The organism is Pseudomonas sp. PS02288, assembly GCF_029959715.1.
GTDB lineage: Bacteria > Pseudomonadota > Gammaproteobacteria > Pseudomonadales > Pseudomonadaceae > Pseudomonas_O > Pseudomonas_O kuykendallii.
Genome location: NZ_JASCPA010000007.1, coordinates 1 through 55,152, shown reverse-complemented (window position 1 = coordinate 55,152; position 55,152 = coordinate 1). Strand labels below are relative to the sequence as shown.

Here is a 55,152-nt window from a genome sequence, read left to right as displayed (position 1 = left end):
GCTTCGGCGGCGACTTCCACGCCCCACCGATCGAGGCCGTCGGCCCGCACGAAATCCGCCAGGCGATCCTCGCCTTCAACGCCATGCAGGCGCAGATCCGCCACTTCGTCGTCGACCGCACGCAGATGCTCGCGGCGATATCGCACGACCTGCGCGCGCCGCTGACGCGGATGCGCCTGCGCGGCGAGTTCATCGACGACCCCGAGCAGCAGCACAAGCTGTTCCGCGACGTCGACGAGATGCAGGCGATGATCAACGCCGCGCTGGATTTCTTCCGCGACGACGCGCGGCTGGAGCAGGCCACGCCGTTCGACCTGTCCGAGCTGCTGCTGACCCTGGTCGACGATTACCGCGACCAGGGCATCGAGGTGGCCTTCTCGGGCCCTTCCGGGCTGGTCTATCGGGGGCGCCCGCTGGGGCTCAAACGCGCCCTGACCAACCTGCTGGAAAACGCGGTCAAGTACGCCCGCGAGCCGAGCATCGATCTCCAGGCGCTGCCGGGATCGCTACTGATCCGTATCGAGGACCGCGGCCCGGGCATTGCCGAGCAGCAACTGGAGGCGGTCTTCGCGCCCTTCTACCGGCTGGAGGCGTCGCGCAACAAGGCCACCGGCGGCGTCGGCCTGGGGCTTTCCGCGGCGCGGGCGATCATCCGCGAGCACGGCGGCGAGTTGCGCCTGCGCAATCGTCCCGGTGGCGGGCTGCAGGCCTGCGTCGAGCTGCAGGCGTGAGCCGTGGACGACCGCTCACGCAGCCGGTCGATGGATAGCCCGGCGGCCCGACATCGCGCTGAAGCGAGTTTGCAATGCCGGACAGGTATGCTGTCCAACGCATCCGCAAAGTTCGATGGGTAAAGCATGTATCACGGGGAGCGCTTCAATGCCTGGACCCACCTGGTCGGCGCCGTTCTGGCACTGGTCGGCGCGGTCTGGTTGCTGATTCTCGCGGCGCAGGACGGTGCGCCACGCAAGGTCGTCGCGGTGGCCATCTACGGCGTCACGCTGGTGCTGCTCTACAGCATTTCCACCGTCTACCACAGCGTGCGAGGGCAGGCGAAGGTGGTGATGCGCAAGCTCGATCACCTGTCGATCTACCTGCTGATCGCCGGCAGCTACACGCCGTTCTGCCTGGTGACGCTGCAGGGCGCCTGGGGCTGGACGCTGTTCGGCATCGTCTGGGGGCTGGCGCTGGTGGGCATGCTGCAGGAGATCAAGCCGCGCTCCGCGGCACGCGTGCTGTCCATCGTGATCTACGCAGTGATGGGCTGGATCGTGCTGGTGGCGGTGAAGCCGCTGATCGCCGCGCTCGGCCGCGAGGGCTTCATCTGGCTGGCCGCCGGCGGCGTGTTCTACACCGTCGGGATCATCTTCTTCGCCTTCGACAGCCGCTTCCGCCACTGGCACGGCATCTGGCACCTGTTCGTCATCGCCGGCAGCCTGCTGCACTTCGTGGCGATCTTCTTCTACGTGCTCTGAGCCGCGCAAGGGCGCGGCGGCCTCCGGCTCCGGCATCTTTCCTGCAAGGTTCTTCGCGCCCTTGCCGCCAGGCCAGGTCGCCCGCATCTCGCTTTTGGCGTACCACGCCCCGGTATCGGCCGCTACAGCCCGCTGCGCTGGCGCAGCGGCACCTCCTTCCGCTAGACGAGACGCTCAATGGCATTCGACTGGGGCTACTTCCTTTCGCTGTTTTCACTGCCTTCCCTGTGGAAGGCGTGCGCCACGGTGATTCAACTCAGCGTGCTGGCCTGGCTGATCGCACTGCCGCTGGGCTTTCTGCTGGCGGCGGCGCGACAGTCCGCGCTGGCCTGGTTGCGCCTGCCGGCGGCGGCTTACGTGTTCTTCTTCCGCAGCCTGCCGTTCATCGTCCTGCTGCTGTTCGTCTACAACCTTCCGCTGCTGGTGCCCGAGGGGCGCGCGTTCTCGACGCCGTTCCTCGCCGGCCTGATCGCCCTGGTGCTCGGCCAGACCGCCTACATGGCGGACGTGCACAGCCGCGCGCTGGCGGAGGTGGGCAAGGTCCAGCAGGAAGCCGCCAGCGCCATCGGCCTGAAGCCGCTGACCACGCTGCGGCTGGTGCTGGTGCCGCAGGTGTTGCAGCGCGTTCTGCCGGCACTGACCGAGCGCTATCTGGCGACCCTCAAGCTGACCTCGGTGGTATCGCTGATCGCCCTGAGCGAGCCGTTGTGGATCGGCCAGCAGCTCTACGGCGCCAACCACAAGGTGCTGGAGACCCTGGCCGCCGTCGGCCTCTACTACGTGGCGATGGTGGCCGTGTTCGGCTGGCTGCTGGGCCGCCTGGAGTGGCGCCGGCAGTTCGTCGTCTACGAAGCGCCGCTGCTCGACGCGGAGCAGTTGCAGACCCTGCGCCGTGGCCTGCCGGCGCTGCATATCCGCGCGGCGGTCAAGGCTGCCGGCTCACCGGACGCGCTCTGGCTCACACACATCCACAAGAGCTACGGCAGCCATCCGGTGCTCGACGGGGTCAACCTGCGGGTCCGTCCCGGAGAGTCGATCGCCCTCCTCGGCCCGACGGGATCGGGGCGCAGCTCGCTGTTGCGCACGATCAACGGGCTGGAACGCATCGATCAGGGCGAGATCGTGCTGTTCGGCGAAAGCTACATCCACGCCGGCGACCACATCGGTTCGGCGCAGGTGGCCCGCGGGCTGCAACGCATCGGCATGCTTTTCGCCGACATCGGCCTGTTCCCGCATCTCAGCGTGCTCGACAACCTTCTGCTGGTACCGCGCCGGCAGCGCCGCGACGACGACCACGCGCTGCGCCGCCAGGCCTACGCCATGCTCGACCGCCTCGGCCTGCTGGCGCATGCGGGACGTTTCCCGCAGCAACTCGACCACGCCCAGCAGCAACGCGCGGCGCTGGCCCGCGCGCTGCTGCTGAAACCCGACATTCTGCTGTGCGACGACCCCACCGCGCGGCTCGAGGACCCGGTCGCCGCACGCCAGCTGCTGGACAGCCTGCGCGCACTGACCGAGCAACGCCTGAGCGTGGTGATCGTCACCGACGACACGGATTTCGCGCTGACCTGCGACCGCGTGGTGATCATGGAGAAGGGGCAGATTCGCGTTAACGGCAACGCGCAGACGCTATGCCAGAGCAGCGACCCGCTGGTACGCAAACTGCTCGATCTGGATAAGGGTGTGGGGATCGATTGATCCGTCGCGGATGCGCGAACGCCGAAGCGCAGGCTTCGGCGAAGGCTCGGAGGATGCGGCGTGGGGCGCCGCGGGATTCAGCGTCGCTGGCGGCGGCGCTCTTCGGCCAGGCGGCGCTGCTCTTCGCTGACCACACGGATCGGCTGCAGGCGGGCGGCGTGATCGGCGCCGAAGAATGCGTTGAGCTGTGCAATCAGACGTTCGAACCAGGTCTTCATACTTCTCTCCTCTTGAGCCTGTGCGGGCGGTCGTGCGACCGCCTCGCCAGAGCATAGTCCAACAGCGGGACCGGATGCCGCAAGGGCACTGCCGGTCAGCCGTCGGCTCGTACCCGCCATAATGTGTTACTGGAATCGTCAGCGACCAGCAGCGAGCCGTCCGGCAACACCGCGATACCCACCGGCCTTCCATGGACTTCACCCTTGGCGGAGTCGGCGATGAAGCCGGTCAGGAAGTCCTCCATGGGGCCGCTCGGCCTGCCCTCCCTGAACGGCACGAAAACCACCTTGTAGCCAGACAGATCGCTGCGATTCCATGAGCCGTGCTGACCCATGAAGGCACCGCCGCGGTACTTCTGCGGAAATGCCTTCTGGGTGTAGAACGCCAAGCCGAGCGAGGCAGTGTGCGCCCCCAGCGGCACGTCCGGCACTTGTGTCTTCGCCACAAGGTCCGGGCGCTTGCCGGCCATCCGCGGGTCCTCGTGAGCGCCGAAGTAGGCGTAGGGCCAGCCGTAGAAGGCGCCTTCGCGAACCTCGGTGAGGTAATCAGGGACCAGGTCCTCACCTAAGTTGTCGCGCTCGTTCACGGCGGTCCACAGCGTCTGGGTGCCTGGCGCCCAGCCCATACCGACGGGGTTGCGCAGCCCGGACGCGTAGATGCGCTCGCCGCTGCCGTCGGGGTTGATCTCGAGGATGTTGGCGCGGCGCTTCTCTTCCTGCATGCCGTGCTCGGCGAGGTTGCTGGCCGAGCCCACCGAGACGTAGAGCTTGCTGTTGTCGGCATTGGCCAGCAGGTTGCGGGTCCAGTGATTGTTGTAGCCACCGGCGGGCAGGTCGAGGACCTTCTCGCCCTTGCCGTGGATCTTCTGGTCGCCGGTCTGGTACGGGTAACGCCACAGCGAATCGGTGTTGGCGACGTAGAACCAGTTCCCCACCACCTGCATGCCCAGCGGCTGGTTGAGGTTTTCCAGGAAGCTCACGCGCAGCTCCGGCTGGCCGTCGCCATCGCTGTCGCGGAACAGGGTGATGCGGTTGGCGCTACGGCCGAGGTTCTGCGAACCCAGCTTGCCCTCCTGCGCGGCTTCGCCCTTGTCCGCCGCGGACTTCAACTCGGTGTTGGCTTCGGCCACCAGCACGTCGCCGTTCGGCGTGACATAGATCCAGCGCGGGTTGCGCAGCCCGTCGGCGTACTTGCTGACGCTGAAGCCGGCGGGCGCCCTGGGCGTCGCGCCCTCCTTCCAGCCGACAACCTTGCTGTAGTTCTTCACCTTGTGGGCCGGGTCCGGGGCCGGCAGCGTGGCCTGGTTGGCGGCCTGGGCGCTTCCGGCCACGGCGAAGGCGGCGAACAGCAGGGTTCCGTAGCGGATGGAGCGGTCTTCTTGCAGCACGGACATGGGCCGGAATCCTCCAACTGAACGGGCAGGCGTTAAAGGATCGACCGGGGAGCTTTCGGCTAAGTTCAGCCCGCGTCAACGTTCAGCCAGGAAGGATGTAACGCGATTTGAGCGAGCCCGGCGGACACCGCTCCGGAGCGTTTCCTCACCCCAGCGGCACCCGCAACCGCTCCGCCAGCCAGGGCAGCACCGCCTCGCAGGGCAGCTCGACCTTGGCGGTCAGCAGGTCGTCGGCGCGGGTCTTGCCGAGGTTAACCGCGATCAGCGGCTTGCCCTGGCGGACGATTTCGCGGCACAGCCGGAAGCTCGAATAGGTCATCAGCGAGGAACCGATCACCAGCATGCCGGCGGCGCGCTGCACCGCGTCCCAGGCGGCCTGCGCGGTGGCCGGCGCGACGTTGTCGCCGAAGAACACCACGTCCGGCTTGAGCCGGTCGCCGCCGCAGGCGGGGCACAGCGGCGCCCGGAAGTCGGCCAGGTGATCCTCGGCCAGCAGCGTGTCGCCATCCGGCGCCTGCACCGCGTCGACCTCCCGCAGGTGGGGGTTCAACGTTTCCAGCTGCACCTGCACCCGGTCGCGGCGCAGCCGCTCGCCGCAATCCAGACAGACCACCCAGGCCAGGTTGCCGTGCAGCTCGATGAGCTGGCGGTGTCCCGCCGCCTCGTGCAGGCCATCGACATTTTGGGTGATCAGCCCGTCGAGGCGCCCGCCGCGCTCCAGGGCGAACAGCGCGCGGTGCGTGGTATTCGGTTCGGCACGCCGCACCCGCGGCCAGCCGAGCATCGCCCGCGCCCAGTAGCGCCGTCGCCCCGCCGCCGAGGTGACGAATTCCTGGTGCATCATCGGCGCGCTGCCTCGCCGCACGCCCTCCGCGTCGCGGTAGTCGGGAATGCCCGAGGCGACGCTGATCCCGGCGCCGGTGACGACCAGCAACGGGGTTTCGGCGAGCAGCTCGCCGAGCGTGTGCAGCGCTTCATCGTGATGCGGCCGGGCCGCTGGCTGGTCCATGTTCAGGCTGCCGTGCTGCGGGCGATGTCGAGGTCCGCCGCCGACGGCGCCGCTGCCGATGCGCCTTCCTGCAGCGCCACCCAGGCCCGCAGGTTCGGCCCGAGCATGTCCTTGCGCCACATCAGCCAGGTGCTGGAGGTGTCGAACGGCGCCGCCAGGGCATGCACGTCGACACCCTCGCGGCCGGGCATGCTGTCGAGCATCGAGCGCGACATCATCGCCACGCCGCCGCCGGCGATCACACAGGCCAGCATGCTGTGGTAGGACTCGATTTCCATCACCCGGCCCATCGGCGCGCGCGAAGCGGCGTACCAGCCCTCCAGGCGCCGGCGATAGGCGCAACGCGAGCGGAAGGTGTACACCGCCTCCCCCGCCACGTCGCGGGCGCAGCGTACCGGCGCATGGCCGGCGGCGGTGACCAGCACCATCTGTTCCTGCAGCAATTCGATCCCGTCCAGCTCGCTGTAGTCCAGCGGGCCGTCGACCAGCGCGGCGCCGAGACGACCGTCGATCAGACCCTCGACTAGATCGCCGCTGGTCATGGTCTGAACCTGCAGGTTCACCTCGGGATAGGCGCGGTGGTAGCGCGCGAGCATCGCCGGCAGATGGATCGCCGCCGTGCTGTACATCGAGCCGATGACGAAATCGCCGCTGGGCTCACCGCCGCGCAGCGCCGCCTCGGCTTCGGCATGCAGCGCGAACAGGCGTTCGGCGTAGCTCTGCAGGATCTTCCCCGGCCCCGACAGTTGCAGGCGCTGGCGCTCGCGCAGGAAGAGCTCGACGCCCAGCGAATCCTCCAGCTGACGCAGGCGGGTGGAGAGGTTCGAGGGCACGCGGTTCATCCGCAGCGCCGCCTTGGCGATGGAGCCCTCCTCGGCCACCGCCTGGAAAATACGCAATTGACTCAGTTCCATGCACGTCGCTCCAAGACAAACCATTCTCAAATTGTGAACAAGTGATTCTTTATTATTCGTTTTTTATGAAGATGTCAAAGCCCTATGATCGAATCCAGAAACCTGAACTGGAGCCGCACATGCCCCCTCTCGTCCGCATCCTCGCCAGCGTGCTGGCACTCATCGTGGCCATGGGCGTCGGTCGTTTCGCACTCACGCCCCAGCTCCCGCACCTGATCGCCGAAGGCCAGGTCGACCTCACCGGCGCCGGGCTGATCGCCGCCGCCAACTACCTCGGCTATCTGGTCGGCGCGCTCGATGCCCTCTACGCCGCCTCGCCGCGCCGCGCCAGGCAGCGCCTGATCGGCGGGCTCTGGGCCTGCGTCGCCATCACCCTGATGTCGGCCCTCGGCCACGGCCTCTGGGCCCACGCGATCCTGCGTTTCGCTGCCGGCGTTGCCAGCGCCTGGGTGCTGGTGGTGCTCACCTCCGCCGCCAGCCAGCTCGCGGTGCAGGCCGGCAAGGCGCACTGGGGCGGGCTGATCTTCACCGGGCCGAGCATCGGCGTGCTGATCACCGGGCTGGTGGCGCTGGGCATGAACCTGCATGGGCAGAATTCCTCGGCGCTGTGGCTGGCCTACGGCGTCATCGCGCTGGTGCTGGCCGCGATCGCCCAGCCGCTGATACCGATGCCGCAAACCCCGCCGCCGATACCTGCCGGCTCGGACGGCAAGCGCCATCGCGCGCTCTATGCGCTGCTCGGCGCCTACACCCTGGTCGGTGCCGGCTACATCATCCCGGCGACCTTCCTCTCGCAGATGGCCGCCAGCCGCTTCCACGGGCAATGGCAGGCCGACCTGTTCTGGCCGGCCTTCGGCCTGATCGCCACCGTCGGCGTGCTGCTGGTCGCCTTCCGCAAACCCACACCCGGCGGCACCGGGCGCTGGCTGATCGGCGCGCTCTGGCTGCAGGCCGCCGGCGTGCTCGCCTGCCTGTTCCCCGGCATGAGCGGCCTGGCACTGGGCGTGGCATTGTGCGGCGGGCCGTTCCTCGCCGGGATGCTGCTGGTGATGCAGTACGCCCGCGAACTCGACCCGCACGGCCATGCGCGCAACGTCGGCATCCTCACCGCCGGCTTCGCCGTCGGCCAGTTGAGCGGCCCGCTGATCGCGGCGCTCAGCAGCCACTTCAGCGGTGGTCTGCAGGCGGCGCTGGGCGTGGCCTGCGCGGCGATGGTGGTGGCCGGCCTGCTGATGCTGCCGCCGGTGCGCGAGCAGCGCCGACTCGGGCAACTGGCGGCCGAGCGCTAGCTGAACACCGCTGGTGCGCGCGGCGCACCCTACGCCGGCCCGTGCGCCAGGCATTCCGTAGGGCGCGCCTGACGGTGAAAGCCGAGCCACGCACCAGCAAGCAACCGGCGCCACGCATTCCGTAGGGTGCGCCGCGCGCACCGATGACGGTGAAGGCTGACCCGCGCGAAACGCGCTTGCACCAGGACTCAACCCACAGCTAGTGCCTTGCGCCGGTAGGGGAAGACGTCGATCACCTTGCCTTCGCGAATCGCGCTCTGCAGGCTCTTCCAGTAGTCGGCGTCGTACAGGTCGCCGTGCAGCTTGGCGAACAGGCGGCGCTGGGCCAGGTCGACGAACAGGAAGCGCGGAAACTCCTCGGGAAAGACGTCGTGCGGGCCCACCGAATACCAGGGCTCGGCGGACATCTCGTCCTCCGGGTAGCGCGGCGGCGGGATGTGCCGGAAGTTCACCTCGGTGAGGAAGCTGATCTCGTCGTAGTCGTAGAACACCACGCGGCCGTGGCGGGTGACACCGAAGTTCTTCAGCAGCATGTCGCCGGGGAAGATGTTCGCCGCCGCCAGTTGCTTGATCGCCAGCCCGTAATCCTCCAGCGCGTGCAGCACCTGGGCTTCGCTGGCGTTCTCCAGGTAGAGGTTCAGCGGGATCATCCGGCGCTCGGTCCAGCAGTGCCGCACCAGCACGGTGTCGCCCTGCACCTCGACGGTGGACGGCGCAACCTCGAGCAGCTCGGCCAGGCACTCCGGCTCGAACTTGGAGAGCGGGAAGCGGAAGTCGGAGAACTCCTGGGTATCGGCCATCCGCCCCACCCGGTCGACGCTCTTCACCAGGCGATACTTCTCGATCACCGTGGCGTGGTCGACGTTCTTCGACGGCGAGAAGCGGTCCTTGATGATCTTGAACACGGTGTTGAAGCCCGTCAGCGTGAACACGCTCATCACCATGCCGCGCACGCCCGGCGCCATCACGAAGCGGTCGTCGGTGGTCGCCAGGTGGCCGATCAGCGCGCGGTAGAACTCCGACTTGCCGTGCTTGTAGAAGCCGATCGAGGTGTACAGCTCGGCGACGTGCTTGCCCGGCAGGATGCGCTTGAGGAAGCCGACGAACTCCGCCGGGATCGCCACGTCGACCATGAAATAGGTACGGGTGAAGGAGAAGATGATCGAGACCTCCGCCTCGTCGGTGATCAGCACGTCGGCCTGGATGCCGAGCCCTTCGCGGTTGAGCAGCGGGATCACCAGCGGCCATTGCTCGTCGCGGGTGTAGAGGCGCCCGACCAGATAGGCGCCCTTGTTGCGGTAGAGCACCGAAGAGAACAGCTCCACGGTCAGCGCCGGGTCCTTGCATACCCAGTCCGGCAGCGACGCGCGCAGCTGCGCCTCCATGCGTTGCAGATCGCCGGCCGGGTCGGCGTAGGCGACGTCGAAGGCGTAGTCGGCGAACAGTTGGGCGAGCATTTCGTCCAGCTTGCCGTGCGGCCGGTAGGTGCGCGTCTGCACCGCGCGCTCCTGGCCGCGCAGCGACGGGCGCGTGGTGTGGACGAACATGGTGCCGTCGCTGATGCAGTCGTGGCTGAACAGGTTGCAGAAGATCGAGTTGAACCAGGTTTCCGCCAGTTCGTCGTCGAAGCGCAGGTTGATCAGCGCGATGTAAGCGCTCTTCACCAGCGGCCAGGCCTGCACGTCCAGCAGCACCTGCGCATCGAACGCCTGCGGCAGACGTTGCGCCGTTTCGGCGACCTTTTCCTCGTACAACGCGATCCGCGCCGCCGAGGCGCGCTGCGCCTCCTGCCACTGCGCCTGCTCGAAACGCGTGCGGGCGCCGTCGGTGATCTGGCGGAAATGCTCACGGTAATCGTCGAAACCATCGAGGATCGCGCGGGCGATGTCAGCGGCCGGCCATTGCTGCGCCATGGAGGAAGTCCCTGCGGTGAAAGGTAGTGCCGAGCTTAGTCAGTGGCCGGAGGAAGCGAAAGCCGCCGGCGGGCCGGACCGTCCGCCTACCTGGCGAACGGCCCTGCGGGCTGCGTGGGGCCTGGCCGCGAGGACGTTCGCCAGAATCAGAGCGAGCCGAGAAACGCCAGCAGCGCCTGGCGGGCCTCCCGCGGCAGGGCGACGAAGCGCTCGCGTGCCGGCAGCGCCTCGCCGCCGTGCCAGAGGATGGCCTCGCTCAGGCTGCGCGCGGCCATCGTGAAGAAAGCCGGCCGAGGGCGACAACCGCTGCGCCAGGCCGATGCCCCACAACGGCGCGGTGCGCCAGTCGCGGCCGCTGGCCAGGTAATCCGGGCGCTCATCGGCGAGGCCCTCGCCCATGTCGTGCAGCAGCAGGTCGCTGTAGGGAGCGATCGTCAAACCACGCAGGCGCGGGTCCGCGGCCCGTTCGCCGGTGACCAGTTGCGGGCGATGGCAGCCGCCGCAGCCCAGCGCCTGGAACTGCGCCTCGCCCTGGCGCACCACGGCGACATCGAGGTCGCGCCGCGCCGGCACCGCCAGGTAGGCCAGGTACGCCTCGATATCGTCGAGCTGGGCATCGCTCAACTCCGGCTGCCCGCCGTTCGGTGTGCCGGCGCAGGCGGTTTGCGCGGCGCTGCAGTTCTCCCGCGGATGCAGTGTGGAGGTGATGCCCATGTCACCCAGCAGCGCGCCAGCGATCTGCTCACGCAGGCGCGCGACGTTGGCCTTGAGGCCGAAGCGACCGACCTGCGGCGTGTTCGCCTGCGGGCTCCAGACCCGGTTGACCCGGCCCTGCACACCGTCCGCCTGCGGCGCGGCGGCCAGCGCCTCGAGCGTGGCGTCGTCCACCGCATCGAGCAGGCCGAGACCGAACACCGGCGGGCCGACGCGCGGCGAGGTCAGCACGCCGTCCAGCGATCCGTAGGCCAGTTCGTCGAACTCGATACGCGGCTGACGCAGGCTCGCCGTCTCGCCATCGGCGAAGCGAAACGCCGTCTGCGTCCAGACCAGCCGCGCCCTGCCCTCGCCGGGCACGCCCGGTACGCCAGTTTCGTTGAGCTGGTCGCCATAGACCGGATGCGGCAACGGGCCTCCGTGCGCCCCGCGGCCCGGCAGCGACAGCCGCACCAGCATCGAAGCCATGCGTTGGCCCGGCTGCTCCGGCGCCTGGCCGCGTCCGTTCGCCGGGTGGCAGGAGGTGCAGGCCGGGCGGTTGTACAGCGGGCCGAGGCCATCCACCGCCTCGTCACGCGACGGCGCGATCACCCAGACCTGGCGGAACAGGCTGCGTCCACGCAGGAAGGCGGCGCTCCGCTCGGCATCCAGCCCGGCCATCGGCGTGGAAAACGCCTGGCGGCCGGCCTCCTCAACGCCGGTCTGCAACGGCGGTTCGGCATGGGCGGGGCTCGCCAGCACCAGCAGCAGGCCGAAGGTCGTCAGCCGGCGCATCAGGCCAACCGCTGCAGGCTGTCGGCGACCTGCCGATAGCGCTGCTCCGCGAGCGCCGCCCACCCTAGCACGCGCGCATCGGGCTGCATCGTCGCGCCCTCCAGGTTGCGCCGGTAGCCGGCCAGCAGCTGCACATCGGCGGCCTGAGCTTCGTCGATCAGGGGCGCCCCGAGCTGGCCGCGGATGTCGTCGAGGCGCCGGCCGCGTCGGGCTTCCAGCTGGTGCAGTTGCGCCCAGAGCGTCACCAGCCGTTCGTGCTGCGCCACCAGCATCTGCTCGAACAGCGCGGCGATCAGCCCGAGGCGTCCGCTGCCGGCATCGCCGCGATACTCGTAACCGCCGGCCGCCGCGTTGCGGAACGGGTTGTGGTAGGTCGTCGGCAACTGCGCGTAGACCGACTCGCGCACCGGCAGCTTGCGGATGTCCGGGTCCGCGAGCACGCGCTGGCCCGCCTCGGAGAGCACGAAGGACACGAAGGCTTCCGCCGCTTCGCCGTTGCGCGAGGCGGCGGCGATGGCGATCTGGCCGGGATTCAGCCCGCCGTGCGCCGGATAGAGGAACTCCAGCCGGGCGCCGCCGGCGATCGCCGAGGCGACGAAGAAGTCGATGGACAGGCCGATGGCCGCGCGGCCGCCGACCACTTCGTCGCTGATGAAGGTGGAGCCGCGCGGGACCAGGTAGGACAGCCCGGCGATCTCGCTCCACAACGCCCAGCCACGCTGCCAGCCATAAGCCTGCAGGACGATGTCGATCATCGGCGGGGCGAAGCCGACCTGGCTCGGCACCGGCAGGGCGATGCGCCCGGCCAGGCGCGGATCGGCCAGGTCGCTCCAGTCCTTCGGCGGCGCCACGCCGAGACCGGCGAGCGCCTGCGGGTCGACGGCGAACCCGTAGCCGGCGAGTTCGCTGGCGCGATAGGCGCGCTCCGGCCCGAGCAGCGGCAAGGCGCCGATGTGGTCGGCCAGGCCGGCGTCCGCCACCGGCAGCGCGCGCCAGGCGCCCTGCTGGCGCAGCGCCTCGAAGGTCCGCGGCGAGGCCGCCCAGTAGACGTCGACATCGCCCTGGCGCGGCTGCGACAGGTAGCCGATGGCATCGTGCGGCATGCGCCAGAGCAGGTTCAGCCGGTACTGCGGATAGGCACGCTCGAAGGCCTCTTCCATCCGCGCGAGCACGGTTTCCGAATAGCTGGTGAGCACGGTCAGCTCGCGGGGCGCGGCCAGTAGCGGGCGTACCGCGCAGAACAGGCCGAGCTGCGCCATGCCGCCGAGCAGACGCCGGCGGCTGAGGAAGGAGTGAACGGACATGGCGATTTCCTCGATCAGAAGGTCAGGTTGCCTTGCACCAGGTAGGTACGGCCCGGTTCCGGATAGCCCTCGCTGTATTCGTAGTCGCGGTCGAAGACGTTCTGCACGCCGGCCTCCAGCAGCAGGCCACCGTCGAAGCGGTAGCCCAGCTTGCTGTCGATCACCGCGAAGCCATTGGCGACCTGCAGGCCGTCGGTGGAGGTGTAGCGCAGCGAGGCCATGTCGGCGCTCGTCTGCAGGCGCCAGCGGCCGATCTCCCGGCTGAGGCTGGCGAAGGCCTTGTGGCGCGGCGTATCGGTGAGCCGGACGCGGTCGTCGGAGCGGTTGGTGCGATCCAGGTAGAGGTAGTTGAAGGCCATGTCCCAACCGAGAAAGGCGCCGTCCAGGGCCAGCTCCAGGCCGTTCACCCGCGCCTTGTCGACGTTCTGCATCTGCGAGCACGGCGGGCTGGAGCAGGCGCCGGCATCGATGCGCACCGATTGCAGGAGGTCGTCGATGTCACTGCGGAAAAGCGCGGCGTCGAGCTTCCAGGTTTCACCCAGCGCGCGCTGGTAGCCGAGCTCGAAGTGCGTGGCGTGCTCGGACTTGAGGTCCGGGTTGGGGATCGCCGTGCCCATGCGATAGGAGTAGCGGTCCTTGATGGTGGCGAAGCGGCTCTTGCGCGCCACGCTGGCACGCCATTGGGTGGCCTCGTCCTGCTGGAAGAACAGCCCGACCTGGCCGTTGTTGCTGTGGTTCTTGCCGCCCTCCTCGTCGACCATCCCGGTGCTCTTGGCGTAGCTCTGCGCCTCGCGGCCGTCGCGCTGGTCGTGGGACACGCCGACCACCAGGGTCAGCAGCTCGCTCAGCGCGTGGCTGTCCTCCAGCGCCAGCGACTGGGTGCGGTCCTCGAAATGCTGCCAGGGCTCGCCGCCGTCGTGCTCGCGGTGCACGTCCTGCTTGAAGTGGTAGGCCAGGCGCAGCAGGTTCTCGTCGCTCAGGCTCCATTCGTCCTCGACGCTGGCGCCGTTGCTGTAGTCGTCGTACCAGCTGCGGAACGACGAGGCCCGGGTCTGGCTGTCGTAGCGGGCATTGTCGTAGGCGTACAGGCTGTTCTCGTAGGTGTCGTGATAGGCGCGCACCTTCAGCCGGTGGGCGCCGAGGTCGGTGGAGCTGCTGGCGTAGACGCTGGTCTTGTCCCAGGTCGGCCATTGCCAGTAGCGCGTCGAGCTGAGCGTATCGCCGGCATAGGGCGGGTTGCCCTTCTTGCCTTCCTGGCGCTGGTAGCCGACCACGTACTCGTCGCTGTCGTTGGGTGTCAGGCCGACCTTGAGGTTGATCTTGCGGTCGGTGGCATAGCTGTTGTCGCGTCGGCCGCCGTCCTCGAAGGCGTTGGGGCGGTAGTCGTCGGAGAGGCGGAAGTAGTCCTGGTCCAGGTAGGACACCCCGGCCTGCATGTACCAGCTGCCCTGGTTGCTGCCGAGGTTGGCGTAGAGGCGGTTGCCGTTGTTCTCGCCGTCGTCGGTGAAACTTAGGCCGCAGCCGATCTCGCCCTCGAAGGCCTTCACCGGCTTGCGCGTGACCAGGTTGATCGCCCCGCCGAGGGTATTCGGCCCATAGGTCATCGAGCTGAAGCCCTTGGCCACCTCGATGCGCGACAGCTCGAAGGTGGTGAAGCGGCCGAGATCGGCGTAGCCGTCATAGGGCACGTAGACCGGAATGCCGTCGAGGAAGATCGGCACCTGGCGCAGGTCGAAGCCGCGCACGTAGACCATCTGCTCGTTACGCGCGCCGACCCGGCTCAGGTTGACGCCCGGCACCAGGTCCAGCGCCTTGCCCAGCGTCTCGCGGTCGTACTTGCGCATGGCCTCGCTGTCCAGCGTATCGCTGCCGCCCAGGCTGCTCTCGCCCTTGCTGTCGATGACACTGATTTGCCCGAGCTCGAAGACGTTGCTCTCGGTGTCGGCGGCAACGGTGAACGCGCCGGGCGCAAGGCCCAGCGCGGCGGCGGCGAACAGCCCGCCGATGGAGGTATGGCGCATGGATGACTCCCCAGTGAATGACAAACGGAAACGATTTTTCTATATATCTATAGTTACCGTAAAACCGTAAAAGCATATCCTGTGCCATTCCTGAGCGGGCGCTATGCCGCCCGCTAAATCTACCTATATAGCTAATTTAAAACGGTTTTATTTTTTCCTAATAGCGCAGGGAGGCAACCATACGGAGTGCTCGTGTTTTCTATATAACAAGAAATACATAATGTAGGAGAGGCTACAGCGCCGCTGCCGGCCGAACGGCGCCCACGACGAAGCGCGAGCAGTCGCGTCGTCGGGATCGGTAAAGGGAATGGCGGAAAAGAACTCAGTTGACCAGGGCGACGGCCTTGATCTGCGCGTACACCTGGATGCCTCCGCGCAACTCCAGCTCGACCGCGGAACGCCGGGTGATGCGTGAGAGCAGCACCGCGCCGCCGAGGTCGATGCGCACCAGGCTTTGCGCGCTGTCCGGCTCATGGAGCACGTCCAGCACCTGCCCTTGCAGCTGGTTGAGGATGCTGCTGCGCTGCGGCTTCTCCAGCGCCAGGCTGACGTCGCGCGCCTGGATGCCGACGCGCACCCCTCGCCCGGCCGGCAGCTCGGTCAGCGGCAACGCCAGGCGCCCGCCCGGCACCCGCACGTAGCTGAGCAGGAAGGCCTCGTCATGCGCTTCGATTTGCCCTTCCAAGGCGGTTTCCGCCTCGTCCAGATGCGCCAGCGGCAGCTCGGCGCTGGTCAGCACCCGGTTCAGCGGGCCGGCAGCGCGCACCGCGCCGCCTTCCAGATAGAGCATGTGATCGGCCAGACGGGTGACTTCGGCCAGCGAGTGGCTGACGTAGAGCATCGGGATGCCCAGCTCGGCGTGCAGGCGCGCTAGGTACGGCAGCACTTCCTGCTTGCGCCGCTGGTCCAGCGCGGCCAGCGGCTCGTCGAGCAAGAGCAGGCGTGGGCTGGTGGCCAGCGCACGGGCGATGCCGACGCGCTGCCGCTCGCCACCCGACAGGCGCTGCGGCGAGCGCTCGAGCAGATGACCGATGCCGAGCAGCTCCACCGCCTGGTCCAGGGAAATCCGCCGCTCGCTCGCCGGGATGCGGCGCTGGCCGTACTCCAGGTTGCGCCGCACGCTGAGGTGCGGGAACAGGCTGGCCTCCTGGAACACGTAGCCAAGCGGACGTTTGTGCGGTGGCACGAACAGCCCGCGCAACTCGTCCTGCCAGCATTCCCCGGCGACCGTCACCCGCCCGCCGCGCGCCCGCTCCAGCCCGGCGATGCAGCGCAGCAGCGTGGTCTTGCCGGAGCCGGAATGACCGAAGATCGCCGTGACGCCGGAGACCGGCAGGCGCGCCTCGACCCGCAGGCCGAAGTCCACCCAGCCGTGCTGCAGGTCCAGTTCGATGTAGGCGGAGTCGCTCATCTCAGACCATCCGCTGACGGGAGTTGAAAGTGTAGAGCGCCAGCAGCACGAGGAAGCTGAACACCAGCATGCCGCCGGCCAGCCAGTGCGCCTCGGCGTATTCCAGCGCCTCGACGTGATCGTAGATCTGCACGGAAACCACCCGCGTGCGTTCCGGGATGTTGCCGCCGATCATCAGCACCACGCCGAACTCGCCGACGGTGTGGGCGAAGCCGAGGATCGCGGCGGTGATGAAGCCGGGACGCGCCAGCGGCAGCACCACGCTGAAGAAGGTGTCCAGCGGCGAGGCGCGCAGGGTCGCGGCGACTTCCAGCGGGCGCTTGCCGATGGCCTCGAATGCCTGCTGCAACGGCTGCACCACGAAGGGCATCGAATAGAACACCGAGCCGACCACCAGCCCGGCGAAGGTGAACGGCAGCAGGCCGAGGCCGAGCCATTGCGTCAGCGCTCCCAGCGGACCGCGTGGGCCGAGACTGACGAGCAGGTAGAAGCCGAGCACCGAGGGCGGCAGCACCAGCGGCAACGCCACCAGCGCACCGAACAAGCCACGCAGCCGCGAACGCGTGGTCGCCAGCCACCAGGCGATGGGCGTGCCGACGACCATCAGGATCAACGTGGTCAGCCCGGCCAGCTCGATGGTCAGGCGGACAGCGGAAAGATCGACGGCTGAAGGCAAGCGGCGGACTCCTTGGCGCTACTCGGGGAAAAAGACATCCGGCGCAGACAGGCTGCACCGGATCATGCTGCGGAGAAATTTACAGGGTGTAGCCGTAGGAGCGAATGATTGCCGCGGCCTTCTCGCCTTTCAGGTAATCGACCAGCGCCTTGGCGGCCGGGTTGTCCCTGCCCTTGGCGAGGATCTGCGCGTCCTGGCGGATCGGCGAATAGTACTCGGCGGGCACCTGCCAGGCCGAGCCGCTGACCAGCTTGCCGTCTTCGGTGACCTGGGACAGCGCGACGAAGCCCAGCTCGGCGTTCTCGGTGGCGATGAACTGATAGGCCTGGGTGATGTTCTCGCCGGTGACGATGCGGCTTTCGACCTTCTGGGTCAGGCCCAGCTTGTCCAGGGTCTGCATGGCAGCGGCGCCGTAGGGCGCGGCTTTCGGGCTGGCGATCGACAGGTGCTTGAAGTCGCCCCTGGCCAGCACCTGGCCCTTGGCGTCGACGTAGCCGGGTTTGGCCGACCACAGCACCAGCTTGCCGATGGCGTAGGTGAAGCGGCTGCCCTCGACGGCGGCCTTCTCGCTTTCCAGCTTGGCCGGCGTGGCATCGTCGGCCGCGAGGAACACCTCGAACGGCGCGCCGTTGGTGATCTGCGCGTAAAACTTGCCGGTCGCGCCGAAGGTCAGCACGGCCTGGTTGCCGGTGTCCTTCTCGAACTGCTCGGCGATCTTCTTCATCGGCTCGGTGAAGTTGGCGGCAACCGCCACCTGCACCTGCTCGGCGTGGGCAAGGGTCGAGAACAGCGCCAGGGCAACGGCGGCGAACAGGGTCTTACGGGCTTTCATGGTGACGCTCCTTGGGTGGGATCAATCGTAAACGGCGAGGATGACGCTGGAGGCCTTGAACAACGCGCACGCCTGCTGGCCGACGGCGAGACCGAGGGTTTCGCAGCTGCCGTGGGTGACCACCGAGGTGACGCTGCGCCCGGACGGCAGCAGCAGGCTGACCTGGTCGTTCACCGAGCCGGCCTGGATCTCGACGATCTCGCCCCACAACTGGTTGCGCGCGGTGAGCTGCAGTTCGCGGTCGGTGCTGAGCAGCACCGACGAGGACTTGATGAAGGCGAAGACCTCCTTGCCGATCGCCAGGCCGAGGTTTTCCGCGCTGGATTTGGTGATCACCGCGATCAGCTCGCTCTGCGCATCCAGGCGCAAGCGCACTTCGTAATCGACGCCGCCGTCGCGCAGGCCGGTGATCGGCCCAGAGAACTGGTTGCGTGCGCTGGTCTTCATCGAGAGTCGATGCATGAGACTCTGGAACTCCTGAACATCGGCTGCTCCGACTTCCCCCAGGCGCGCGCTGAGCCGGTCGAGCGCGAGCTGGTACTCGATTTCCAGCGCCCGGTACATGGCGACGATGCTGCGCCCGTAGTCGGTGAGCTGGGTGCCGCCGCCCTGGCGTCCGCCGGTGACACGCACCACCAGCGGTTGCGGGGCCATGTTGTTCATCGCATCCACCGCATCCCACGCCGCCTTGTAGGACAGCGGCACGGCTTTCGCCGCCTGGCTGATGGAGCCGAGTTCGCCGATCTGCTCGAGCAGGCGGATACGCGTGTCGGAGAGCGACGTGCCGACCGCGCTCTCCAGTGAAAGCCTGCCGATGAAACGCTGTGGGACGTTGGTCATGGAAAATCCTCTGTATAGACTGGCATATAGCGAGAAGCGTGCCAGATCACCGCGCCGCTATGGTTGCCTCTATATCGAACTGTTTTCTAGAGTCGACACCGGCGGATCGGATTTTTGATCTGGATTATTTATGTAGCGAACAATACAACGTCGTTAACGCGACAAGGGAGAGCAGCATGCAGATAAGTGCGCGCAATCGGCTGTCAGGGAAAGTTCTGCAATGCCATACCGGCGCGGTCAACGCCGAGGTGGAGATCGATCTGGGCGACAACGACCGCCTGGTGGCCATCGTCACCATGGACAGCCTGCGCGAGATGCAGCTGGCCGCCGGCGTCGAGGTGGTCGCCCTGGTGAAGGCGCCCTGGGTGATGCTGATGACCGGCAGCGACGACTTCCAGTTGTCCGCCCGCAATCAACTGACCGGCACCGTGGAGAACATCGAGACCGGCGCGGTGAACGCCGAAGTCACCCTGCGTCTGGCGGGCGGCGCGCAACTCACGGCCATCGTCACCCGCGAAGCCGTGACCGAACTCGGCCTGGCGGCCGGCAAACCCGCTACCGCGCTGATCAAGGCGTCGCACATCATCCTCGGTCGCAAGAAGTCCTGATCGGAACGGGGGCGCCACCCTGGCGCCCCCGGACCACACCGGTCAGCCGGCGCTCTTCGGCTGGCGGAAAACGAACAGCAGCCCCGCCACGATCAGCCCCATTCCCGCCAGACTCAGCGGCGCAAGGCGATTGTCGAACACCAGGTAATCGAGCAACGCGGTCACCGCCGGCACCAGGTAGAACAGGCTGGTGACGTTGACCAGGTTGCCCCGTGCGATCAGCCGGTACAGCAGCAGCGTCGCCAGCACCGAAATCAGCAATCCCATCCACAGCACCGACACCCAGAATTCGACGCCCGCCTCGATCTCGAACGGCTGGAACGGCACGAACGCCGCGCACAGCAGCGTACCCGCCAGGTACTGCAGCGGCAGGCTGCCGAGCGGGTTGTCGTGCATGCGCTTCTGCATGATCGAACCGCCGGTCATGCTCGCCAGCGCCAACAGGCCGCACAGCGTGCCCGCCCATGAGAGGCCGGCCAGGCCGATGCTCTGGTAGACCACCAGCACCAGCCCGAGCAGACCGAGGCACAGGCCGAACAGCCGGCTCGGCGAGAGGCGCTTCTCCAGCAGCACCGCGGTGAGGATCGGCTGGACGCCGAGCAGCGTCGCCATCACGCCGGGCGTCACCTGCAGGTCCAGCGCCAGCAGGTAGAAGATCTGGTAGGCGCCGAGCAGCACCAGCCCGGTCGCCACGGCATATCCGCGTGCCGCCCTGGTGCCCGGCAGGCGCAACGGCAGAGCCCGGGCGAGGATCGTCAGCGCCAGCAAGGCGATGACGAAGCGCACCAAGAGGAAGGCGAACGGCGAGGCATGCGCCAGGCCCCATTTGGAAACGATGGCGCCGCTGCTCCAGAGCAGCACGAAGAGGCTCGTCGACGCGCACGCGACGAGGTTGTTGCGGGTAAAGAACTGCATGTTGCCACCTGTGAAATCGGCAAGGAGGACCACGCCAGCGGCGTGGGAGTGCAGGGAACGGGACGCCGGCGAACCGGCGCGGCTCAGGCCAGTGGCGGCGGCGGAGCCAGGCAGCCCGCGGGCGGGCTCACAGGTGGCGGGGCGAGTGGCGCGGCAACGGCACGGGCACGCGGCGCTACGTTCAGGGCGAACGAAGAGGCAAAGGGGCGGGCCGTGGGCGAAGCAGACATGATCAATCTCGAAACGGGTCGGGAAGAGCCCCGACTATAACCACGAAGCGGCGACGAACGAAAGGCCGGACCCGCAGGGCGGGCCCGGCGCCGGTGCTACTGCTGCAGCTCCTGCTCGCTGAACAGGCCGTCGAACAGCATGCTCGACAGGTAGCGCTCGCCGGAGTCCGGCAGGATCACCACGATCGTCTTGCCCTGCATTTCCGGGTGTTCGGCCAGGCGAACCGCGGCAGCCATCGCCGCGCCGCAGGAAATCCCGCAGAGAATCCCCTCCTCGCGCATCAGGCGCAGGGCCATCGTCTTGGCCTCCTCGTCGCCCACCTGCTCGACACGGTCGACGATGGACAGGTCGAGGTTCTTCGGCACGAAGCCGGCGCCGATGCCCTGGATCTTGTGCGGCGCGGGCTTGATCTCCTCCCCAGCCAGCGCCTGGCTGATCACCGGCGAACCGATCGGCTCCACGGCGACGGAAAGGATCTTCTTGCCCTTGTTCAGCTTGATGAAGCGCGACACGCCGGTGATGGTGCCGCCGGTGCCGACGCCGGCCACCAGCACGTCGATGCTGCCGTCGGTGTCGTTCCAGATTTCCGGGCCGGTGGTCTTCTCATGGATCGCCGGGTTGGCCGGGTTCTCGAACTGCTGCAGCAGCAGGTATTCGCCGGGGTTGGAGGCGGCGATCTCGCTTGCTTTGTCGATCGCGCCCTTCATGCCCTTGGCCGGCTCGGTGAGCACCAGCTCCGCGCCGAGCGCCTTGAGCACCTTGCGCCGCTCCAGGCTCATAGACGCCGGCATGGTCAGGATCAGCTTGTAGCCACGTGCCGCGGCCACGAACGCCAGCCCGATGCCGGTGTTGCCGGAGGTCGGCTCGACGATGGTCATGCCCGGCTTCAGGCGCCCGGATTCCTCGGCATCCCAGACCATGCTCGCGCCGATCCGGCACTTCACCGAATAGGCCGGGTTGCGGCCCTCGATCTTGGCCAGCAGGGTGACGCCTTTCGGCCCCAGGCGATTGATCATCACCAGCGGCGTATTGCCGATGGCCTGTGCGTTGTCAGCGTAGATGCGGCTCATGGAGGTCCCCGCGGCAAGTGGCTTGAGAAAGCGCATAAGCCTATGCCCCATGGGGTTTCTCGTCCAGCGAACTCCCCGGCGCCCAAGGCTGTCCATCGAGCGACGCCACCCGGAAATGGAACCCTCATGAAACGTCGCTACAGCATGCCCCTGTGGATCGCGCTGGCCCTCGTCCTGTTGCTGCTGGTCGCTCACCTGGCCCTGCCCTACGTGGTGCGCGACTACCTGAACGGCAAGCTCGCCGACATGGGCGAATACCGCGGGCAGATCGCCGACGTCGACCTCGCCTGGTGGCGTGGCGCCTACCGCATCAACGGGCTGGTGATCGAGAAGGCCAGCGGCGACGTTCCGGTCCCGTTGCTGGAAGCGCCGCTGATCGACCTCTCGGTGAGCTGGCATTCGCTGTGGTACGACCACGCGGTGGTGGCCCAGGTCATCTTCCAGTCGCCCAAGCTCAACTTCGTCGACAGCGAAGATCCGAAGCAGGACCAGACCGGTGAGGGCGTCGACTGGCGCGACCAATTGGAGCAACTGCTGCCGATCACCCTCAACGAAGTCCGTGTGGTCGACGGGCGCCTGGCGTTCCGCAACTTCCAGTCGCAGCCGCCGGTGGACGTGTTCGCCAGCGAGGTCGACGCCAGCGTCTACAACCTCACCAACACCGCCAGCGCGGATGGCAAGCGCGTCGCCACCTTCAAGGGACACGCCGCGCTGTTCGGCCAGGCGCCGCTCGAGGCGAGCGCGAGCTTCGACCCTTTCACCAATTTCGAGGATTTCCAGCTGCGCCTGCGCATGACCGATCTGGAACTCAAGCGCCTCAACGACTTTTCCCGCGCCTACGGCAAGTTCGACTTCGCCGCCGGCACCGGCGACCTGGTGATCGAGGCCGAGGCGCAGAACGCCCAGCTCAGCGGCTACATCAAGCCGCTGCTGCGCGACGTCGACGTGTTCAACTGGAAGCAGGATGTCGAGAACCGCGAGAAAGGCTTCTTCCAGGGCCTCTGGGAAGCGGTGGTCGGCGGTGGCCAGACGGTGCTGAAGAACCAGAGCAAGGACCAGTTCGCCACCCGCATCGAACTCTCCGGCAGCATGAAGGGCGACAGCCACGTCAACCCATTCCAGGCGTTCGTGGCGATCCTGCGCAACGCCTTCGTGCAGGCCTTCACGCCGCGCTTCGAGCGTGCGCTCAGCGAAGACCGCGAGTGAGGGCCGCTGACCAGGATGCGCGCCGGCCGACCATTCAGTGACTGAATGGCCCGCCTGCGTTCACAGCCCGCTTGCCCGCGCGGTATAGTCGGGGCTTTCCAGACAGCATCGCCGGCCCTGCGTGCGCCCGCGTTTCGAGGATTTTCCGATGAAGTTCGAAGGCACTCCATCCTACGTCGCCACCGACGATCTCAAGCTCGCGGTGAACGCCGCCATCACCCTGCAGCGCCCGCTGCTGGTGAAGGGCGAGCCCGGCACCGGCAAGACCATGCTCGCCGAACAGCTGGCCGAATCCTTCGGCGCCAAGCTCATCACCTGGCACATCAAGTCCACCACCAAGGCGCATCAGGGCCTCTACGAATACGATGCGGTGAGCCGTCTGCGCGACTCGCAGTTGGACCCGGACAAGGTCAACGACATCCGCAACTACATCAAGAAAGGCAAGCTGTGGGAGGCCTTCGAGTCCGAGCAGCGGGTGATCCTGCTGATCGACGAAATCGACAAGGCCGACATCGAGTTCCCCAACGACCTGTTGCAGGAACTCGACAAGATGGAGTTCTACGTTTACGAGACCAACGAGACGATCAAGGCCAAACAGCGCCCGATCATCATCATCACCTCGAACAACGAGAAGGAACTGCCGGACGCCTTCCTGCGCCGCTGCTTCTTCCACTACATCGCCTTCCCGGACCGCAGCACGCTGCAGAAGATCGTCGACGTGCACTACCCGAACATCAAGAAGGACCTAGTGGCCGAAGCGCTCGACGTGTTCTTCGACGTGCGCAAGGTGCCGGGCCTGAAGAAGAAGCCCTCCACCTCCGAGCTGGTCGACTGGCTCAAGCTGCTGATGGCCGACGACATCGGCGAAGCCGTGCTGCGCGAACGCGATCCGACTAAGGCCATCCCGCCCCTGGCCGGCGCGCTGGTGAAGAACGAGCAGGACGTGCAGTTGCTCGAACGCCTCGCTTTCATGAGCCGTCGCGCCAGCCGCTGAGTGGCTTGCCTCCCCTCTCCCGCCTGCGGGGAGAGGAGCCGGAAGAAAGAGCCACGGCGGCGCACTGCCGGTTTTGTAGGGTGGGTTAGCGAAGCGTAACCCACCGACCAGCCGCCAGGCTGGCAAGCACGATGCCGGCGGCATCTTGCGCGCCAGTTTGGCGCAGACCTCACTCGATACAGGGCTCGCGAGCTAGAGCCAGGCAAGGGGAAAGCGAGCTGAACAGCGCAGCGTACTGCAGTACGTGAGCATGGACAGCGAGCTTTCAACGCCGCATGGCCGACGCGCAGCAGCCCGACCAGAACCACACATGAGGGCGCAGCTATGCTGCTTAACCTGTTCAACGAAATGCGCGCGGCCAAGGTGCCGGTTTCGGTGCGCGAGCTGCTCGACCTGATCAACGCGCTGCAGCACAACGTCGTGTTCGCCGACATGGACGAGTTCTATTACCTGTCGCGGGCGATCCTGGTGAAGGACGAGCGCCATTTCGACAAGTTCGACCGTGCCTTCGGCGCCTACTTCAACGGCCTGCAGAACCTCGACCAGCACATCGAGGCGCTGATTCCCGAGGAATGGCTGCGCAAGGAATTCGAGCGCCTGCTGACCGACGAGGAACGCGCGCAGATCCAGTCCCTCGGCGGGCTGGACAAGCTCATCGAGGAGTTCAAGAAACGCCTCGAGGAACAGAAGGAACGCCACGCCGGCGGCAACAAGTGGATCGGCACCGGCGGCACCAGCCCGTTCGGCTCCGGCGGCTTCAACCCCGAAGGCATCCGCGTCGGCGATGCCGGCAAGCGCCAGGGCAAGGCGGCGAAGGTCTGGGACCAGCGCGAGTACAAGAACCTCGACGACAACGTCGAGCTGGGCACGCGCAACATCAAGGTCGCCCTGCGCCGCCTGCGCAAGTTCGCCCGCCAGGGCGCCGCCGAGGAGCTCGACATCGACGGCACCATCGACCACACCGCGAAGGATGCCGGCCTGCTGAACATCCAGATGCGCCCGGAACGCCGCAACACGGTGAAGCTGTTGCTGCTGTTCGACATCGGCGGCTCGATGGATGCCCACGTAAAGGTCTGCGAGGAACTGTTCTCCGCCTGCAAGACCGAGTTCAAGCACCTCGAGTACTTCTACTTCCACAACTTCATCTACGAATCGGTGTGGAAGAACAACTTCCGCCGCACCAGCGAGCGCACCTCGACCCTCGACCTGCTGCACAAGTACGGCGCCGACTACAAGGTGATCTTCATCGGCGACGCGGCCATGGCGCCCTACGAGATCACCCAGGCCGGCGGCAGCGTCGAGCACTGGAACGAGGAAGCCGGCTACGTCTGGATGCAGCGTTTCATGGAGAAATTCAAGAAGCTGGTGTGGATCAACCCCTACCCCAAGGACACCTGGGGCTACACCGCCTCCACCAACATCGTCCGCGAGCTGGTGGAGGACCGGATGTTCCCGCTTACCCTGAGCGGCCTGGAAGAAGGGATGAAGTACCTGTCCAAATAGAAACGAGACAAAAAAAACGGGCCCGAGAGGCCCGTTTTTCATTCAGTGATGAAACTGCAGATCAGCTCGCCAGGCCCGGCGCCGGGCCGAGTTCTGCGCGCAGCTTGCTCAGCGCGGCGTAGGCACGGTCGCGATAGGCCAGCAGCTCGGCGCTCTTCGCCGGGTCGATGTCGAGGAAGCCGTGGCCGGATTTCAGCCCCAGGTTGCCGCCGTCCACCAGCTGGGTCAGGCCGTCCGGCGCGGCGAAGCGCTCGCCGTAGGTGCCGGCGAGGGTCTTGTAGGAGGACGCGTAGACGTCCAGCCCGGCCATGTCGCCGATGGCGAACGGGCCGAACAGCGCCAGGCGGAAGCCGAAGGCGTTGCTCACCACCAGGTCGACCTGTTCCGGCGTCGCCAGCCCTTCCTCGACCACCTTCACCGCCTCCTTGTAGAGGGCGAACTGCAGGCGGTTGGCGACGAAACCGGGGGTATCGGCGACGCGCGCCGGCACTTTGCCCACCGAGCGGATCAGCGCTTCCAGGGTGTCGACGTGCTCGGCCAGGGTGTGCTCGCTGGCGATCAGCTCGACGCCCGGAATGAACGGTGCCGGGTTCATCCAGTGCACGCCGAGGAAGCGCTCCGGGTGGGTGACGAACTTCGCCAGCTCGCCGATCGGCATCGCCGAGGTGTTGGTGCCGATGATCGTGTCCTTGGCGCAGGCGGCGGAAACGCGGCCGAGCACGTCGCGCTTTATCTCCAGCGACTCCGGCACGGCTTCGGTGATGTAGTCCACACCCTCGACCGCCGCTTCGATGGAAGCGGCCGCGCTCAGGCGCGCCTCCAGCAGCGTCGGCGCATCGGCCGGGAACAGTCCGGCCTCGGCGAAGGCCTGGGCCTGCTTGAGCAGGCGCTCGCGCGACTGGCTGGCGACGCTGCCATCGACGTCGCCAAGCACCACGTCCGCGCCGCCGAGCGCCAGCACCTGGGCGATGCCACCGCCCATGTAGCCCGAACCAACGACTGCAATTTTCTTGATGGTCATGCTGCTACTCCTGCGAAAGGTTTGAATTCATCAGGCGAGCGACTCACAACAGGTGGTCGCTGCGATCCTTCAGAGTGGAAAGCGCCACCGCCGCGATGACTCCGCCGAGCGCCAGGTAGGCGGCCACGGCATAGCCGGTACCGAAGGTCACCAGCAGGAAGGAGGCGATCAGCGGAGCGGGACCGCCGGCGATCAGCGACGACATCTGGTAGCCGACCCCGGCGCCGGTGTAGCGCACGTGCACCGGGAACTGCTCGGATATCAACGAGGCCTGGGCGCCGTACTGGATCGCGTGGGGAATCAGCGACAGGGTGATGGCGATGAAGATCCAGGTCTGGTTGCCCGAGTTGAGTACCCAGAAGTACGGGAACGCCATCAGGATCAGCACCACGCAGCCGATGTAGTACATTTTCCGCCGGCCGATGCGGTCGGCCATGTTGGAGAAGATCGGCAGCAGGATCAGGTCGAGCACCGCCGCCGCCAGCGTCCCGAGCAGCACGAAGGTGCGTGACAGCCCGCTGTTCTGCGTCGCGTAGTCGAGGATGAAGGCGGTGAAGATGTAGAACGGCATCTGCTCCGACATGCGCAGGAAGGCGACCTTCACGATCTCGCGCCAGTGGTGCTTGACGACGTAGCCCAGCGGGCTCTTCTCGATCTGGTTGCTCTGCTTCTTGGCGGCGAAAGACGGGGTTTCCTCGATCGCCATCCGCACCACCAGGCCGACGATGACCAGGATGCCCGAGAGCAGGAACGGAATCCGCCAGCCCCACTCGAGGAACTGGTCGCCGGTGAAGTAGCTCGAACCCATCACCGCCGACGTCGACAGGATCAGGCCGATGGACGTGCCCAGCTGCGGCCAGGCGCCGGCGGCGCCGCGCTTCTTCTGGTCGCCCCACTCCAGCGACATCAGCGCCGCCCCGCCCCACTCGCCGCCCACGCCGAAGCCCTGGATCAGGCGCAGCAGGATGAGGATCGCCGGGGCCCAGAGGCCGATGCTGGCGTAGGTGGGCAGCACGCCGATGAGGAAGGTTGCCAGGCCGGTCATCACCAGCGTGACGATCAGCGTGGTCTTGCGCCCGACGCGGTCGCCGAAGTGACCGAACACCGCGGCGCCGATCGGGCGAATGGCGAAGGCGATGGCGAACGAGGCGAAGGACAGCATCAGCGAGACCAGGCGATCGTCGCTGGGGAAGAACAGGTGCGGGAACACCAGCGCCGCCGTGGCGCCGTAGATGTAGTACTCGTACCACTCGATAGTGGTGCCGATCAGGCTGCCGATGGAGGCCCGACGCCGCTGGCGCAGTTGATGCGAATCCGGCTGCATCTGCGGTTCGGCACGAGGGCTGCCGGCGTCGCCGGCGATGCTGCTGTCGAGAGTGGACATGGATCTGGCTCCATTATTGTTATTAGGCTGACAACGAGGGGAGGCCTTCACCTCCGGGCCGATGGCCCGCCGCTCGTGGTCCCGTCTGCATGCTTTGCCGCGATGTTAATATTTTTTATTATTTGTTATTTTTTAACATTGTCAAGACATGTTCGACCACATCCGCTCACCGGGCGACTTTCCGCCACGCTCATCAGGACCTCGAATGAACCCTCCCCGATATGCAGCACCGACGCTCTACCTGATCCGCCACGGCGAGACCGACTGGAACGCCCGGCGCCGCCTGCAAGGCCGCCAGGACATCCCGCTGAACGACACGGGCCGCGCGCAGGCGGCAGCTTCGGGGCTTTGCCTGCGCTGGTTGCTGGCCCAGCCGCAGGCACTGGACTTCGTTGCCAGCCCGCTGCAGCGCACCCGCGAAACCATGCGCATCGTCCGCCAGCGCATCGGCCTGGAAGCGGACGACTACCGCACCGACGAGCGCCTGATGGAAATCGATTTCGGCGACTGGGAAGGCTCCAGCTGGACGGGCATCGCCGCCCGCGAACCCGAGCGCTTCGCCGCGCGACAGGCCGATCCGCTGGGCTTCGCGCCTACTGGCGGGGAGAGTTACCGGAAGGTGTTCGAGCGCGTCGCGGGCTTCCTCGAAACCGTACAGCGGGACACCGTGGTGGTCGCCCATGCCGGCGTGCTGCGCAGCTTCCTGGCGCTGCGCACGGCGACCGATCCGGCATCGGTGCCGGCCATCGAAGTGCCGCAGGACCAGGTACTGATGATTCGCGACGGCGACTTCGCCTGGCTCAGGGCCAGCGCCGCGCTGGACGGGCGCGCCTGAAGCGGGCCCGTCCACTACGGGCGATCAGGCCAGGACCAGCTCGACGCCCAGCTTGCGGATACCGGCCGCGGCGTCCGCCGTCAGGCCGTCGTCGGTGATGATCGGATCGAAGCGGTCCAGCCCGGCGATGCGGTACATACCGAAGGTGCCGTACTTCGAGCTGGTCGCCATCAGGACGATCTGCGAAGCCGAGTCCATCGCCGCCTTCTTCACCTCGATCTTCGGCGCGGAGGGCGTGGTGACGCCGCGCTGCAGGTCCCAGGAACTGGTGGAGATGAAGGCGATATCGGTGGCAATGTTGCGCAGCGTGTCGGCTGCCAGGTTGCCGACCGCGGAACGGTTGGGGTGATCGAGCACGCCACCGGTGTGAATCACGTTCACATGGGTCGCATCGGCCAGGGCGAGGACGATGCCGAAGTCGTTGGTCACCACGGTCATGCCGCTCAGCGCAAGGATGTGCGGCACCAGGCACGCCGTGGTGGTGCCGGCATCCAGGTAGAGCGTCATGTCGGGCCTGAGCAGGCGTGCGGCGTGCTCGGCCATGCGCTGCTTCTGCGCCGGCTCGACGATCGCCTTGCTCTGATGACTCGGTTCGCTGTGCACCTGGCTGGCGATGCGCACCCCGCCCGGCACCGAAAACACCCGCCCTTCCTGCTCCAGCGCGGCGATGTCGCGACGCACCGTCATGTGCGAGCAATTGAAGATTTCGGTGAGCTGATTGACGCTCATGATCTGCTGGCGACGCAGCTGGCGGACGATCATTTCGCGGCGCTGCGACGGAATCATCGGCGCCCCGGCGTCGGCCATTGGCTCAATTTCCTCGGTCATACGGGTCCCTGGGGTCGAATCGCTGGCCGCATGGTAGCCCAACGCGGCCTGGCCGCTAAGGCGATCGTGCAAGTAAGAACATTTACAAACACTCTTGGCCGCTAATTTAACATATCTTCACATCGCCGCGTTTAGCGCCTACTATGGAAAAAACAACGTATTCGCGGGAGAAGCCGAATGAACCACGCCATGCCCTTGCTCGGGTGCATCGCTGACGATTTCACCGGAGCCACCGACCTGGCCAACACCCTGGTGCGCCAGGGCATGCGGACCGTCCAGACCATCGGCATCCCAGGCCAGGAATTGTCCGAAGCCCTCGAAGCGGACGCGCTGATCGTCGCGCTCAAGTCACGCATGGCCCCGGTCGAAGAGGCCGTCGCGAAATCCCTCGCCGCACTGCACTGGCTGCGCGAACGCGGTTGCCGCCAGTTTATGTTCAAGTACTGCTCGACCTTCGACTCCACCGAGCGGGGCAACATCGGCCCGGTCACCGAGGCGCTGCTCGACGCCCTCGGCAGCGATTTCACCGTCGCCTGCCCGGCCTTCCCGGAAGCCGGGCGCACGCTGTTCCGCGGCCACCTGTTCGTGCAGGACGCGCTGCTCAGCGAATCCGGCATGGAGCACCACCCGCTGACGCCGATGACCGACGCCAACCTGGTGCGCTTCCTCGGCCGGCAGACCAAACTCCCGGTCGGCCTGCTGCGCTACGACCAGGTTGCCGCCGGTGCCGCCGCGACCCGCGCCGGCATCGACACACTGCGCCACGCCGGCACCCGCATCGCCATCGCCGATGCGCTGTCCAACGCCGACCTACTGACCCTGGGCGAAGCCTGCCGCGATTTGCCGCTGATCACCGGCGGTTCGGGGATCGCCCTCGGCCTGCCGGAAAACTTCCGTCGCGCCGGCCAACTGCTCAGCCAGAACGCCGCCACGCTGGAAGCCCTGTCCGGCCGTGGCGTGGTGCTCGCCGGCAGCGCCTCCAGGGCCACCAACGCCCAGGTTGCCGCCTGGCGCGACGCCGGCCGCCCCGCCCTGCGCATTGATCCGCTGGCGCTCGCCCGCGGCGAGGCGGTTGTGGCCGCCGCGCTGGCCTTCGCCGAACGCGACGAGCCGGTGCTGATCTATGCCACCAGCGCGCCGGAAGAGGTTCGCGCGGTACAGCAGCAACTGGGTGTGGAACGCGCCGGCACGCTGGTGGAGCAGGCCCTCGGCGAAATCGCCCGGCAGCTCTACGAGACCGGCGTGCGGCACTTCGTGGTCGCTGGCGGCGAGACCTCCGGCGCGGTGGTCCAGGCACTGGGCGTGCAAGCCCTGCGCATCGGCGAGCAGATCGACCCCGGCGTGCCGATAACCGGCGCCATCGGCCTGGAGGCGCGCCTGGCGCTGAAGTCCGGCAACTTCGGCGGCGCCGACTTCTTCGCCAAAGCCCTCGGGCAACTTGCCGGAGCCTCGTCATGAGCCGCGAACACGCGCTGCGCGAAGAAATCTGCACGGTCGGCATCAGCCTCTACCAGCGCGGCTACACCGTCGGCAGCGCCGGCAACATCAGCGCGAGACTGGACGACGGCTGGCTGATCACACCCACCGACGCCTGCCTCGGGCGCCTGGACCCGGCGGCGATCGCCAAGGTGAAACTGAACGGCGAATGGGTCTCCGGCGACAAGCCCTCGAAGACCCTGGCGCTGCATCGGCGGGTCTACGAACGCAATCAAGGTGTCGGCGGCGTGGTGCACACGCATTCCACCGCGCTGGTAGCGCTGACCCTGTCCGGTGTCTGGAGCCACGAGGACATCCTGCCGCCGATCACGCCCTATCAGGTAATGAAGGTCGGCCACCTGCCGCTGATCGATTACTGCCGGCCCGGCTCGCCGAACGTCGCCGAACGGGTCGCCGCGCTGGCCAACCAGGTGCGCGGCGTGATGCTCGAACGCCTCGGCCCGGTGATCTGGGAATCCAGCGTGTCGCGCGCCAGCTATGCCCTGGAGGAACTGGAAGAAACCGCCAAGCTGTGGCTGATGAGCGACCCGCGCCCCGCGCCCCTGGGCGAAGACGCCCTGCGCGAACTGGCCGAGGTGTTCGGCGCCGCCTGGTAGATCGCGCGCATGAAAAAACGGGCCATGAGCCCGTTCTTTCGTTACCCGCGCACGGCTAGCGCCAGTGCCGCTGATGCGCCCGGCGCTGGCGGCCCACGCCGAACGCCGCGCCGACCAGCAGCAACAGGCTTTCCACCACCCACGCCAGTAGCAGCGCACAGGCGATGCCCCAGGCGATCGCCTCGGGCACCAGCGGCACCTGGTAGTCGTAGGCGGCGAGGGTCTCCGCGCGCAGCTCCGGATCGGCTTTCGCCACCACGTGCCAGGCGCGCGCATACCAGGGTTTGCGCATCGCCTGCGCTTCCTCTTCGAGCAGCGCCGAACGATCCACCAGGGTCGCCACGCTCTGCGCGTCGCTGCGCATCACCGGGTCCTGGCTTTCGCGGTAATGCGTCACCAGCGCCTGCAGGTCGCCCTGGAAGAAGCGCCCGGCGGTGGCCCGGAAGCCTTCCAGTGCCTTGGCCGCCTCGATGCGATGCGCTTCCACCCGATTGGCATAGTCGGCAATGAAGCCGGGCACCTGGACGCCCACCAGCAGACCGACCGCGAACAGCATCAAGCGCAAGTAACTTCTCAACATCCAGCTCTCCTTGTGGGTGTGAAAACGGACTCAGTCCGACAGCGAGTCGCAACCCTCTGCAATGCACTCGCCCCCGCGCCAAAGGGTCCACTGACCCGGCTGATGGACGATCCAGTCTTCGTTATCGGTCAGCGCCTCGGTGGCCAGCACGGTGACCACGTCGTTGGGCGTGGTTTCAGCCTGGAAGTCCACCGTCAGGTCGGCATCCTTCAGGCGTGCCGGGCCGAACGGCGCGCGGCGGGTGATCTGCACCAGCTTCGTCGAACAGCAGCTGAACAACCAGTCGCCGTCGCTGAGCAGGCAATTGAACACCCCTTTGCGGCGGTATTCGCGACACGCCTCGATCAGCGTCGGCAGCAGCGCCTCGATATCGGCGGGCTCGGGAAAGGCGGCGCGCAGGCGGTTGAGCAGGTCGCAGAAGGCCGCTTCGCTGTCGGTATCGCCCACCGGGCGGTAGAAGCCGGGCGCGGGCTGGAAATCCGCCAGCTGGCCGTTGTGCGCGAAGCACCAGTTGCGCCCCCACATCTCGCGGACGAAGGGATGGGTATTGGCCAGCGCGACCTTGCCGACGTTGGCTTGGCGGATGTGGCCGATGACCACCTCGCTCTTGATCGGGTACTGCTGCACCAGCCGTGCGACCTCGGACTCGGCGCTCGCCGAGGGGTCCTGGAACAGCCGCAGGCCGCGCCCCTCGTAGAAGCCTATGCCCCAGCCGTCACGGTGCGGGCCGGTGCGCCCGCCGCGCTGCATCAGCCCGGTGAAGCTGAAGACGATATCCGTCGGCACGTTGGCGCTCATGCCCAGTAGCTCACACATGGGCGGGCCTCGGCAGCGGCGGCGTGGCGACGAAGGGGGGGCGAATCGGATTCATGGGCGCTCCTGGTAAGCAGGAGGCCATGCTGACCGGCTCCGCGCGTGGGCGCAAGCCGCTGTATGGCAATCTATACGCGCGGTTCGACGCGGCTCTCGCGGCGCGGCCGCTCGACGTCCGGGTCCATCCGCTCGCGCAGGGTGCGCGAGTCTTCCACCGCTTCCTCGCGGGCCCGTTTGCGATTGCGCAGCCAGCGCTCTACCGGCCAGCGCAGTAGCACGAACAGCAGGTAGACGACGAAGGCGATCAGGCCGTACATGCTCAGGTCGGCGACCGCCTTCCAGACGTTGTTGCCGACCTTGAAGGCGAGGTCCAGCGCGGTGATGGCGATGGCCGGGGCGAACAGCTCCTTGCCCGGGTCGACGATGGTCGGCGTCAGCAGCAGCACCGCGATCACCAGCCGCAGCGGCTCGCGCAGGTAGCGCCACATCCAGCCGGTGAGTTGGAACACCACCGCCAGGCAACCGAGTGCGGCGATGCCGTAGACGGCCCAGGCGAGGAGGTAGTCGTGTTCGTTCATGTGGCGCTTCGGCATGGCCTGGCTGGCGAATGGGCGCCTATGATAGCGGCTTTTCGCCGCGCAGACCTCCCGCCGCGGCGCCGCAACTTCGAGGATTAACATGTCCCACGCCCCCATCGCCCGCATCGACACGGATGCCCAGGACCCTTACCGCTGGCTGGAGAACCGCGACGCCCGGGAGGTGCTGGATTACCTGCACGCCGAGAACGACTGGACCGAGGCGCAGCTGGCCGACGGTGCCGAGCTGCGTGAGCGCCTGTTCGAGGAGATCAAGGCGCGCATCCGCGAGACCGACCTGTCGCTGCCCACGCCCTGGGGCGCGTACCTCTACTACAGCCGCACCCAGGCCGGCGACGAATACCCGCGGCACTATCGCTGCGCACGACCGGCCGGCGTTTCGCTGCAGGTCGACGACGGCAGCGAGGAGCTGCTGCTCGACCCCAACGCGCTGGCCGAGGGCGGCTACCTGTCGCTGGGCGCCTTCAGCATCAGCCCGGACCAGACGCGCCTGGCCTACAGCCTGGACACCCAAGGCGACGAGATCTACCGGCTGTTCGTCAAGGAGCTGGCCAGCGGCGCCGTCGAGGAGCTCCCCTTCGACGACTGCGACGGCAGCCTGACCTGGGCCAACGACAGCCGCACGCTGTTCTTCGGCGAACTGGATGCCACTCACCGCCCGCACAAGCTGTATCGCTACACGCTGGGCGACGCCGAGGCGGCGCTGGTGTTCAACGAGCCGGACGGGCGTTTCTTCCTCAACTGCTATCGCTCGAGTTCCGAACGCCAGCTGATCCTGCTGGCCAACAGCAAGACCACCTGTGAAGCCTGGGTGCTGGATGCCGATCGGCCGCTACAGGCGTTCGTCTGCCTGGCGCCGCGCGAGGAAGGCCACGAGTACTACCCCGACCACGGCCGCATCGACGGCCAGTGGGCCTGGGTGGTGCGCAGCAACCAGGCCGGCATCAACTTCGCCCTGTACCGCGCCGAGGACGCCACGCCGACCCGCGAGCACTGGCAGGAACTGATCGGCCACGACCCGCAGCGGATGCTCGAGGAAGCCAGTCTCAACGCCGGTGGTTTCGTCCTCAGCCTGCGCGAGGGCGGCCTGCCGGTCATCCAGGTGCATCCGGTCGGAGCGCGGAGTTATCGCGTCGAGCTGCCGGATGCCGCCTACAGCCTCTACGTACAGGAATCGCTGGAATTCGACAGCCCCGTACTGCGGCTGCGCTACGAGGCGCTGAACCGCCCGGCGCAGGTGCGCCAGCTGGACATCGCCAGCGGCGCTCAGACGGTGCTCAAGGAAACCCCGGTGGAAGGCCCGTTCGACGCCGACGCCTACGTCAGCCGGCGGCTTTGGGCCAAGGCGCCCGACGGCACCGCGATTCCCATCAGCCTGGTCGCGCGGCGCGAGGTGCTCGGCCGCCCTGCCCCGCTGTATCTCTACGGCTATGGCGCCTATGGCGAAAGCCTCGACCCGTGGTTCTCGCATGCCCGCCTGAGCCTGCTCGAACGCGGCTTCGTCTTCGCCATCGCCCATGTGCGCGGTGGCGGCGAGCTGGGCGAGGCCTGGTATCGCGGCGGCAAGCTGGAACACAAGCAGAACAGCTTCGACGACTTCATCGCCTGCGCCGAGCACCTGATCGCCGAGGGCTACACCCGCACCGACCGCCTCGCCATCAGCGGCGGCAGCGCCGGCGGGCTGCTGATCGGCGCGGTGCTCAACCAGCGTCCGGAGCTGTTCGCCGCGGCCATCGCCGAAGTGCCCTTCGTCGACGTGCTGAACAGCATGCAGAACCCCGACCTGCCGCTCACCGTGACCGAGTACGACGAATGGGGCGACCCGCGCGATCCCGCGGTGCACGCGCGCATCAAGGCCTACGCGCCCTACGAGAACGTGCGCGCCCAGGCCTATCCGGCGATCCTCGCCATCGCCGGTTACCACGACAGCCGGGTGCAATACTGGGAAGCGGCGAAGTGGGTCGCCAAGCTGCGCGCCACGCGCAGCGACGACAACCTGCTGCTGCTCAAGACCGACTTCGGCGCCGGCCACGGCGGCATGAGCGGCCGCTACCAGGCGCTCAAGGATGTCGCGCTGGAATACGGCTTCCTGCTGAAGGTGCTGGGGCTGGCCTGAGGAGGGCTCTGCGCATCAGCCGTGGATACCGCCTGTCCTCTGCCGAGTCCGCAGCGTGAATCGCGTCTCATCGATCCACCGGGCGCTGCAACGGTGGATGAAAAGAGCGTCATCCACCCTACATGTGACGGGGCATCAACGAACTTGTAGGGTGGATCGCGCTTCATCGATCCACCAGAGCGGTGCAATGATGAATAAAAGCGCCCGTAGGGTGGGTTTCAACCCACCGGCGCTCATGCGTGCTTTGTCGCGTGGGCTGAAGCCCACCCTACGAGATGGCGCGCGAATCAGGGATCGACCTTGGAGCCGGTGGCCACTTGCTCCGGCGGCGCTCCGTCGCCTTCGACCTTCTCGCCGGGATCCTTGCCTTCCGGATCGTGGTGCTCCAGCACGGCATTCAGCTCGGCGCCGAGCAACAGCACCGCGGCGGAAATGTAGAAATACAGCAGCAGGATGATGATCGCGCCGATGGAGCCGTACAGCGCGTTGTAGTTGCCAAAGTTCTTCACGTAGAAGCCGAAGCCCACCGAGGCGGCGATCCACACCACCACTGCGAGCAGCGAGCCGGGGGTGATGAAACGGAATTTCTGCTTCACGTCCGGCGCGACGTAGTACACCACCGCCACCGCCACCACCATCAGTACGATCGCCACCGGCCAGCGCAGCAGGTTCCAGAGGATCACCATCATCTGCTCCAGACCGAACCAGTGGGCGAGCCAGTTCATCACGGTCGGACCGACCACCATCAGCCCGGCAGCGCTCAGCAGCAGCGCGGCCAGGCCGATGGTATAGAGCACCGACAACGGGAAGCGCTTCCACGCCGGGCGGCCTTCCTTCACGTCGTAGGCCTTGTTCATCGCATCCATCGTCGAGCGCACGGCCGACGAGGAGGTCCAGATCGCCACCACGATCCCCACCGAGAACAGCCCGGATTCCTGCTGCTGGAAGCGGTCGATCGCCGGATTCAGCTGATCCATCGCCTCGGTCGGCAGGAAGTAGGCGGCCTGCTCGCGCAGCCAGTCGAAGAACGTCGGCAGGTCGAGAAAGCTGATCAGCGCGATGAGGAACAACAGGAACGGGAACAGCGAGAAGAACATCTGGTAGGCCAGCGCCGACGCGTAGGTCGGCATCTCGTCGTCGGCGAATTCCTTTATCACACGCTTGGCCAGCTGGAACAGACCGAGGCGATTCTTGATGGCGAACATGTAGGCCCTTCCTTGTCGCAAAACGAAGTTAAAACTGGGACGACCACAACGCCGCGGAAGTTCTGCAATGGCGCGCGCCGGCCATCCGGGCTGCGGAACAGCGCGGCGGCGCGGGAGTCATGTTCTAGGTAACCCTTCAGGAGAACGACGATGCTGATTCCCACCCAGAAAGAAGAAACCGGAGCCACCTCCACCTTCACCCCCGGCAGCGATGCCGAGAAGAACGTGCACGGCTGGGAGCGTGCGGCCTCCATCGCCGGCGGCTTCGTGCTGTTGAGCAAGGGCCTGCGCCGCGGCGGCATCGGCGGCCTGCTGGAAGTGGCGATGGGCGGCATGGGTCTGGTCCGCGGCTTCACCGGGCGTTGCGCGGCGAAGAAGGTCCTTCAGGCGGCGAAGGACGACGTGCGCGACTTCAAGGTCGCCAGCGGCGGCAAGCTGGACAGGCTGTTCGAGAACGCCGACGCCGCGACCCGCAGCGCCACCGTCACCGGCAACGAATCGCTGAGCAGCCCGAAAGCCGGCGTCTGATTCGCTAGTTGCCCGCCAGCAACGGCGTATCCAGCACCTTCGACGGCTCGCCGATCAGCGTTTCGGCGATCGCCCGTACGTCGTCGGTGCTGACCTTGTCCAGGCGCATCAGGCCTTGGACGAGGTCGTCCAGCGACTGCCGGCCCTTGCTGGCCACGCGGATTTCCTGGTTCAGGTCCTCCAGCAACAGCACCGCCCGCGCCGTCACCGCGCCGCTGGAATGCTCGCCGCGCAGGCTGCTCACGTCGCGACTCCAACGCTGCAACTGCTCGCGCACCTTGTGATAACGGGTCTCGCCGAGTCCGCCCGAACGGCGCAGCAACTCGATCGAGTAGTACTCGGCGATGCCCTCGCTGATCCAGTCGCTGTCGTCCGTATCGGTGATCCGGGTGAACACGTGCACCAGTTCGTGCAGCAGCGGGCTGGTGCCGTTCTCGCTGATCAGCGGCCGCTCGGCCTGCATGAAGAACGAGTTCGGCGCGGACAGCCCGCCACGCCACATCGGCTCGCCGGCGCCGACGATCAACAGCTTCTCCGGGTCGCGCGGGAACGCCGCCTGCGCATGCGGCCAGACATAGGTGAGCAAGGTGATGATGTCCATACGCCGCAGCCCCTCGCCGGTGGGTGCGGCGACGGTGACCTCGGTCTCGCCCAGGCGCAGGCGCCGCGCACCGATCTTGCCGGCGAGAATCCAGCCGGTCGGCCGGTCGAAGCGGCGCCCCGGGTTGTCGATGCGGAAACGGTTCTTGCCGATCCGTGGCCAGCCGGTTTCCACGCTGTTCCAGCCCTCCGGCAACTCGAACTGCAGGCGCGACACCAGCTCGACGCCATCGGCCTGCGACAGGCGCGCCGCTGGCACAAGATCGTCGCCGCGCAGCAGCGCCCAGTCGGCGGTCATCCGCGCGTCATAGGCGCCCGATTCGCGACGATGGCTGACGCGCACCCGGTAGCTCAGCGTCGCCGCGCCGCGCGAGGGTTTCCAGAGCCCGTGGTCGCCGCTCAGACGCCAGTCGCCGTCGGCCTTGAAGTCGCTGTACGCCCCCGTGGCGCCGAGGTCGAGCTCCAGCTCGCGAACCACTTCGCCCTTCGCCAGCCGCAGGCTGACCTCGGCCTGATCGGCCTGCGGCAGGAAGCGCACGGAGTAGTCCAGGTCGACCTTCTTCGCCGCCAGGGCGCAGGAGGTGACGACGAACAGCAGGCAACAGGGCAACCAGCGGAGTGAGGGCATCGCAGTGAAATCCCATGGGGTCTGTCGGTGTCGGTCAGCGCCGTGCGGGCGGCGGCCGGGTATCAGCCGGCGCGGAAGATCAGGTGGTCTTCCCAGTCATCCTCGGCGACGCTGTCTTCGCTGAGCATCTTGCCCGATTGCGAGATGCCGGCGCGGTGCACCGCGTCCGGGTCGCCGCAGACCAGGTGATGCCAGGCCAGCAGGTCCTTGCCCTCGGCCACGCGCCGGTAGGCGCAGGTCGGCGGCAGCCAGCGGAACTGGTCAGCCTGCGCCGGGGTGAGCTGGATGCAGTCGGCCACGTACTGGCGGCGATTCGGGTAGTCGCTGCAGCGGCAGCTCGTCAGGTCGAGCAGTTTGCAGGCCACGCGGGTGTAGTAGACGCTGCCGTCGTCCTCGTCTTCCAGCTTCTGCAGGCAGCACAGGCCGCAGCCGTCGCAGAGCGATTCCCACTCGGTGCGATCGAGCTCGGCTAGGGTCTTGCGTTTCCAGAAGGGTTCGACGATGGCGGCCATGGGCGTACTGCGGCGAGGGTGCGAAAAGGCCGGCAGTCTAGCCCGCCGCGCAGACAGGGCCAAGGCTGCGTCGTCGGATGCCTGGGTGTCGAGGTTTCGTCGCGGGCGGAACGCGCCGGCGCTTAATAGCCGCGGGCGAAATCCACCTGGCCGAGCAGCGGCTCCGCCGCGCGGTGACGCGTCAGGTTGTCGAGGAACAGCCGGGCCATCGCCCTGGGCGGCGTCGGCGCCGCGGTGTGCCCGGTGAGCAGCAGGTTCGGCGCGCGCCAGAACGGATGGTCGGGCGCTGGCGGCTCCTCGCGGCAGACGTCGATCACCGCGGCCGCCAGCTGCCCGCCTTGCAGCGCGGCGACCAGGTCGGCGTCGACCACCGCCGTGCCACGCCCGGCATTGATGAACAGCGCGCCGCGCGGCAGGCGCGCGAACAGGCCGGCGTCGTAGAGATCGCCGGTGTCGGGCGTGTTCGGCAGCAGGTTGATCAGGTAGTCGGCCTGCGCGGCGAGACGCTGCAGCTGGTCGATCCCCGCGACCTCCAAAAACGGCTCGAGGGCGCGTGGCTGTCGTGCGATGCCGCGCAGCTCGATGCCGAAAGGCGCCAGCACGCGCGCCACCGCCTGGCCGATGTCGCCGGCACCGACGATCAGCGCACGGCGGCCGCCGAGGCCGTGCGGCGTGCGCGTGTCCCAGCGGCCCTCCCCTTGCAGCGCCGCGCGCGACAGAACCTGGCGCTCGTGGGCCAGCAGGTAGGTCAGCACGTATTCGGCCATCGCCTGGCCGAACACGCCGACCGCCCGGCTGAGGCGGTAGTCGCGCGGCAGATCGGCGGCCAGCAGCGGCGTGATGCCGGCCCAGGTCGATTGCACCCACTGCGGACGGGCGCCGCCGCGCAACAGCGGCGCCAGCAGATCGGGCGCCCCGAGCCATACCGGGCAGCGGGCCGCCAGCCTGGCCAGCTCCGCCGGATAGTCACTGCCGTGCAGTTGCAGCGACGGCTCGGCGTCACCCAGCAGGTCGGCGTAGCGGGCGTGTTCAGGATCGGCGATCAGCAGGCGCATGGGTCAGACCGGGTCGTTGCGGCGCAGCAGTTCATCCGGCAGGTGGGCGATGTAGTCGTCCTCGGGCGGCGGCATCTGCAGGTGATAGCCCTGGGTCTCCAGGTTCTCCAGCACCTTGGCGATGTCTTCGCGCGCGAGCTGGCGCTCCGGGGTCAGCACCAGGTCGAAGGCGTGCTGCGGCGGTCCGAAGGCGACCAGCAGGCTTTCCGGCACGCGCTTGAGCGCGTCGGCGCGGTTCACGTAGAGGTACATCTCGCGCTTGCGCGGGCTGCGGTAGATGGAACAGAGGCGTTTCACGGGGTTGGTTCTCCAGCGCCCGGAGCGAGGGCGTCGAGCAGCGCCTGGCCCATGCGCTCGCGGCGCCAGCCACGCAGGGATTCAGGCAGGGTGTAGGGGCCGTCGGGATAGCCGCTCTTGAGCAGCGCCTCGAGGGACTTCTTGCGCAGCATCAGCTCGGGGACGATCTGAAGTTTCTCGGCTTCGGCCTGCCCAACCGCGCGCAGGCGCTTGAGCAGCACCGTGGCGTCCACCGGCAGCGGCTCGGGCAGCGCCTCCGGCCAGTCTTCCTTGGGCAGCGCGGCGGCGTCCCTGATCAGCTGGAGCAGCGTCTCGCCGTCCTGGCGCACGGTGCGCGGGTGCATGTCCTCGATCTTCGCCAGGGCGCCCAGGTTGTCCGGCTGGAAGCGCGCCAGCGGCCACAGGCAATGCTCGCGGACGATGCGGTTGCGCGGCTGGTCGCGGCGACGGGCCTCGGCCTCGCGCCAGACGTACAGCTCGCGGAGCACCGCCAGCTGGGCGCGCGACAGCTTCCAGCCGAGCTTGGCCTCGCGGTACAACTCGCGCGGGTCGACCTCCCGGCGCAGGTTGGCGACCAGTTCGGCACCGTCCTCCAGCAACCAGGCGCGCTTCTCGTCGGACAGGCGCTGATCCAGCACTTCGTAGATTTCCGCCAGGTGCTTGGCGTCATCGGCGGCGTAACGCACCTGGATGTCGCTGAGCGGGCGCGCCAGCCAGTCCGAGCGCGTGGCGTCCTTCGGCAGGTCGAGGCCGAGCACGGCATGCGCCAGGCGCGAATAGCCCATGGAGAAGCCGATGCCCAGGTAGCCGGCGGCCAGTTGCGTGTCGAACAGCGGCGCCGGCAGGCTGCCGGTCAGGCGCAGCAGCACTTCGAGGTCTTCGCTGCAGGCATGCAGCACCTTGACCACCTGAGGGCTTTCCAGCAGCGCGGCGAACGGTTTCCAGTCGCCGATCAGCAGCGGATCGATGAGAAAGGCGCGCTCGCCGTCGCCGATCTGCACCAGGCCGGCGAGTGGGTAGAAGGTGTCGACTCGGATGAATTCGGTGTCCAGCGCCACGTAGGGCAAGTCACGCCAGATGCTGCAGTGGTGCGCCAGGGCGGCGTCGTCACGGATCCAGTGAATATCGTTGGGCACACGGCTCTCCTTGGTAATCACGCCAGTATAACTGCGCTGCGCCACCGGGACGGAGATTCACGGCTTGTCGGCCGGCTGCGCCGCCTCCTATGCTCCGACGCTGCGCCCAGAACAATCAGAAAAGGACCGCCATGACCAAGTTGATCGGCTTCATCGCCCTGCTGCTCGCCGCCGCTGCGCTCTACCTCAGCGTCACCCCGAGCGTGATCGACCCGCTCGCCTGGGACGCGCCCGCCGCGCCGCCACTGACCGGCGTACTGGAGCCCAACGACACGCTGATGAAGGCCGAGCTGATCGCCCAGGGCCAGCTGCACGGGCCGGAAGACACCGCCGTGGACGCCAGCGGGCGGCTCTACGCCAGCCTCGCCGACGGCCGCATCGTGCGCCTGGGCGCGGACGGCATCCCGCAGACCTTCGTCAATACCGGCGGGCGCCCACTGGGCATGGACTTCGCCGCGGACGGCCAGCTGATCGTCGCGGACGCCTACAAGGGCCTGCTGAGCGTCGATGCCCACGGCAAGATCAGGGTACTCGCCACCGAGGCCGACGGCGTTCCCTTCCGCTTCACCGACGACCTCGACATCGCCCGCGACGGGCGCATCTATTTCAGCGACGCCTCCGACACCTTCAGCCAGCCGGACTACCTGCTCGACCTGCTCGAGGCGCGCCCGCACGGCCGCCTGCTGCGCTATGACCCAGCTACAGGCAAGACTGAGGTGCTACTCAAGGACCTGTACTTCGCCAACGGCGTGGCGCTCTCGCAGCACGAGGATTTCGTGCTGGTCAACGAAACCTACCGCTATCGCATCACCCGCTACTGGCTAACGGGCGACAAGGCCGGCAGCCATGAGGTGTTCATCGACAACCTGCCCGGCCTGCCGGACAACCTCCAGGGCGACCGCGCCGGCACCTTCTGGGTCGCCCTGCCCTCGCCGCGCAAGGCCGACGCCGACTTCCTCCACCGCCACCCATGGCTCAAGGCGCAGATCGCCAAGCTGCCACGCGCGCTCTGGCCAAAACCCACGCCCTACGGCCTGGTGATCGCCCTCGACGAAAACGGCAACATCGTGCAGAGCCTGCACGACACCAGCGGCGCGCACCTGCGCATGGTCACCTCGGTGAAACCACAAGGCGATTTCCTCTACTTCGGCAGCCTGGACAATGACCGGATAGGCCGCCTGAGGATTCGCTGAGCACGCCGCACCTGCCCGGACTGCCGGTCGCGCCCTTCACCCATTCCCACTGGACGGCCCCGTCAGACGTAGGGTGGACGACGCTCTTTTCATCCCCCCTTACACCGCACGGTGGATCGATAGAGCGCGATCCACCCTACGCCTGGGCGTCACTCAGTACACACCGCCCCCATCGGATGCACCGGACTCCCTTCAGGCGTAGGGTGGATGACGCTCTTTTCATCCACCGTTACACCGCCCCGGTGGAACGATAGAGCGCGATCCAACCTACGGCTGAACCCGTTTTGGGCGGTGGCCCCGCCCACATGCCAGTGGCGTTTATCATGCGCCATCGATTCCTTCGCAGCAGGAGCACCGGATGACCATCGCCCACCTGATCGACCCGCACACCCTCGCCCAGCGCCTCGGCCAGCCCGGCCTGGTCATCCTCGATTGCCGCTTCGCCCTGGAAGACCCCGCCTACGGCCAGCGCAGCTACGCCGAAGGGCATCTTCCCGGCGCCCATTTCGCCGATCTGGAACGCGACCTCTCCGCGCCGGTTCAGCCCGGCGTTACCGGCCGGCACCCGCTGCCCTCGCCGGCGACGCTGCTGCAGCGCCTGCGCGAGTGGGGCATCGACGACGACAGCCAGATCGTCATGTACGACGACGGCCCCGGCGCGTTCGCCGCGCGGGCCTGGTGGTTGCTGGCCTGGCTCGGCAAGCGCGACGGTCTGTATCTGCTCGATGGCGGGCTGAAAGCCTGGAAGGAAGCCGGCCTGGCGTTGACCCGCGACGTGCCTCCCGCGGGCAACGGCGGTTTCGACGGCGTAGCGGACGACAGCCTGGTGATCGACGCCGACCGTCTGCTGCAACGTCTGCAGCAACCCGACATGACCTTGCTGGACGCCCGCGGCCTGCCACGTTTTCGCGGCGAGGTGGAGCCGATCGACCCGGTGGCCGGACACATTCCCGGCGCGCGCTGTGCGGCCTTCACCGACAACCTCGGCGCCGATGGACGCTTCCTGCCGGCCGAACAGCTGCGCCAGCGTTTCGCCGCCCTGCTGGAGACGCGCTCGCCCGATCAGTTGGTCGCCTACTGCGGCTCCGGGGTCACCGCCTGCCACAACCTGTTCGCGCTGAACCTCGCCGGCTACCCGCTGGCGCCGCTGTACGCCGGTTCCTGGAGCGAGTGGATCACGAAAGTTGACCGACCGGTCGCAATCGGCGATTGAGAGTCAGTTTAAAAGCGCTCTAGACCGGCATTTACAGCTCAAACATCCGTTTCATCGGTTGAGCCTTCGAGCGCTTGCCGGGATTGTTGCGGAACAGGCATCATCGCGCCGCTTGCGAGCCAAGACTCGCTTGGAACTTCGACGATGCCGACACAGTCAGCTCGTTTAGTTTCACACCGACTAACAACAGGAGTCCCGAACCCGTGATAACAAAAACACTGAAAAGCGCCCTCGCCATCGCCATCGCGGCGGCCTCCAGCCAGGTATTCGCCTCTGGCTTCGCGCTCAACGAACAGAGCGTCAGCGGCATGGGCACCAACTTCGCAGGTCGCTCCTCTTCCGCCGAGGACTCCACCACCGTCTTCGGCAACCCGGCCGGCATGGCACGCCTGAAGCGCCAGGAAGTCAGCCTGGGCGCCGCGGCGATCATCGCCAAGACCGACATCAAGGACACCAGCGGCCTGCCGGGCAACGGCAGCAACGACGGCGACATGGTGCCGTTCACCGCCGTACCGGCCGGTTACTACGTCAACCCGCTGAACGACAAGTGGGCCTTCGGCTTCGGCGTCTACGCCCCGTTCGGCCTGATCACCGACTACGAAGGTGGCTTCCAGGGTCGCTACTTCGGCGACTACAGCGAAGTGAAGGTCGTCACCGCACAGCCCACCGTCAGCTACCGCTTCAACGATCAGCTGTCCGTCGGCCTGGGCCTGACCGTCAACCGCATCTCCGGCAAGCTGGAAAGCGCGGTGCTCAATGCCGGCTCGCCCGGTATCAACGACGGTCGCGCACGCATCAAGGGCGATGACACCGCACTGGGCTACAACGTTGGCGTGCTCTACGAGTTCTCGCCGCAAACCCGCGCGGGCCTGACCTACCACTCGATGGTCGACTACAAGCTCGAGGGTGATACGCGTATCACCGGCGCTGGTTTCGGTCCCTTCTCGGGCAGCAAGTACGATGCTTCGCTGAAGCTGAAAACCCCGGAATCCGCCGACTTCTCGATCACGCACGACCTGAATGACCAGTGGACCGTCTACGGCGGCGCCACCTTCACCCGCTGGAGCCGTCTGGAATCCATCGTGGTGCAGAACGATGGCGTGCCTGCCCCGCTGGCCGGCAATTTCGGCACCATCACGGAAGAACAGAACTGGCATGACACCTGGGCCTACGCCATTGGCGCCTCCTACAAGCTGAACAAGCAGTGGGTGCTGCGCGCAGGCCTGGGCATGGACCAGAGCCCGGCCAACAACCAGGACCGCTCGCCGCGCATCCCGACCGGCGACCGCAAGACCCTGTCCCTCGGCTTCGGCTGGAGCCCGACCGAAGACCTGACCGTCGACGTGGCCTACTCCTACCTGAAGGAAGAAGACGTCGACATCAACCAGGCCAGCGCGACCAAGGGCGTGTACAACGCCACTTACGAAAACAGCGCCCACGGTATCGGCACCCAGGTCTCGTACCGCTTCTAAGCGTCACCGGCAAAAACGAAAACGCGCGGCCCAGGCCGCGCGTTTTTTTGCTCGCCGCAGGGTGCGCCGCGCGCACCGCCGGCAATGCCTGCCTCAATCCGCCTTGCTTGCCAGCGCCTTCTGCACCGCCTCGACCAGCGCCGGGTCGTCCGGCTTGGTCTTGCTGTTGAACACGCCGACCACCTTGCCCTGGCGATCCACCACGTACTTGTAGAAGTTCCAGCGCGGCGCCTGGCCGTCGGCCTGCGCGGCCAGCTCGCGGAACAGCGGCGTCGCATCGCTGCCACGCACCGGCTGGGTCTGCGTCATGGCGAAGGTCACGCCGTAGTTCTGGTAGCAGACCTTGGCCGTTTCCGCCGCGTCGTCGTCTTCCTGGAAGAAGTCGTCGGACGGCACGCCGAGCATTTCCAGGCCGTCGCCCTTGTAGCGCTGGTAGAGCGCTTCGAGCCCCTTGAACTGAGGGGTGAAGCCGCAATGGCTGGCGGTGTTCACCACCACCAGCGCCTTGCCGGAAAACTGGCAGAGATCGAGGGTGTCCTTGGAGCGCAGCTTGGGTAATTCATGCTGCAACAGCGGCGGGCAGTCGGCAGCGAACAGCATCGGCGAGGCCAGCGAGGTGAGCAGCGCCAGCGGCAGAAAGCGGGATAGGGTCATGGCGATATCCTGATGAGGTCGGTTCAGGCTAGCTGCCGGAGCAGGCAGCGGCAATCGCCGTTCAACAGACGCCGACGCCCAGCTGCAACAGGGCGATGCCGCCGGCGTGCCAGCCGAACCAGGCCAGCGCCAGCAGCACTGCCACGCCAAGCGCGGCGCCAAGGCGCAGCACCAGGGTCCGGGTCACGCCGCCGGCCCTGCCGCCAGACGCGCCACCGGCTTCTCGCGTACCGGCCAGTTGAGCACCGCCGCGATCAGGCTAAGCAGGATCGACAACTGCCAGACCAGTTGATAGCTGCCGGTGCTGTCGTACAGATAGCCGCCCAGCCAGCCGCCGAGGAACGCGCCCAACTGGTGGAAGAGGAAGACGATGCCGCCGAGCATCGACAGGTTGCGCACGCCGAACAGGGTCGCCACCGTGCCGTTGGTGAGCGGCACCGTCGACAGCCACAGCAGCCCCATGGCGATGCCGAAGGCGTAGGCGGTCCAGATCGTCAGCGGGGTGAAGACGAAGGCCGTGATAACCACCGCGCGCGCCAGGTACAGCCAGGTCAGCAGGCGCGGCTTGGACATCCGCCCGCCGAGCCAGCCGGCGATATAGGTGCCGAAGACGTTGAACAGCCCGACCAGCGCCAGCACCGTGGTGCCGACCGTCGCCGGCAGATGCTGGTCGACCAGATAGGCCGGCAGGTGCACGCCGATGAACACCACCTGAAAACCGCAGACGAAGAAGCCCAGCGACAGCAGCCAGAATCCCGAATGGCCAACCGCCTCGTGCACGGCCTCGGAGAGCGTCTGCTCGTGGGCCTGAACCGGCTGCGGACGATCACGCAGCATGCCCGCCAGCGGCACGATCAGCGCCGCCATCAGGCCGAGCACCAATAGCGCCGCAGACCAACCTAGCCAGCCGATCAGGCCCAGCGTGCCGGGCAGCATGGCGAACTGGCCGAACGAGCCCGCCGCCGCCGCAACGCCCATCGCCATGCTGCGCTTCTCCATCGGCACGGCGCGGCCGACCACGCCGAGAATCACCGAAAACGAGGTGCCGGACAGGCCCAGGCCGATCAACAGGCCGGCGCTCAGCGACAGCGTCCAGGGCGAGTCGGCGAAGCCCATCAGCACCAGGCCGAGGGCATAGAGGACGCCGCCGATGATCACCGTGCGAATCGCCCCGAAGCGATCGGCCAGCGCGCCGGCGAAGGGTTGCGCCAGCCCCCAGATCAGGTTCTGCAGCGCGATCGCGAAGGCGAACACCTCGCGCCCCCAGCCAAACTCGGCGCTCATCGGCGGCAGGAACAGGCCGAAACCGTGGCGGGTGCCGAGGGACAGGGCGAGGATCAGCGCCGCCGACAGCATGATCCAGAACATCGGGCGCGAAGACGCAGCCATGTGAACTCCTAAGTTTTTGTTTTCATTCGAGGGCATGCAGCTCGTCGAGCAGCGCGATCAACGCCGCGCGCTTCTCGCTGCCGAACTTCTGCGTCAGTTGTAGCTGGACGTCGTTCCAGGCGTGCACCGCGTCGTCCAGCCGCGCACGGCCCAGCGCGGTCATCGACACCAGGCGGTTGCGCTGGTCGACCGCATTGCCCAGCTCCAGCAGCCCCTGGCCTTCCAGCACGCGCACATTGCGGCCGAGCGTGCTGCGCTCCAGCCCCATGGCGGCGGCAAGGTCGGTGATGCTCGGCGATTCGAGCCGCTCGAGATGGCGCAGCAGGGAAAACTGCGCCGTGGTCAGCCCCACATCGGCTAGGGCGTCGTCATAGCGTTTGGTCACACCGCGGGCGGTGCGACGCAGTTGGGTGCAGAGGCAATGGGTCGTCGTCATGGATGCGTGTATATACCCGCATTCTCTCGGAGTCAAATCGTCGCACCCTGGAAGTCCTGCCGGAGGGCACCGACGCGCCTTCCGTCAGGCCGTCCAGAACTGGCCGCCAAAGCACCGGTCACTAGTGGTCAAACGCGGTAAACCATGGAGCGCTCCGATGACCGAGCAACGCTATCTCTCATGCATCCAGGCCTGCAGCGCCTGCGTCATTGCCTGCGAAGCCTGCGCCGCCGCCTGCCTGCGCGAGGACGACGTGACGATGATGGCCGCCTGCATCCGCCTCGACCGCGACTGCGCCGACCTCTGCCGCCTCGCCGAAGCCCTGATGGTCCGCGGCAGCGACCTCGCCGAAGAAACCTGCCACCTCTGCGCCCTAGCCTGCCAGGCCTGCGCCGAGGAATGCGCCCGCCACTCTCATGAGCACTGCCAGCAATGCGCCCAGGCCTGCCAGCGCTGCGCGGCGGAGTGCGAGGCGATGGTGGCGTAGGGGCGGGCCTGCGTTCAGGGATGATCGGAAAGATCCTCCCTGCCATTCGTTGTTGATGGCCTGCAGCTGCCATCGCCCAGTTTGCGTCGATCGGTAAAAGCGTGCTCGTGTGCCGGTATCTTCGTGGGGTTTCTTCCACCTCACGCCGCCCGTTACCGATTGTCATCGGTGGACGCTGTAGCCCTTGAGCCAAGCCAGGCAATTAGCCATTATCCGAGTCCGCGCGCAGCCTCGACCTCTCGGATCGCAATGGCTGCCAAAAGGCTTTGCTCAAGGAAGAAGCAATGGACTACGCCGTAATACTCCGTCCCCTGTTCAGCACGGCCACCTGGCTGATTCCCACCCTACTGTTGATCGGCCTGCTCAAATCGCCGTGGGCCAAGGGCCATATCGGCGAACTCCTGGTGCGGCTGTTCGCCCATTGGCAGCTGGATAGGCAAACCTACCGCCGCCTGCACAACGTCACCCTGAACACGCCCGACGGCACCACGCAGATCGACCACGTATTCCTCTCGCCCTTTGGCATCTTCGTGCTGGAAACAAAGAACATGAGCGGCTGGATCTTCGGCAGCGAGAAGCAGGCGCAGTGGACCCAGAAGCTCTACAAGCACACCTCCAAATTCCAGAATCCCCTGCGGCAGAACTACAAACACCTCAAGGCGCTGGAAGCCACCCTCGGCGTCAGCCCCGAGCACCTGCACTCGGTCATCACCTTCGTCGGCGGCAGCACCTTCAAAACCGAAGTGCCGGCCAACGTCACCCAGGGCATCGGCTTTATCCGCTATATCCAGTCATTCCGGCATCCGGTATTCAGCGAGACCGAAGTCGACGCCATGCTGCACACCCTGCAAACCGGCCGCCGCGCGCCAACCTTCGCCACCCACCGCGAGCATGTGCAAAACCTCAAACGACGTAGTGATCCGACTGCAGAGCGGCAATGTCCGAGATGTGGCAGCGCACTACTGATCCGCACAGTGAAGTCAGGGCCGAAAGCGGGAAAAGAGTTCTGGGGATGCTCGGCTTTCCCCAAGTGCAGAATAATGCAGGGGCTATGACCCTAGAACAGCGCTAACACTTCCAATCAATAATGCTTCGACATTAAAAGAAGAAACCAATAATGACAGAAGAAAATATAGAAGAGACCGAATACCAAATCGCAGACGAGGCAGAACTGGAGCGAATCATATTTCACATAGTAAGCCCAGACTTAAATACCCCAAGAATTCTCATGGAGGTAGAAACGCCTGCGGATTACTCTAAATTCTTTATTGATCGACTAAGAGAAACGATCAAAGGGACTAAATACCGATTTCAAGATGACTCTTGGGTAAAGAATCAGGTAAAGACGGCGCTCACAAGTCAGCACGCTTTTGTTGATACATCTGAACGACTTGCAGAGAAGTTCCAGGAGCTTTTTCAGTCAGACAAAAGACTTATACCTGGCGCACTAATGCTTCTGAAAATAAAAAATAAAGATAAAATCTACGGAGCGATAATAAAATATGACGACATGAGTGTAATTTCGTACACCACAGAAATACTAGAAGACGGCAAATCAAAGCCTATCCTCAACCAATTTCTTAACAACTTTGTGCAAGACAAAAAAGCAATTCAGAAATCCGTACTTTTCGATATTAATTGCCCGCAGTCCAGTATAGTTTGCACCGATAGAAGCGGGAACAAGGGCGACATTACCGAAAAACTAAAGGCCTACTTGCAAGCCGATCGCCTGTTTACAAGCACACTATTAACGGAGAGGCTTATAGCCGCGTTAGAAGAAACAGCAAAATCTCAATCAGCTCTAATCCCCCTAGAGATAAGAAAAAGGCTTAAGAGCAAGATGCGGCAAGCTGTAAAAGACACCGTAGAATTTGACCCAGAAAATCACGAGCAAATTCTAACAGCGGCTTTCGGCGAGGCACACAAAGAAGAAAAAGTAAGAAAAGCTTTCGTCGCATCCTTGAAAAAGAAGAAAATATCAAACGAGAAATTTGAAATATCTCATGAAGCGATAAAGCAAGGCTCCAAGAAAATAAAGCAGACCTACGAGGGCGTAAGAGTTATTTACACGAGCAGCGACATAGATAAAAACATCTTCTTTGAAGAGGATGGTGCAAAAAAGATAATCCGAATAGTCACTGACCAGTATGTCTTGGAAGACGAAGCGGATGATTGATATTTTTTCAAGACTCTCACTTAAAGGGGAGTCATTAGATGCAGCATTTTATCGCCCCCATAACGCTACAGACAACTTCTTGGCCTTTGAACTGAACAATCTAGCTGCCCAGGGGAATTTTAATTTTTCACTCCAAATAAGTGATGAATTTGATGAAAGAATAAACCTCCCAACACTTGAAGACCTATCAAACTTCAGAATTGAATTAGTTGTTTTCAACAAGGCCAGAACCCAAGAAAACAACTATTTTTTCTCGATTCAAGGATTCTTAAAAAATCTTGAATCAAGCGAGATAACTAAGTCCAAAAATATCTTTATACATGAAGACACTAGCGACTTCAGGACTCTGACCTGCAACATTACCAAGTGGGATCTTCTCAAAAGCAGTGTACAAGAAGACAAGAGAAATATAGACCTAGCCGACCCCAGGAAAATAATAAAAGACTATACAGGCTCACAAATCAACCATCACCACTTATTTTGGATAACCCCTTGCGAGCCGGTCACTTCTGATGATTTATTTTTAAAATGGCTAGATATTGCCACACCTAAAGCATCCATGCTATTAGCATCTGAAATATCAGTCATCGATGGAAGTAAACACTACTCAATTAAAGGAAGTAAGACCTTAGACCTACGGCATGACAACCGCACCATAGCAATCACGCGAGACGAACACTCCAACATTCACGACGCTCTCAATTGGATTTTTGAAACATCGAGAGAAGTCGAAATAAGGCATACACTGCTATGCCAGCGACTCTCCCACAACGACCCCAAGAAATCTGAAACCTGGATCAGATACATTTCAAGAACCATTAAGCCCTCCCTCTCAAGCTCTCGAGAAGACTATAAAAACCACTTACTAGTTAAAACTGGCGATCTATTAAAAGCAATAACCGACATTCGAAAAACAGTATCTGATGAAACAAACAAAATAATTGAAAAAACAAGTGCCCTTACATCCAGCCTCCTTCGCGATGCAAGCATAACACTCATGATTGCAACATTAAGACAAACGCTGATTGCAAAAAGCATTATCACCAAGGAAAGTGCATCATTTCTGCTAATAGCAACGATTGCTTGGCTAGCGATTAGCATTCTCCTCACTGGCTACCAGAACAAAATATTCATTCGCACCCAGATAAGATTCCGCAGAAGCTGGAGTAAAGGCCTTAGTTCCCTAGTCGCCGAAAGCGAGCTTAAAAAAATATCAAGGCGCCCTATCAGAGAGGCCATTGAAAACTATGGCCGCATAAAGAGAGTCATTGACTTTATATATGCAGCTCTAATACTAATAATATTGAGCATACTAGTATTCGGATAATAGGCCTACCTTACAGCTCTACGCCTATTCCGAAACCACGGTAGAAGTACACTAGCGGTACAGCGACTAGCTTCATGCACCTTCGCTTAACTGCTCTCAACACCAGTAACCACGCTGCTTTTAGCTAATTTTACCTGCGTAAGCTATTCCCGATTTCGCTGGGTTTGCAGCATCTCCAGGCGGCTCATAACTCTTAGATCTACAACCAAAACCTCAAAGCGGGCTGATCTGCCCACACTCCGGGGCCGTTTCTCCGATAGTCAGCCACAGTGCGTACTTTTTAAAGCGCGGGTGGTTAGTGACCTTGAGGAACGGGGCGAGCCCCATGTCGGTGATTGAGGCTTCGTACTTCTTCCAACTGCTCAAGCTGATATCGACTTCCCGGCAAAAATCTTCCTGGGTCAGGTTTTCCTTGGCCCGTATCGCCTTCATTTTTGCCGGTAAATCCAATTTAACCCCCTTGACAGGTTCCTATATTGGAACCATCATAAGTTCCAATATAGGAACCTTTAGAATCTTAGTTTTGGCAGGGTATCAAAAGCCGTTCGCCCTAGACACGCTATGCGTGCGCATTCTCCTGCCCGCACGCTCGAACACACCCGCCATTAACGACTGACAGTCGGGAGGCCTCATGGAAGATGCCTACATCCCCATCGTGCTGATGCGCCATAACCGCCCGTTACGTGGCGTGATGATCGACAGGCAGCCGTGGGTCTGTGCTCGGGAGTTTGCGCGCTTGCTGGGTCATCGCCACCCGGAGCGGATCTGTCGGCTGATGGATGCCGACCAGGTGCGGATGGTGCATTTCCAGTTGGCCAGCGGGCAGTTGGAGGCGGTGGAGGTGCTCAGTGAGTCGGGCATGTACAGGGCGTTGTGCCGCTTCTCGCATCCGGAGAATCGCCATCTACGTAGCTGGCTCAGCCATGTGGCCTTGCCGGCGCTGCGCGACAGTGAGGCAGGAGACGGGCATGAGCCATCGCGCTGCCTGATGGCCTGGGACAACCAGCAGGTCAATCTGCTGGAGTGGCAGGGTGAGCTGTGGATCGCCCTGGGCGAGTTGCCCCGCTTCCATCGGCAGGCCCGCTCAGCACCGAGCAAGCCCCAATCGTGGTTGGCGCGCTGGTGGCGTGGGCGCTCCCGAGCCGGTGCGCCGCGCTGAACACCGCCATCAACATGGGATGCTCCATTTCACTGGGTTTGCAGCGTTTCCAGGCAACTCATAATCCTTTGCTCCCACCCGCTCGACTAAAACGCCAACCCCACCAGAACCCCCACCTCAACCAACTCCAACACCGCCCCCACCGTATCCCCGGTACACCCACCCAACCGCTTCATCATCGCCCGCCGCAGATAGGCGAACAGCGCCACCGCCAGCAGCACTACCCACGCCCCACTCCAACCCGCGATCAGCAGAGCGCCCAGCGCCGTGGCTGCCAGCACGTAGCGTGCAGTGCTACGTGGCAGGTGGTCGGCCAGGGCTTGGCCGAGGCCGCCTTGGCGGACGTAGGGGGTGGTGAGGAAGAGTGCCAGCGGGGTGGCGCGGGCGAGGATGGGGGCGAGGAAGAGCGCCTGGGTATCGCCTTGTTGCAGCAGCGCCAGCAGCGCGGCGAATTTGAGGAGCAGGACCAGCACCAGCACGACCACGGCGATCGGGCCGCTGCGGGGGTCTTTCATGATGGTGAGGGTGCGTTCGCGGTCGCCCAGGCCGCCGAGCCAGGCGTCGGCGCTGTCGGCGAGGCCGTCCAGGTGCAGGGCGCCGCTCAAGCCGACCCAGAGCGATAGCAGCAATGCCGCATGCAGGGCGGCGGGGCTGCCGACCAGCAGCGCGTTGGCGCCGAGCAGGATCAGCCCGATCAGCGCGCCCACCAGCGGGTAGTACAGCAGCGAGCGGCCCAGTTGCTCGGGGCTGGGCATGCCGAGCAGGCGGATCGGCAGGCTGGTGAGGAATTGCAGGGCGATCAGGAACGGCTGCATGGGGCTCCAGCGCTGCGCGCGGCGCAGGTTACGGGGTTGGATCGATCGTGAGGTCCAGCCGATGGCATTCGCCGTGGCCGACCACCACCGAGAGCAGTTCGCCGCGCGGCAGGCCGCGGGCGCGCGCCAGCAGCAGTCGCATCACGCCGGCGTGGGTGACCAGCAGCACGCGCTGCCCGGCGAAGCGCCGTTGCAGCCGCGCCAGGGCGCCGAACACGCGCGCCTCGAAGGCCGCCAGCGGTTCGCCGCCGGGCGGCGTGAAGGCGTAGGGGTCGGCCCAGAAATGCCCCAGCGCCTTGCTGTCGGTTTCCATCAGTTCGGCGGCGCTGCGCCCTTCCCACTCGCCGAAATGCAGTTCGCGCAGGTCCGCCTCCAGGTGCAGCGGCAGGCCGCGCTCGGCGGCCAGGGCGTCGGCGAAGGCGGCGCAGCGTTGCAGCGGCGAGCTGACCAGCGCATCCCAGGGGCCGCACGCGGCGATGCCGCCGCGCATCTGCTCCCAGCCGACGGCGGTCAGCGCGTCGTCGAGGCTGCCGCGAAAGCCGCCGCCGGATTCGGTCTCGCCGTGGCGCAGCAGGTCGAGCCTCATCGGTCGGACACCGCCGCCTCGGCGAAAGTGGCCATCTGGTTGTGCAGCGCGCAGGCCAGGCGCAGCAGCGGCACCGCCAGCGCCGCGCCGCTGCCCTCGCCGAGGCGCAGGCCGAGGTCGAGCAAAGGGTGCGCGGCCAGGGCATCGAGCACGCGGACGTGGCCCGGCTCGGCGCCACGGTGGCCGAACAGCAGCCAGTCGCGACAGGCCGGATTCAGGCGCACCGCGAGCAGCGCGGCGACGCTGCAGATGAAGCCGTCTACCAGCACCGCAACGCCCTCCTGCGCAGCGGCGAGATAGGCGCCGGTAAGCGCGGCGATCTCGAAGCCGCCCAGGCGCCGCAGCACCTCGAAGGGATCGCCGAGAAACGCGCCGTGCAGCGCCAGCGCGCGTTCGATCACCGCCGCCTTGCGCGCCACGCCGCCGGCATCCAGGCCGGTGCCGGGGCCGACCAGGTCGCGTGCCGGCAGGCCCAGCAGCGCGCAGGCCAGGGCGCTGGCGGCGCTGGTGTTGCCGATGCCCATTTCACCGCCGATGAACAGGTCGGCGCCGCTGGCCTTGGCGCGCAGCAGGCTGTCGCGGCCGGCCTGCAAGGCCAGGCGCAGCTGCGCGTCGCTCATCGCCGCCTCCCGGGCGAAGTTGCCGGTGCCCGCGCCGAGGTTCAGGTGCAGCACGCCGGGCAGCGCGTCGAGCGCAAAGGCGGTGCCGAGATCGACCACTTCCAGGCGTGCGTCCAACTGGCGGGCGAGCACGCTGATGGCTGCGCCGCCGCCAACGAAGTTGCGCAGCATCTGCCCGGTGACCTCCTGCGGATAGGCGGAGACGCCCTCGGCGACCACGCCGTGATCGCCGGCGAACACCGCGATCCAGGGCAGGCGGATATCCGGTCGGCCGCCCTGCAGGGCGGCCAGCGCCAGCGCGACCCCTTCCAGCTGGCCCAGCGAGCCGGTCGGCTTGGTCAGTTGCGCCTGGCGCGCCTCGGCCTCGGCGCGCGCGGCGAGGTCCAGCG

General features: G+C 65.8%; 54 protein-coding genes and 1 pseudogene (1 of these 55 only partly in view). 21 read left to right on the top strand and 34 right to left on the bottom strand.

What is annotated here, in order from left to right:
• From QMX85_RS05080 to QMX85_RS05070, 3 genes are all read left to right on the top strand, one after another.
• Positions 1 to 731, top strand: partial view of an ATP-binding protein gene (locus tag QMX85_RS05080; RefSeq protein WP_282339136.1) — the 3' portion only. It extends 535 nt beyond the left edge of the window; 731 of the gene's 1,266 nt are visible here — the last part of the coding sequence; its start codon lies beyond the left edge, outside the window; it ends in the stop codon at positions 729 to 731.
• A gap of 126 nt (positions 732 to 857) precedes the next feature.
• A complete protein-coding gene (locus tag QMX85_RS05075; RefSeq protein WP_282339102.1) occupies positions 858 to 1,475 on the top strand; it encodes a hemolysin III family protein in 618 nt (205 codons plus the stop codon).
• A 177-nt stretch (positions 1,476 to 1,652) separates the two neighbouring features.
• Positions 1,653 to 3,173 carry an ABC transporter permease subunit gene (locus tag QMX85_RS05070; protein ID WP_282339101.1) on the top strand — a complete coding sequence of 507 codons (1,521 nt, stop codon included), beginning with the start codon at positions 1,653 to 1,655 and terminating at the stop codon, positions 3,171 to 3,173.
• Positions 3,174 to 3,250: 77 nt separating this feature from the next.
• On the opposite strand, the gene QMX85_RS05065 is transcribed toward QMX85_RS05070, so the two are convergent.
• The 4 genes from QMX85_RS05065 to QMX85_RS05050 form a co-directional block, all read right to left on the bottom strand.
• Positions 3,251 to 3,391 carry a PA1414 family protein gene (locus QMX85_RS05065; RefSeq protein WP_282339100.1) on the bottom strand — a complete coding sequence of 47 codons (141 nt, stop codon included), beginning with the start codon at positions 3,389 to 3,391 and terminating at the stop codon, positions 3,251 to 3,253.
• A 95-nt stretch (positions 3,392 to 3,486) separates the two neighbouring features.
• Positions 3,487 to 4,785 (bottom strand): sorbosone dehydrogenase family protein, encoded by a 1,299-nt coding sequence (locus QMX85_RS05060; protein ID WP_282339099.1) that lies wholly within the window; start codon positions 4,783 to 4,785, stop codon positions 3,487 to 3,489.
• A gap of 145 nt (positions 4,786 to 4,930) precedes the next feature.
• Positions 4,931 to 5,794, bottom strand: a complete 864-nt coding sequence (locus QMX85_RS05055) for an NAD-dependent protein deacetylase (protein ID WP_282339098.1) — start codon at positions 5,792 to 5,794, stop codon at positions 4,931 to 4,933.
• Positions 5,795 to 5,796: 2 nt separating this feature from the next.
• Positions 5,797 to 6,708 (bottom strand): LysR family transcriptional regulator, encoded by a 912-nt coding sequence (locus QMX85_RS05050; protein ID WP_282339097.1) that lies wholly within the window; start codon positions 6,706 to 6,708, stop codon positions 5,797 to 5,799.
• Positions 6,709 to 6,827: 119 nt separating this feature from the next.
• Here QMX85_RS05050 and QMX85_RS05045 point away from each other — a divergent pair, with 119 nt between their 5' ends.
• Complete coding sequence (locus QMX85_RS05045; protein ID WP_282339096.1) at positions 6,828 to 7,997, top strand: YbfB/YjiJ family MFS transporter; 1,170 nt, start codon at positions 6,828 to 6,830, stop codon at positions 7,995 to 7,997.
• Between the two features lie 188 nt (positions 7,998 to 8,185).
• Here QMX85_RS05045 and aceK read toward each other — a convergent pair whose 3' ends face one another.
• From aceK to QMX85_RS05005, 8 genes and pseudogenes are all read right to left on the bottom strand, one after another.
• Entirely contained in the window at positions 8,186 to 9,910 is a 1,725-nt protein-coding gene (aceK, locus tag QMX85_RS05040; protein ID WP_282339095.1) for a bifunctional isocitrate dehydrogenase kinase/phosphatase, read from the bottom strand.
• Between the two features lie 146 nt (positions 9,911 to 10,056).
• A pseudogene (locus QMX85_RS05035) lies at positions 10,057 to 11,284 on the bottom strand (di-heme oxidoredictase family protein).
• Positions 11,285 to 11,397: 113 nt separating this feature from the next.
• Complete coding sequence (locus QMX85_RS05030; RefSeq protein WP_282339094.1) at positions 11,398 to 12,702, bottom strand: extracellular solute-binding protein; 1,305 nt, start codon at positions 12,700 to 12,702, stop codon at positions 11,398 to 11,400.
• Positions 12,703 to 12,716: 14 nt separating this feature from the next.
• Complete coding sequence (locus tag QMX85_RS05025; RefSeq protein WP_282339093.1) at positions 12,717 to 14,723, bottom strand: TonB-dependent receptor; 2,007 nt, start codon at positions 14,721 to 14,723, stop codon at positions 12,717 to 12,719.
• Positions 14,724 to 15,045: 322 nt separating this feature from the next.
• Positions 15,046 to 16,134 (bottom strand): molybdenum ABC transporter ATP-binding protein, encoded by a 1,089-nt coding sequence (modC, locus tag QMX85_RS05020; protein ID WP_282339092.1) that lies wholly within the window; start codon positions 16,132 to 16,134, stop codon positions 15,046 to 15,048.
• A 1-nt stretch (position 16,135) separates the two neighbouring features.
• Positions 16,136 to 16,810, bottom strand: a complete 675-nt coding sequence (modB, locus tag QMX85_RS05015) for a molybdate ABC transporter permease subunit (RefSeq protein ID WP_273231321.1) — start codon at positions 16,808 to 16,810, stop codon at positions 16,136 to 16,138.
• Between the two features lie 79 nt (positions 16,811 to 16,889).
• A complete protein-coding gene (gene modA / locus QMX85_RS05010) occupies positions 16,890 to 17,642 on the bottom strand; it encodes a molybdate ABC transporter substrate-binding protein (RefSeq protein WP_090227660.1) in 753 nt (250 codons plus the stop codon).
• Between the two features lie 21 nt (positions 17,643 to 17,663).
• Positions 17,664 to 18,482 (bottom strand): TOBE domain-containing protein, encoded by an 819-nt coding sequence (locus tag QMX85_RS05005; RefSeq protein ID WP_090227662.1) that lies wholly within the window; start codon positions 18,480 to 18,482, stop codon positions 17,664 to 17,666.
• Between the two features lie 176 nt (positions 18,483 to 18,658).
• Between QMX85_RS05005 and QMX85_RS05000 the strand changes: the two genes are divergently transcribed.
• Positions 18,659 to 19,090 (top strand): TOBE domain-containing protein, encoded by a 432-nt coding sequence (locus QMX85_RS05000; protein ID WP_282339091.1) that lies wholly within the window; start codon positions 18,659 to 18,661, stop codon positions 19,088 to 19,090.
• Between the two features lie 42 nt (positions 19,091 to 19,132).
• On the opposite strand, the gene QMX85_RS04995 is transcribed toward QMX85_RS05000, so the two are convergent.
• Positions 19,133 to 20,005, bottom strand: a complete 873-nt coding sequence (locus QMX85_RS04995) for a DMT family transporter (protein ID WP_282339090.1) — start codon at positions 20,003 to 20,005, stop codon at positions 19,133 to 19,135.
• A 326-nt stretch (positions 20,006 to 20,331) separates the two neighbouring features.
• Entirely contained in the window at positions 20,332 to 21,306 is a 975-nt protein-coding gene (cysK, locus tag QMX85_RS04990; RefSeq protein WP_282339089.1) for a cysteine synthase A, read from the bottom strand.
• Positions 21,307 to 21,432: 126 nt separating this feature from the next.
• Between cysK and QMX85_RS04985 the strand changes: the two genes are divergently transcribed.
• From QMX85_RS04985 to QMX85_RS04975, 3 genes are all read left to right on the top strand, one after another.
• A complete protein-coding gene (locus QMX85_RS04985; protein ID WP_090227670.1) occupies positions 21,433 to 22,512 on the top strand; it encodes a DUF748 domain-containing protein in 1,080 nt (359 codons plus the stop codon).
• Between the two features lie 148 nt (positions 22,513 to 22,660).
• Positions 22,661 to 23,506 carry a MoxR family ATPase gene (locus QMX85_RS04980; protein ID WP_282339088.1) on the top strand — a complete coding sequence of 282 codons (846 nt, stop codon included), beginning with the start codon at positions 22,661 to 22,663 and terminating at the stop codon, positions 23,504 to 23,506.
• Between the two features lie 324 nt (positions 23,507 to 23,830).
• Positions 23,831 to 25,009 carry a VWA domain-containing protein gene (locus QMX85_RS04975; protein ID WP_090227675.1) on the top strand — a complete coding sequence of 393 codons (1,179 nt, stop codon included), beginning with the start codon at positions 23,831 to 23,833 and terminating at the stop codon, positions 25,007 to 25,009.
• Positions 25,010 to 25,070: 61 nt separating this feature from the next.
• On the opposite strand, the gene QMX85_RS04970 is transcribed toward QMX85_RS04975, so the two are convergent.
• Together QMX85_RS04970 and QMX85_RS04965 are read right to left on the bottom strand one after the other, a co-directional pair.
• The gene (locus tag QMX85_RS04970; RefSeq protein WP_282339087.1) at positions 25,071 to 26,030 is read right to left on the bottom strand and encodes a 3-hydroxyacyl-CoA dehydrogenase family protein; all 960 of its coding nucleotides are present in this window, start codon (positions 26,028 to 26,030) and stop codon (positions 25,071 to 25,073) included.
• Positions 26,031 to 26,073: 43 nt separating this feature from the next.
• On the bottom strand, positions 26,074 to 27,414 hold the full coding sequence (locus QMX85_RS04965; protein WP_282339086.1) for an MFS transporter: 1,341 nt from the start codon (positions 27,412 to 27,414) through the stop codon (positions 26,074 to 26,076).
• 205 nt (positions 27,415 to 27,619) lie between these two features.
• On the opposite strand from QMX85_RS04965, the gene QMX85_RS04960 reads away from it, so the two are divergent.
• Positions 27,620 to 28,249, top strand: a complete 630-nt coding sequence (locus QMX85_RS04960; protein ID WP_282339085.1) for a histidine phosphatase family protein — start codon at positions 27,620 to 27,622, stop codon at positions 28,247 to 28,249.
• A 24-nt stretch (positions 28,250 to 28,273) separates the two neighbouring features.
• On the opposite strand, the gene QMX85_RS04955 is transcribed toward QMX85_RS04960, so the two are convergent.
• On the bottom strand, positions 28,274 to 29,077 hold the full coding sequence (locus tag QMX85_RS04955) for a DeoR/GlpR family DNA-binding transcription regulator (RefSeq protein WP_282339084.1): 804 nt from the start codon (positions 29,075 to 29,077) through the stop codon (positions 28,274 to 28,276).
• 177 nt (positions 29,078 to 29,254) lie between these two features.
• Between QMX85_RS04955 and otnK the strand changes: the two genes are divergently transcribed.
• Together otnK and QMX85_RS04945 are read left to right on the top strand one after the other, a co-directional pair.
• Positions 29,255 to 30,535 (top strand): 3-oxo-tetronate kinase, encoded by a 1,281-nt coding sequence (gene otnK / locus QMX85_RS04950; RefSeq protein ID WP_282339083.1) that lies wholly within the window; start codon positions 29,255 to 29,257, stop codon positions 30,533 to 30,535.
• Complete coding sequence (locus QMX85_RS04945) at positions 30,532 to 31,170, top strand: aldolase (protein WP_282339082.1); 639 nt, start codon at positions 30,532 to 30,534, stop codon at positions 31,168 to 31,170. The genes otnK and QMX85_RS04945 overlap by 4 nt, the downstream gene beginning before the upstream one ends.
• 55 nt (positions 31,171 to 31,225) lie before the next feature.
• Here the strand turns inward: QMX85_RS04945 and QMX85_RS04940 are convergent, their stop codons facing one another.
• The 3 genes from QMX85_RS04940 to QMX85_RS04930 all read right to left on the bottom strand — a co-directional run bounded on the left by QMX85_RS04940 (position 31,226) and on the right by QMX85_RS04930 (position 33,156).
• Complete coding sequence (locus QMX85_RS04940) at positions 31,226 to 31,750, bottom strand: DUF2937 family protein (protein ID WP_282339081.1); 525 nt, start codon at positions 31,748 to 31,750, stop codon at positions 31,226 to 31,228.
• A 30-nt stretch (positions 31,751 to 31,780) separates the two neighbouring features.
• Positions 31,781 to 32,566 carry a class II glutamine amidotransferase gene (locus tag QMX85_RS04935; RefSeq protein ID WP_282339080.1) on the bottom strand — a complete coding sequence of 262 codons (786 nt, stop codon included), beginning with the start codon at positions 32,564 to 32,566 and terminating at the stop codon, positions 31,781 to 31,783.
• Between the two features lie 125 nt (positions 32,567 to 32,691).
• The gene (locus QMX85_RS04930) at positions 32,692 to 33,156 is read right to left on the bottom strand and encodes an MFS transporter (protein ID WP_282339079.1); all 465 of its coding nucleotides are present in this window, start codon (positions 33,154 to 33,156) and stop codon (positions 32,692 to 32,694) included.
• An 85-nt stretch (positions 33,157 to 33,241) separates the two neighbouring features.
• On the opposite strand from QMX85_RS04930, the gene QMX85_RS04925 reads away from it, so the two are divergent.
• Entirely contained in the window at positions 33,242 to 35,275 is a 2,034-nt protein-coding gene (locus QMX85_RS04925; RefSeq protein WP_282339078.1) for a S9 family peptidase, read from the top strand.
• Between the two features lie 287 nt (positions 35,276 to 35,562).
• On the opposite strand, the gene QMX85_RS04920 is transcribed toward QMX85_RS04925, so the two are convergent.
• The gene (locus QMX85_RS04920; RefSeq protein ID WP_282339077.1) at positions 35,563 to 36,480 is read right to left on the bottom strand and encodes a YihY/virulence factor BrkB family protein; all 918 of its coding nucleotides are present in this window, start codon (positions 36,478 to 36,480) and stop codon (positions 35,563 to 35,565) included.
• A gap of 150 nt (positions 36,481 to 36,630) precedes the next feature.
• Between QMX85_RS04920 and QMX85_RS04915 the strand changes: the two genes are divergently transcribed.
• Positions 36,631 to 37,008 (top strand): DUF2892 domain-containing protein, encoded by a 378-nt coding sequence (locus QMX85_RS04915; RefSeq protein WP_282339076.1) that lies wholly within the window; start codon positions 36,631 to 36,633, stop codon positions 37,006 to 37,008.
• A 4-nt stretch (positions 37,009 to 37,012) separates the two neighbouring features.
• Here the strand turns inward: QMX85_RS04915 and QMX85_RS04910 are convergent, their stop codons facing one another.
• The 5 genes from QMX85_RS04910 to rnd all read right to left on the bottom strand — a co-directional run bounded on the left by QMX85_RS04910 (position 37,013) and on the right by rnd (position 41,236).
• The gene (locus QMX85_RS04910; RefSeq protein WP_282339075.1) at positions 37,013 to 38,236 is read right to left on the bottom strand and encodes a hypothetical protein; all 1,224 of its coding nucleotides are present in this window, start codon (positions 38,234 to 38,236) and stop codon (positions 37,013 to 37,015) included.
• Between the two features lie 62 nt (positions 38,237 to 38,298).
• The gene (locus QMX85_RS04905) at positions 38,299 to 38,748 is read right to left on the bottom strand and encodes a YcgN family cysteine cluster protein (protein WP_090227708.1); all 450 of its coding nucleotides are present in this window, start codon (positions 38,746 to 38,748) and stop codon (positions 38,299 to 38,301) included.
• 122 nt (positions 38,749 to 38,870) lie between these two features.
• Entirely contained in the window at positions 38,871 to 39,803 is a 933-nt protein-coding gene (locus QMX85_RS04900; RefSeq protein WP_282339074.1) for a D-2-hydroxyacid dehydrogenase, read from the bottom strand.
• Positions 39,804 to 39,806: 3 nt separating this feature from the next.
• Complete coding sequence (locus tag QMX85_RS04895; RefSeq protein ID WP_090227713.1) at positions 39,807 to 40,100, bottom strand: YcgL domain-containing protein; 294 nt, start codon at positions 40,098 to 40,100, stop codon at positions 39,807 to 39,809.
• On the bottom strand, positions 40,097 to 41,236 hold the full coding sequence (rnd, locus tag QMX85_RS04890; RefSeq protein ID WP_282339073.1) for a ribonuclease D: 1,140 nt from the start codon (positions 41,234 to 41,236) through the stop codon (positions 40,097 to 40,099). The genes QMX85_RS04895 and rnd overlap by 4 nt, the downstream gene beginning before the upstream one ends.
• Before the next feature lie 131 nt (positions 41,237 to 41,367).
• Here rnd and QMX85_RS04885 point away from each other — a divergent pair, with 131 nt between their 5' ends.
• The 3 genes from QMX85_RS04885 (at position 41,368) to QMX85_RS04875 (ending at position 45,114) form a co-directional block, all read left to right on the top strand.
• Positions 41,368 to 42,429, top strand: a complete 1,062-nt coding sequence (locus QMX85_RS04885; protein WP_282339072.1) for an SMP-30/gluconolactonase/LRE family protein — start codon at positions 41,368 to 41,370, stop codon at positions 42,427 to 42,429.
• Between the two features lie 358 nt (positions 42,430 to 42,787).
• Positions 42,788 to 43,642: a sulfurtransferase gene (locus QMX85_RS04880; RefSeq protein WP_282339071.1), complete on the top strand. Its 855-nt coding sequence runs from the start codon at positions 42,788 to 42,790 to the stop codon at positions 43,640 to 43,642.
• Between the two features lie 203 nt (positions 43,643 to 43,845).
• The gene (locus tag QMX85_RS04875) at positions 43,846 to 45,114 is read left to right on the top strand and encodes an outer membrane protein transport protein (RefSeq protein ID WP_282339070.1); all 1,269 of its coding nucleotides are present in this window, start codon (positions 43,846 to 43,848) and stop codon (positions 45,112 to 45,114) included.
• 93 nt (positions 45,115 to 45,207) lie between these two features.
• Here QMX85_RS04875 and QMX85_RS04870 read toward each other — a convergent pair whose 3' ends face one another.
• The 4 genes from QMX85_RS04870 to QMX85_RS04855 all read right to left on the bottom strand — a co-directional run bounded on the left by QMX85_RS04870 (position 45,208) and on the right by QMX85_RS04855 (position 47,593).
• Positions 45,208 to 45,768 carry a glutathione peroxidase gene (locus QMX85_RS04870; RefSeq protein WP_282339069.1) on the bottom strand — a complete coding sequence of 187 codons (561 nt, stop codon included), beginning with the start codon at positions 45,766 to 45,768 and terminating at the stop codon, positions 45,208 to 45,210.
• Positions 45,769 to 45,829: 61 nt separating this feature from the next.
• A complete protein-coding gene (locus QMX85_RS04865; RefSeq protein WP_282339140.1) occupies positions 45,830 to 45,955 on the bottom strand; it encodes a hypothetical protein in 126 nt (41 codons plus the stop codon).
• Complete coding sequence (locus tag QMX85_RS04860; protein WP_282339135.1) at positions 45,952 to 47,136, bottom strand: MFS transporter; 1,185 nt, start codon at positions 47,134 to 47,136, stop codon at positions 45,952 to 45,954. The genes QMX85_RS04865 and QMX85_RS04860 overlap by 4 nt, the downstream gene beginning before the upstream one ends.
• A gap of 43 nt (positions 47,137 to 47,179) precedes the next feature.
• Complete coding sequence (locus tag QMX85_RS04855) at positions 47,180 to 47,593, bottom strand: MarR family winged helix-turn-helix transcriptional regulator (protein ID WP_282339068.1); 414 nt, start codon at positions 47,591 to 47,593, stop codon at positions 47,180 to 47,182.
• Between the two features lie 157 nt (positions 47,594 to 47,750).
• Between QMX85_RS04855 and QMX85_RS04850 the strand changes: the two genes are divergently transcribed.
• From QMX85_RS04850 to QMX85_RS04835, 4 genes are all read left to right on the top strand, one after another.
• Complete coding sequence (locus QMX85_RS04850) at positions 47,751 to 48,080, top strand: four-helix bundle copper-binding protein (protein WP_090227735.1); 330 nt, start codon at positions 47,751 to 47,753, stop codon at positions 48,078 to 48,080.
• Between the two features lie 284 nt (positions 48,081 to 48,364).
• On the top strand, positions 48,365 to 49,135 hold the full coding sequence (locus tag QMX85_RS04845; RefSeq protein ID WP_282339067.1) for an NERD domain-containing protein: 771 nt from the start codon (positions 48,365 to 48,367) through the stop codon (positions 49,133 to 49,135).
• Between the two features lie 62 nt (positions 49,136 to 49,197).
• Entirely contained in the window at positions 49,198 to 50,256 is a 1,059-nt protein-coding gene (locus QMX85_RS04840) for a nucleoid-associated protein (RefSeq protein ID WP_282339066.1), read from the top strand.
• A complete protein-coding gene (locus QMX85_RS04835) occupies positions 50,249 to 51,583 on the top strand; it encodes a hypothetical protein (protein WP_282339065.1) in 1,335 nt (444 codons plus the stop codon). Before QMX85_RS04840 ends, QMX85_RS04835 begins: the two co-directional genes overlap by 8 nt.
• 213 nt (positions 51,584 to 51,796) lie before the next feature.
• Here the strand turns inward: QMX85_RS04835 and QMX85_RS04830 are convergent, their stop codons facing one another.
• The gene (locus QMX85_RS04830; protein ID WP_282339064.1) at positions 51,797 to 52,033 is read right to left on the bottom strand and encodes a helix-turn-helix transcriptional regulator; all 237 of its coding nucleotides are present in this window, start codon (positions 52,031 to 52,033) and stop codon (positions 51,797 to 51,799) included.
• A 181-nt stretch (positions 52,034 to 52,214) separates the two neighbouring features.
• Between QMX85_RS04830 and QMX85_RS04825 the strand changes: the two genes are divergently transcribed.
• Complete coding sequence (locus tag QMX85_RS04825) at positions 52,215 to 52,742, top strand: Bro-N domain-containing protein (protein ID WP_282339063.1); 528 nt, start codon at positions 52,215 to 52,217, stop codon at positions 52,740 to 52,742.
• Between the two features lie 86 nt (positions 52,743 to 52,828).
• On the opposite strand, the gene QMX85_RS04820 is transcribed toward QMX85_RS04825, so the two are convergent.
• The 3 genes from QMX85_RS04820 to cobT are packed head-to-tail and all read right to left on the bottom strand — an operon-like array spanning position 52,829 to position 55,150.
• The gene (locus tag QMX85_RS04820; protein WP_282339062.1) at positions 52,829 to 53,557 is read right to left on the bottom strand and encodes an adenosylcobinamide-GDP ribazoletransferase; all 729 of its coding nucleotides are present in this window, start codon (positions 53,555 to 53,557) and stop codon (positions 52,829 to 52,831) included.
• Between the two features lie 28 nt (positions 53,558 to 53,585).
• Entirely contained in the window at positions 53,586 to 54,143 is a 558-nt protein-coding gene (gene cobC, locus QMX85_RS04815; protein ID WP_282339061.1) for an alpha-ribazole phosphatase family protein, read from the bottom strand.
• Entirely contained in the window at positions 54,140 to 55,150 is a 1,011-nt protein-coding gene (cobT, locus tag QMX85_RS04810; protein WP_282339060.1) for a nicotinate-nucleotide--dimethylbenzimidazole phosphoribosyltransferase, read from the bottom strand. The genes cobC and cobT overlap by 4 nt, the downstream gene beginning before the upstream one ends.
• Positions 55,151 to 55,152 lie beyond the last annotated feature (2 nt).

Bases quoted from the DNA above. Each gene is read 5' to 3' on its own strand.
- QMX85_RS05030 (WP_282339094.1), bottom strand. From the start codon at position 12,702: ATGTCCGTTCACTCCTTCCTCAGCCGCCGGCGTCTGCTCGGCGGCATG.
- QMX85_RS04905 (WP_090227708.1), bottom strand. From the start codon at position 38,748: ATGGCCGCCATCGTCGAACCCTTCTGGAAACGCAAGACCCTAGCCGAG.
- QMX85_RS04855 (WP_282339068.1), bottom strand. From the start codon at position 47,593: ATGACGACGACCCATTGCCTCTGCACCCAACTGCGTCGCACCGCCCGC.
- QMX85_RS05045 (WP_282339096.1), top strand. From the start codon at position 6,828: ATGCCCCCTCTCGTCCGCATCCTCGCCAGCGTGCTGGCACTCATCGTG.
- QMX85_RS05070 (WP_282339101.1), top strand. From the start codon at position 1,653: ATGGCATTCGACTGGGGCTACTTCCTTTCGCTGTTTTCACTGCCTTCC.
- QMX85_RS05075 (WP_282339102.1), top strand. From the start codon at position 858: ATGTATCACGGGGAGCGCTTCAATGCCTGGACCCACCTGGTCGGCGCC.
- QMX85_RS05025 (WP_282339093.1), bottom strand. From the start codon at position 14,723: ATGCGCCATACCTCCATCGGCGGGCTGTTCGCCGCCGCCGCGCTGGGC.
- QMX85_RS04965 (WP_282339086.1), bottom strand. From the start codon at position 27,414: ATGTCCACTCTCGACAGCAGCATCGCCGGCGACGCCGGCAGCCCTCGT.
- QMX85_RS04870 (WP_282339069.1), bottom strand. From the start codon at position 45,768: ATGACCCTATCCCGCTTTCTGCCGCTGGCGCTGCTCACCTCGCTGGCC.
- cysK (WP_282339089.1), bottom strand. From the start codon at position 21,306: ATGAGCCGCATCTACGCTGACAACGCACAGGCCATCGGCAATACGCCG.
- otnK (WP_282339083.1), top strand. From the start codon at position 29,255: ATGAACCACGCCATGCCCTTGCTCGGGTGCATCGCTGACGATTTCACC.
- QMX85_RS04955 (WP_282339084.1), bottom strand. From the start codon at position 29,077: ATGACCGAGGAAATTGAGCCAATGGCCGACGCCGGGGCGCCGATGATT.
- cobC (WP_282339061.1), bottom strand. From the start codon at position 54,143: ATGAGGCTCGACCTGCTGCGCCACGGCGAGACCGAATCCGGCGGCGGC.
- QMX85_RS04930 (WP_282339079.1), bottom strand. From the start codon at position 33,156: ATGCCGAAGCGCCACATGAACGAACACGACTACCTCCTCGCCTGGGCC.
- QMX85_RS04845 (WP_282339067.1), top strand. From the start codon at position 48,365: ATGGACTACGCCGTAATACTCCGTCCCCTGTTCAGCACGGCCACCTGG.
- QMX85_RS04925 (WP_282339078.1), top strand. From the start codon at position 33,242: ATGTCCCACGCCCCCATCGCCCGCATCGACACGGATGCCCAGGACCCT.
- QMX85_RS04940 (WP_282339081.1), bottom strand. From the start codon at position 31,750: ATGTTGAGAAGTTACTTGCGCTTGATGCTGTTCGCGGTCGGTCTGCTG.
- modC (WP_282339092.1), bottom strand. From the start codon at position 16,134: ATGAGCGACTCCGCCTACATCGAACTGGACCTGCAGCACGGCTGGGTG.
- QMX85_RS04900 (WP_282339074.1), bottom strand. From the start codon at position 39,803: ATGCGCCTGCTGATCGCCGATCCTGAACACGCCCGCTACGCCGACCTG.
- QMX85_RS04960 (WP_282339085.1), top strand. From the start codon at position 27,620: ATGAACCCTCCCCGATATGCAGCACCGACGCTCTACCTGATCCGCCAC.
- QMX85_RS04835 (WP_282339065.1), top strand. From the start codon at position 50,249: ATGATTGATATTTTTTCAAGACTCTCACTTAAAGGGGAGTCATTAGAT.
- aceK (WP_282339095.1), bottom strand. From the start codon at position 9,910: ATGGCGCAGCAATGGCCGGCCGCTGACATCGCCCGCGCGATCCTCGAT.
- QMX85_RS04880 (WP_282339071.1), top strand. From the start codon at position 42,788: ATGACCATCGCCCACCTGATCGACCCGCACACCCTCGCCCAGCGCCTC.
- QMX85_RS05060 (WP_282339099.1), bottom strand. From the start codon at position 4,785: ATGTCCGTGCTGCAAGAAGACCGCTCCATCCGCTACGGAACCCTGCTG.
- QMX85_RS05005 (WP_090227662.1), bottom strand. From the start codon at position 18,482: ATGACCAACGTCCCACAGCGTTTCATCGGCAGGCTTTCACTGGAGAGC.
- QMX85_RS04825 (WP_282339063.1), top strand. From the start codon at position 52,215: ATGGAAGATGCCTACATCCCCATCGTGCTGATGCGCCATAACCGCCCG.
- QMX85_RS05065 (WP_282339100.1), bottom strand. From the start codon at position 3,391: ATGAAGACCTGGTTCGAACGTCTGATTGCACAGCTCAACGCATTCTTC.
- QMX85_RS04945 (WP_282339082.1), top strand. From the start codon at position 30,532: ATGAGCCGCGAACACGCGCTGCGCGAAGAAATCTGCACGGTCGGCATC.
- QMX85_RS04915 (WP_282339076.1), top strand. From the start codon at position 36,631: ATGCTGATTCCCACCCAGAAAGAAGAAACCGGAGCCACCTCCACCTTC.
- QMX85_RS04920 (WP_282339077.1), bottom strand. From the start codon at position 36,480: ATGTTCGCCATCAAGAATCGCCTCGGTCTGTTCCAGCTGGCCAAGCGT.
- QMX85_RS05050 (WP_282339097.1), bottom strand. From the start codon at position 6,708: ATGGAACTGAGTCAATTGCGTATTTTCCAGGCGGTGGCCGAGGAGGGC.
- QMX85_RS04995 (WP_282339090.1), bottom strand. From the start codon at position 20,005: ATGCAGTTCTTTACCCGCAACAACCTCGTCGCGTGCGCGTCGACGAGC.
- QMX85_RS04850 (WP_090227735.1), top strand. From the start codon at position 47,751: ATGACCGAGCAACGCTATCTCTCATGCATCCAGGCCTGCAGCGCCTGC.
- QMX85_RS05000 (WP_282339091.1), top strand. From the start codon at position 18,659: ATGCAGATAAGTGCGCGCAATCGGCTGTCAGGGAAAGTTCTGCAATGC.
- QMX85_RS05055 (WP_282339098.1), bottom strand. From the start codon at position 5,794: ATGGACCAGCCAGCGGCCCGGCCGCATCACGATGAAGCGCTGCACACG.
- QMX85_RS04935 (WP_282339080.1), bottom strand. From the start codon at position 32,566: ATGTGTGAGCTACTGGGCATGAGCGCCAACGTGCCGACGGATATCGTC.
- QMX85_RS04975 (WP_090227675.1), top strand. From the start codon at position 23,831: ATGCTGCTTAACCTGTTCAACGAAATGCGCGCGGCCAAGGTGCCGGTT.
- QMX85_RS04985 (WP_090227670.1), top strand. From the start codon at position 21,433: ATGAAACGTCGCTACAGCATGCCCCTGTGGATCGCGCTGGCCCTCGTC.
- QMX85_RS04840 (WP_282339066.1), top strand. From the start codon at position 49,198: ATGACAGAAGAAAATATAGAAGAGACCGAATACCAAATCGCAGACGAG.
- QMX85_RS04820 (WP_282339062.1), bottom strand. From the start codon at position 53,557: ATGCAGCCGTTCCTGATCGCCCTGCAATTCCTCACCAGCCTGCCGATC.
- modA (WP_090227660.1), bottom strand. From the start codon at position 17,642: ATGAAAGCCCGTAAGACCCTGTTCGCCGCCGTTGCCCTGGCGCTGTTC.
- QMX85_RS04885 (WP_282339072.1), top strand. From the start codon at position 41,368: ATGACCAAGTTGATCGGCTTCATCGCCCTGCTGCTCGCCGCCGCTGCG.
- QMX85_RS04970 (WP_282339087.1), bottom strand. From the start codon at position 26,030: ATGACCATCAAGAAAATTGCAGTCGTTGGTTCGGGCTACATGGGCGGT.
- QMX85_RS04860 (WP_282339135.1), bottom strand. From the start codon at position 47,136: ATGTTCTGGATCATGCTGTCGGCGGCGCTGATCCTCGCCCTGTCCCTC.
- QMX85_RS04980 (WP_282339088.1), top strand. From the start codon at position 22,661: ATGAAGTTCGAAGGCACTCCATCCTACGTCGCCACCGACGATCTCAAG.
- QMX85_RS04910 (WP_282339075.1), bottom strand. From the start codon at position 38,236: ATGCCCTCACTCCGCTGGTTGCCCTGTTGCCTGCTGTTCGTCGTCACC.